Genomic DNA, 57,671 nt, shown 5'->3' with positions numbered 1-57,671 from the left:
TAGATCCGGGGCAAACCCCATCAGGTCCGTGTGGTCAGTCAGAACCATCCAATCCAATGGTCGGGCCAGCCGTACAGCTTGGCCTGTCGAGGAAATGACCTGTTCGCCTTTTGCGAACCGCCACGCTTCGTCAGGCAACAAGGTGTTTCCAAAGGCACCGGCATCAAGTGACAATCCGGTGTGCAAGTGTGTGTCGCCCCAGAGGGGACGTTCCGGAAAGGTACGCTGCGCATAAGGGGAATACGGTTGATCAGAAAACAGGCCTTCAGCTGCCTGTTCGCTCGGAACGGCGTCAGCCAGACCGTTTGTTGGTGCCAAAAGCAACGATAGAATACAGATGGAAATTCGATTCATAGTGCCCCCCTAATGCAATAATTCATGGCGAAATCGCAGAGCTTTCAGTAGCTCTTTTTATATTCGATTTTGTTTATAACATACCTGGCCAACCCGTGTTAATTGATTTGTTCGTAAGGTCATTTTCGGTGCCGGCCATCAAGGTCAGAGGGCGTAGATCCAACGCTGGTCAGAAGCCCCAGAAGTGCAATCAGGCAGTCCGTTCCGGGCTTGGGTCTGCCAGCAGAGGGATTGGACAAACAAAGTTCCCTCCCGATACTGATCGGCAATTCCAAAACCACCCTACTCAGTTGACAATTCAGTTCCCAAAACGAAGTTGATCATGAACTGAGTTGCAGGGTCTGTTTCTTCCTCAGCAGCCAAAGCCTCAAACTTTTGATGTAAAACCGTTCGCCCCCAATCCCGCGTTCCAACAGCAATTTGGACAGCCAAGTCACTATTCCCGGTTAACGCCTCAGACAGGGTTCGTAAGGCTTCTGGTCTTAACCTTGGCTGCGTTGAACCGGCCTCGGTCAACGCGCGGATCAGCAATTTCTTGTCTTCTGACGCCCTTTGTGGATTCTGAAGCGCAAGGCCAATCGCTCTGATTGCAGATGTATTTTCAGCCTCTATCCCAGCTAGGGCCCATTCGTAGCCGTTGAAACCACCGGACTTCAAGGACTTGGCGAAGCCGGAGCGTATGACTGAACGCGCGTGAGGATCAGTTTTTAACCCCAGCAAACGAATTGCGGCCGACCTGTAGGCAAAGCGGTTCAAGTCATTCAACTCGCTCACAATCTGCTCTGTCGAATACCTGCCACCCAAGGGACGCACGCGTGCATACGGCGCAAGGCCGATTTCGACCAATGCCATGTTATGCAGCGCTTGATCCGGGTGCCACAGGTATTCAGCAAAGAACAAAACTCGCTCTGCGCTGTCTCTTTCTCCATAGGCCCACAGCCGACCCGTGGTTTGAAGTTTCTCAAAAAACGCAGTTCGGTCCGGGTTCATTATGAATATGCGCTGCCACGCCCTTGAAAGTCCGCGGCCAGCGTTATCCCTGTAAGTCGGCCCATACGTGAGCAGAACGGTTCGCGTCGGATCGGCACGGAATGCTCTGCGCGTAACACTATCAATCAAAAAAGGGATTTCCGGCACAGCACTAAGACGTTCGGGACTTCCTTTAAGGATTTTGCGCGCTGTAAATCTGAATGGATTTTCTGTTGTCGGGCCAGCCAGCACAATGACTTCCGCCGATAGTATGTGATCCGCGATGGATGCGTCCGGCAGGTCTGTACAAACTACACAGGCATATGAAGCCCGAGGCGCAACCAGCCCGAGAATGCATATCAGAATTGCAAGATGCTTTCGCAGCATCGGGCATACAATCTTGATTATCCAGCTTTGAACAGCCATCGGTAAATACAGTTACCAAAAAAGATGGTTTGACGGAATGCTGTCGATGTCTTTGGTCATCGCGTCGCCCGAAGCCATCGATATTTCTACGGAAAAATCACTTCGGGCGCGGCGCGCGTAGCTTCACGGGTTTGTTCCGTCCCATCAGCTTTAATGCGGACAGTCAGCGTTTCCGATCCGCTGAAACGGTCGAAATAAGCAAAATCGAACCTGTCCAGCGCGCTCATGTCCTGACATTGAACGACATAGTCCGCCTGAAATTCCGCATGACTTTCGTCGGTCGGCGATCCGCTGGACGCGCGGCCCGTATCGTTCTGATCCACAATCTGGTGCATTAGGATCACATTGGCAGAAGTCGTGAAGCATCCTGCTTCGAGCGGGACAACAAACAGGTCAAGCGGCTTGGACAGCTCGGACATCGCGATTGCAACTTTCGCGCGCTCATCGTCGTTGGAGATCGGAGCTTCGAACCCCACGACATCCACGGTTGGCACCTTGAGTTTCAGGGAAAACCCGGTCTGGGACAAGACAACATCCAGTCGACCAGCATCACGGTGATCAGGCGTTGTAACTTGCGTCGCTTGCGCCGCAAGAGCTGCGGGGAGCAGGGACATGGCCAAAACTGCACACTTCATCAACCAAACCACCACAAACAGAATCACCGCGTCAATTCTAACGGGAAGCACCCGCCGCGCAATCGCAACCGCCCGCCCCGGCCCTACCAGATATGGGGAGTGTAGCGTCACTTAAACATAGATTCCAAACCTGACAATAAAACTCAGGTTGACATTGTTGACTATTTCACTCAGTTACTCAAAGGCAATATCAGCGGGGCATTCCCGCACGAGTAGATAAGAAAGTACCACTTCCATGACAAAAATGTTTGCTGCAGCCAGCTCTCTGACACTTTGTGCAGCGACCGCTGCATTTGCCGCTGATGCGCCCGTGAAAACGGATGTGCTTGAAAACTAAGCCAATATTGCCGAAGCGAAATTTGAAGACAGCCTCATTGCCGCGCAGAGTTTGCAATTATCGGTCGATGCCCTGATTGCCGATCCGTCGGATGACACGCTGAACACAGCCCGTGCGGCATGGATCGCGGCGCGCGTACCCTATCAGCAAACCGAGGTTTATCGCTTTGGCAACGCCATCGTTGATGACTGGGAAGGCAAAGTGAATGCGTGGCCTCTGGACGAAGGTCTGATCGATTATGTGGATGCGGCCTATGGCGGCGCCACCGACGAGAACGAATTCGCCGTTTTGAACGTCATCGCCAACCCTAGCTTCGAGTTGTCGGGCATGCCCATTGACGCGAGCGAAATTACCCCCGAACTGCTGAGCGAAACGCTGCACGAGGCCGATGGAATCGAAGCCAACGTGGCAACAGGCTATCATGCGATCGAGTTCCTGCTATGGGGGCAGGATATGAATGGCCACGGCGCAGGTGCAGGCAACCGCCCGGCCACCGACTATGCGAAAGGCGATGACTGCACCGGCCGCAATTGTGACCGTCGCGCCCAATATCTGAGTGCTGCTACCAATCTGTTGGTCACTGATCTTGCCTGGATGGCAGATCAGTGGAAGGAAGGCGGAGCAGCCCGCGCCGCCCTGATGGAGAACGAAGCCGCAGGCATCAGTGCGATCCTGACAGGCATGGGGTCACTGTCTTACGGTGAGCAGGCCGGTGAAAGGATGCGTCTGGGGCTTATGCTGAACGATCCAGAAGAAGAGCATGACTGCTTTTCGGACAACACCCATAACAGCCATTACTACGATGGCCTGGGTGTCCAGAACGTCTATCTGGGCAGCTACACACGCATCGACGGCACCCCGGTTTCGGGCGCGTCCCTGTCGGATCTGGTTGTCGCAACCGACCCGGCGCTGGATACCGAGATGAAGGCGAAACTGGCCAGAACCATGCAAGCATTGGGCAAGATCAAGTCGACCGCCGAAGCGGGGTTTGCCTATGATCAGATGCTGGAACGCGGCAACGAAGGTGGCGAAGCCCTGATCATGGGTGGCGTCAACGGTCTGGTCGATCAAACCAAAACCATAGAACGCATCGTGACAGCACTTGAACTGGACGGGATCGCGTTTGAAGGGTCCGACAGCCTGGATAACCCCAACGCCGTTTTCCAATAACCCCCGAGCGGGCCGGGAAGATCTGTTTCCCGGCCCATATCCCCACCTGATCGCCTGAAAAAACCGAGCCAACGACAATGATTGTCTGCCACTGCACCAACATCTCCGATCATGATATCCGCGCGACCATTGACTGGATGCGATCGGCGGACCCGTAGACAGTAATCACCCCCGGTAAAATCTATCATGCCCTTGGAAAGTCGGCGGATTGAGGCGGGTGCATGCCCCTTGTCCTAGCCACGATGCGGTCAAACGATAGTCTGGAATTACCGATGCAGCTCCGCGCTTTGCGTGCCGGAGTAACACAGGAGAAAGCAGATGAAAGGCGATCCAAAGGTCATCGAATACCTCAACAAGTCTCTGCGGAATGAGCTGACCGCCGTAAGCCAGTATTAGCTGCATTATTGGCTGCAAGAGGATTGGGGTCTTGGACATATGGCCAAGAAAAGCCGCGAGGAAAGCATCGAAGAGATGCAGCACGCGGACAAACCGATCGAGCGGATCATCTTTTTGGAAGGCCACCCCAACCTGCAGAAACTGGACCCGTTGCGCATTGGACAAACGCCCAAGAAAACACTGGAATGTGACCTTGCTGCCGAGTTGGACGCGCGTGCTCTTTATGCCGAAGCACGCGATCATTGCCGCAAAGTGGGCGACTATGTCTCAATGTCGCTTTTCGAAGGATTGATAGCGGATGAAGAAGGTCATATCGACTTCCTCAAAACGCAGCTCGACCTGTACGAGAGGATCGGCGAAGCCAATTATGCACAACTCAACGCGTCAAAAATGGACGAAGGTGAGTAGCCTTTTTGCCTTGATGGTGGCCGCTTTTGCGGCTGCCCCTGCCCTGTCTGCCGATCTGAAGGATCTGCATCTGAATATCACCCCTCGAACCACGGATGAACGCGCCCGCATCGCCGGCGTCACAGCCCCACCGCAGGACTTCAGCGCACCGCAGCCGTTTGAAGAGCTCTCTGCCGGGGCCGCGACTGTACGAGTGCGCAATGACGCAGATGCGTTTTCACAGCCCTCTGGCAATCTGAGCTTCGATCAAGAGCTGGACTTCAAGGTCGGCAATGGGTTGTTCAAAAAAAAATGGGTCTCGTCGCCTTCCTCCACGCTGGCCTCTGACGGGTTGGGGCCGCTGTTTAACGCACGATCCTGCCAACGCTGCCATATCAAGGATGGACGCGGGCATACCCCGAACGGGCTTGAAGACAAGGCGATTTCCATGTTCCTTCGGATCTCGATCCCCGGAGCGCCAGAAGATGGCTATGCCGAGATCGCAGACTATGTCGCCACCCTTCCCGAGCCCACCTATGGCGGACAGATGCAGGATTTTGCACTAGCAGGGCATCCGGCGGAGTACCGGCTGGATATCTCGTACGAGGAAATCCCGATCGCGTTGTCAGGGGGTGAAACCGCGTCACTGCGCCGCCCAACCTACCGGGCAGCCGACCTTGGCTACGGGCCCCTGCACCCCGAGGCGATGCTAAGCCCACGGGTCGCCCCTCAGATGATCGGGCTTGGCCTGCTTGAGGGGATCCCAGTCGAAGATCTATTGGTCAACGCTGATCCTGAAGATGCGGATGGGGATGGCATTTCGGGTCGTCCCAACATCGTCTGGTCCTTGGAATATGGCGCACCGATGATGGGTCGGTTCGGGCATAAAGCGGGAATGCCGACAATCATGGAACAATCGGCTGCGGCATTTGCCGGGGATATTGGAATCTCCAGCCCACTTTATCCTGCCCCGCAAGGCGATTGCACCGAATTGCAGGTGAATTGCGTTGAAGCACCTCATGGCGACAATGATTTGCGCGGGTTCGAGATTGATCAGTTGGGCATGGACCTGGTGGCCTTCTACAGTCGCAATCTGGGGGTGCCCGGTCGCCGGGATGTAGACAGCCCCGAAGTGCTGCGCGGCAAGGAAGTATTTCACGCCACCGGTTGCGCTTCCTGCCACACGCCGTCGCATGTCACCCACCGCATGGACGACCGGCCCGAACATAGTTTTCAGCTGATCTGGCCCTATACCGATCTGCTGCTGCATGACATGGGCGACGGTCTGGCAGACAATCGCCCCGAGGCCCGCGCAACGGGCCGCGAATGGCGCACACCGCCCTTGTGGGGTGTCGGCCTGACTGAACGCGTCTCGGGCCACACTCAGTTCCTGCATGACGGGCGGGCGCGCAATCTGTTAGAGGCGATCCTATGGCATGGCGGCGAAGCACAAGCTGCACGCGATAGCGTGGTGTCGATGCCCAAACCGGACCGCGATGCCCTGATCCGTTTCCTGGAGAGCCTTTAAACATGCGTTACCTTCCTCTCCTCGCTGCGTTGATAATGCCCGTCGTGTCACTGGCACAAGATCGCGCCCCAATCCTGATGGATGTGACCGAAACGCATATCCTGCCTCGGTTCGACAAGCTGCCAGAGACAACAGGTGCTCTGGTCAGTGCCGCGTTGGTGGATTGCACCCCGACCTCACCCGGGCTGCGTGCCGCATATGGTGACGCCTTCGACAGCTGGATTTCCGCCAGCCATCTGCGATTTGGCCCAACCGAGGTAGATGACCGCGCTTTCGCAATGGCTTTTTGGCCCGACACGAAAGGTTTCACCTCCAAGGCGCTGTCGCAACATATCGCCAGTAAGGATGAAGCGGTCCAAAGCCCCGAAGCTTATGCCGAGACGTCCGTCGCAGGGCGCGGTTTCTTTGCGCTGGAACAGATGCTTTACGACCCCGCCTTTGCTGATCAGGGCGACGCAGAATACCGCTGTGCTCTGATTCAGGCTATCACGGCGGATATCAGTGCCAACGCACAAGCAATGGCCGAAGACTGGCTGAGCTATGCCCCAAACCTAACCCGACCCGGAGAGGACAGTCGCTATCGGACGCAGGATGAGGCGATGCAGGAGTTATTCAAAGCCCTGTCTACAGGTCTTGAGTTCACCGCCGAAACCCGGCTGGGTCGTCCATTGGGCACATTCGACCGCCCCCACCCCAACCGCGCAGAAGCACGCCGGTCCGAGCGGTCCCTGCACCACATAGAGCTCTCGCTGATCGCCCTGCGCGATCTGGCCGCCCGACTGTCCTTCGATTACCCCGAAATCGCAGTCGATCTGGACGCTGCCTTTGAACGCGCAATCGAGAACGCCCAGTCTATTGATGATCCGGCCTTGGCGGGTGTTGCCGACCCGCAAGCGCGGTTCCGCATCGAGGCCCTGCAACAATCCATTCGCGATATCCGCACCATTGCCTCCACCGAACTTGGCCCGACACTGGGAATCAGCGCAGGCTTCAATTCGCTGGACGGAGATTGATCCATGCCGTCACGCCGTCACTTCCTGGCCGGTCTGACCGCAGCCACTCTCTCGCCGATCCGCGGCTGGGCTTCGGTTGGGGCGCCCGACTTTCTGGCTGCAGGGCTGTTTCCCGATGGTTCACATAGGCTGGCGGGTCTGAATGAGCAGGGCGAAACCCTGTTCTCGGTGCCCTTGCCTGCGCGTGGGCATGCCGCCGCAGCGCATCCGTTCAAAGCACAGGCCGTAGCTTTTGCCCGTCGCCCCGGAACATTTGCCGTGGTCGTCGACTGCGCCACCGGCGCGCAGATTGCGCAACTCACCGCTCCTGAGGGCCGCCATTTCTATGGCCATGGCACCTTTTCACCCGATGGTACAACTTTCTTCGCGACCGAGAACAACTATGAGGCCGGAACAGGAGTCATAAGTGTCTGGAACGCGGACAGCTTTGTACGGATAGCAGAGTTTCCCTCGGGTGGCGTCGGACCGCATGAAATGCGCTTGATGCCCGATAGGCAAAGGCTGGTGATTGCCAATGGCGGGATCCAGACACATCCCGAAACCGGGCGCACCAAACTGAACCTGCCGGTGATGGACCCCAATCTGACCTATCTGAGCCTTTCCGGCACTTTTCTTGAGCAGATTTCCTTGCCCCGATATCTACACAAGAACTCGATCCGGCATCTGGCCGTTCGACAAGACGGGCTGGTGGGCTTTGCGATGCAGTGGCAGGGCAGCACGTCTGAACACCCGCCGCTGCTGGGCCTGCACCGTCTCGGCGAAGCCCCGCGCCTGCTGTCGGCCCCCGACAAGGATCAAAGCATGCTCCAAGGCTATGCGGGGAGTGTCGCGTTTTCGGCGGACGGTACGGCCATTGCCATCACCTGCCCGCGCGGCAATGTACTACATCAGTTTGACGTCACCAACGGGACCTTTGCGAATGCCCATGCATTAGAGGATGTCTGCGGCTTGGGTGCAGGGTCAGACGGGTTGGTCTTTACCACCGGAACTGGCTTGTTTGGTACTTTGACCGGTTTGTCCCCTATGATCCGCGCCCACGCACACTGTCAGTGGGACAATCACCTGATACCGATCCGCCACCCTGAGTAAAACTCGGTTTTCTTCGTCACTTAGTTTACACTTGGAAGAATCAAACTGCTGCCGTATTGGCGGGCGCGAAACTGGCACCCTTACGTTAAGGATCAACTTGATTGAAACAGACGCCCGACGCACCGCATTCCATCTACGGGGTTGAGAAATGGGGCAAAGGCCTCATCGAGGTGACGGATCAAGGCGAGATCGGTCTGCGCAATCCCATGTCGCCAGAGACAGCGGCGATCAGCCTGCCGGGTATTATCAGCGATTTAGATGACCGTGGCGTCAAAGCCCCCATGGTTCTGCGCGTGACCTCTTATTTGGAACATGAAATCGCGCATCTGAACGATAGCTTCCGCGAGGCCATCGCGCGTGTGGGGTACACGGGTTCCTATCGCGGTGTCTTCCCGATCAAGGTGAACCAGCAGGCGCAGGTGATCGACCGCATCGTCGAGTTCGGCAAGAAATACAACTATGGCCTCGAGGCCGGGTCCAAGCCTGAACTGGTGGTAGCCCTTGCGCATCGACTGGCGTCTGAGGCGCTGATCGTCTGCAACGGTGTCAAAGATGCCGAGTTCATCCAGCTGGCGATCCTGTCCCGCAAGATCGGGTTCAACACCGTCATCGTGCTGGAAAGCCCGAAAGAGGCCGACACGGTGATCAAGGTCTACAACGAACTGGGCATCGAACCTCTGATCGGTGTCCGGGTCAAACTGACCAACCAGATCAGCGGCAAATGGGAAGAAAGCTCGGGGGATCGTTCGGCCTTTGGCATGAACACGGATCAACTAGTCGCTACGGTGGACAAGCTAAAAGAAGCCGGATTGTTGCACTGTTTGAAGCTGCAGCACTCGCACCTGGGCTCTCAGGTGCAGGACGTCAACGATGTGCGCCGCGCCGTCGGTGAGGCCTGCCGCTACTACACCGAGTTGACCCGAGAGGGCGTCCCGCTGACACATCTGGACCTCGGCGGTGGTATGGGCGTGGATTACACCGGCGAAAAGAAGGCGGCTGAAAACTCGATCAACTACACGGTCGAAGAATACTGCGCCAACGTGGTCGAAACCGTGGCCTACGCGATGGACGAGGCCGAGGTAGCCCATCCCACGCTGGTCACCGAAAGCGGCCGCGCCGTGGTCGCAACCTCGTCGATGCTAGTGTTCAACGTGCTGGAAAGCACATTGTATGATGCGCCAAACGGCCCCGAGGTTGAGCCCGATGATCACCACATGGTCTCGGACCTTGCTGCAGTGCATGGATATCTCAGCAAAGATCGCCTGCAGGAATGCTGGAACGACGCCACCTTCTATCGCAACGAGTTGCGCGCCCTGTTCCGCCGTGGCTATGTCGACTTGCGGCAGATGGCGCGTGCCGAACGTATCTACCTGTCCCTGATGGCACGTCTCAAGGCGCTTGCTGCCAGCGACGATCTGGAAACGGATGTGGATGATCAGCTTGAGAAAGTGGCCGATATCTACCACTGCAATTTTTCGCTGTTCCAATCCCTGCCCGACGTCTGGGCCATCGACCAGCTCCATCCAATCGTGCCGCTGCAGAGTCTTAACCGGACACCCGACCGCCGCGCGGTGCTGTCCGACATTACCTGCGACAGCGATGGCAAAATTGATCGGTTCATTTTGTCCGACGGCGTCTCGCCCAGCCTGCCGGTGCATTCTCTGCCCGAAGATCAGGAATACTTGATGGGTGTCTTCTTCGTCGGCGCCTATCAGGAAACGCTGGGCGACCTGCACAACCTGTTCGGCGACACAAACGTCGTCACCATCGACCTGCGCGCCGATGGCGGCTTTGACCTGCTGCACGAACAAGAAGGCGACACGATTTCCGAAGTCTTGTCTTATGTCGAGTTTGATCCGCAGGATTGCGTCGCCGCCTTCCGCAAAATGGTGGACGAGGCGATCTCGACCGGTACTCTGAAAGCCAAGGACCGCAAAACCCTGATGAGCGCCTATCGCGACTCGATCAACGGCTACACCTATTACGAATAACAAGGAGACGACCCAATGGGAAAAACACTGGTTGTCGGTGCAGGCGGCGTATCCCACGCAGCCGTGCACAAGATGGCGATGAACTCGGACATCTTTACCGAAATCACCCTGGCCAGCAGGACCAAGTCGAAATGCGACGCCATAGCCAAAGCGGTGAAAGAGCGCGTGGGTGTTGATATCGCCACCGCCGAACTGGACGCCTACAAGGTCGAAGACACAGTCAAGCTGATCAAGGACACCGGCGCGGAAATCCTCGTGAACCTCGCCCTGCCCTATCAGGATCTGGTCCTGATGGACGCCTGCCTTGAGGCCGGTATTCACTACCTCGACACCGCAAATTACGAGCCCGAGGATGAGGCCAAGTTCGAATACCATTGGCAATGGGCCTATCAGGAACGGTTCAAAGAGGCCGGCCTGACCGCCATCCTCGGTTCGGGCTTCGATCCGGGCGTGACCAGCGTGTTCGCCAAATGGCTGAAAAAACACAAACTGGACACGATCCGCCAGATCGACGTACTGGACGCCAACGGCGGCTCGAACGATCAGGAATTCGCCACCAACTTCAACCCGGAAATCAACCTCCGCGAAGTGCTGGCCGAGGTGCGCCACTGGGAAGGTGGCGAGTGGAAACACTCCCCGGCGATGACCCACAAGGTCGAGTTCGACTTCCCCGCCATTGGCCCCAAGAACATGTACCTGATGTATCACGAGGAACTGGAATCGCTTTCGACCCACTTCCCCGAGATCGAGCGTGCCCGCTTCTGGATGACCTTTGGCGACGCCTATATCACCCACGCAAAAGTGCTGGAAAACGTCGGCATGACCCGCATTGACCCGGTGATGCATGACGGCAAGGAAATCATCCCGATCCAGTTCCTGAAAACCCTGCTGCCCGACCCCGGCGATCTGGGCGCGGAAACCAAGGGTAAGGCCTGCATCGGCGATATCGCCACGGGTCAGGCCAAGGACGGCTCGGGCGAGAAAACCTTCTACATCTACAACATCTGCGACCACGAAGAATGCTATGCCGAGGTCGGCAGCCAGGCCGTCAGCTACACAACCGGCGTCCCTGCGATGATCGGCGCGGCGCAGGTGCTGAAAGGCAACTGGCGCGAGCCGGGTGTTTGGAACATGGAACAGCTGGACCCGGATGATTTCATGGACATGCTGAACACACACGGTCTGCCATGGCAGGTCCACGAACTCGACGGCCCGGTCGAATTCTGACTAACCAGTGGGGATACCGCTCCCCTTCTTCTTGTTCACAAATACGGCGGGGGTCCGGGGGCAGAGCCCCCGGCCTCTCCACAACCCAGAGACGCCGGACATGCCCGACATGATGACCACGCAGGCCGGAGACGCAGGTGGCTTCCGCAATTTCGACCTCACCCGCGTCCCCACGCCCTGCTTTGTGGTCGACGAAAAAGCCGTCGAACGCAACCTGACCATCCTCTCCGACATTGGCACGCAATCCGGCGCGCATGTCCTCAGCGCGCTCAAGGCGTTTTCGATGTTCTCGCTGGCCCCACTGGTGCGCGAGTATCTCGGCGGCACCTGCGCGTCCGGCATCTATGAGGCCCGCCTAGGTCGCGAGGAATATGGTGGAGAGGTTGCCACCTTCTGCGCGGGATACAAAGACGCCGACATAGATGAAATCCTATCGCTTTCGGACCACATCATCTTTAACTCTCCGGCACAAAAGGACCGGTTTCTTGCCAGGGCTCAGGCTGCCAAGGTGCAAGTCGGTCTGCGCATCAACCCGGAACACTCCGAAGGCGAAATTCCAAAATACGATCCCTGCGCCCCCTGTTCGCGGCTTGGAATCCCAGTGAGTCAATTGACCACCGAGGCTTTGGCCGGTGTCGATGGCCTGCATATGCACACGCTGTGCGAACAAGGGTTCGAACCGCTTCAACGCACCTGGGAGGCCGTTCAACCCAAAATCGCCCCCTTTATGGGCCAACTCAAATGGCTGAACTTCGGCGGTGGCCATCATATCACCCGTGACGATTATGACCGCGAAGGGCTGGTTGCCTTCATCAAAGCCATCCGCGAGTCCCATGGCGTCGACGTCTACCTCGAGCCCGGTGAAGCCGTCGCGTTGGATGCGGGAATTCTGGTTGGGGAAATCCTCGACCTGCCGAAAAACGGCATGAACCTCGCAATTACTGATATCTCAGCCACATGTCACATGCCCGACGTGATCGAAGCCCCCTATCGCCCCGCCCTGATGGACGAGGCCGAGGCGGGCCATACATACCGCTTGGGTGGTCCCTCCTGTCTGGCCGGCGACGTGATCGGCGACTACACTTGGGACAAGCCATTGCAGATCGGTCAGCGGTTCGCCTTTCTTGATCAGGCCCATTATTCAATGGTCAAAACCAACACCTTCAACGGCGTTCCCCTGCCAACCATCTCCTTGTGGAACAGCGAAACGGACGAACTGAAGATCATCAAAAAGTTCGGCTATAACGACTTTAAGGACCGCCTCTCATGAGCATTTTCCTCGACAGTGAACTGACCGAAGCCGAGCGTACCGAGGACGCCCGTTTTCGCGTGATCCCGGTCCCGCTGGAGCGCACCGTGTCTTACGGGTCAGGCACAGCCAAAGGCCCCGAGGCGATTATCGAAGCCAGCAACGAACTGGAACGCATCACCGGCCACGCGGAACCCTGTGTCGAAGGTATCTTCACCGAAGCACCGCTGGATTGCGACGCCGCCCTGCCCGACGTCATGGAGGGCCTCGCCCAACGCACCGAAGCTGCCGTCCGAGCAGGCAAAGTGCCCGTAACATTGGGAGGCGAGCATTCCCTCAGCTACGGCGCAGTGATGGGCGTGGCGCGCGCGCTGAACCAACCCATCGGTATCGTTCAAATCGACGCGCATGCTGACCTACGCAACGCCTATCAGGGCGAAAAACACAGCCACGCATCAGTCATGCATCTGCTGGCCGAAGAAGGCGTCCGGCTGGCCCAGTTCGGCGTCCGCGCCTTTTCCTCCGAAGAGGCCAAAAGCCGTCTGAAAAACCACGTCTTTCACGTGGATGCCGAGGAACTGGTCACCGGCAACATCCACGCAGTCGACCTGCCCGAAGATTTCCCCGAGCTGGTCTATGTCAGTTTTGACGTGGACTGCCTTGATCCGTCACAGATGCCAGCGACCGGCACGCCAGTACCCGGCGGTCTGGGCTACTATCAGGCGCTTCGGCTGGTCGAACACGCACTGAAGGGCCGCACATGCGTAGGTTTCGACGTGGTCGAACTGGCCCCGGACGGCAATGCCGCCTGGGACTTCACTGCCGCGCAGATCGTCTATCGCCTGATGGCGGCCTGCTAAGCGTCAGAGGTTTCGTTCAACTCCATATGCCCTTCGCCTTTGTTCAGGACACGGCGCAGCATGGGCTCGAAAAACTCCAACGGTTTGGTCGGATAATCCGGGTCGAACGCTTTCTGATCGTATTCGTGACAGAAATAGCGGCAGTCCTCCCAATAGGGGCTGTCGCGGTACTTGTCACGGGCGTTGCGGTCACCGCCGAGGTGATGGTTGTAATAATAGCCCTGAAACACACAGTGATGTTTGAGAATCCAGTAGGTCCGCTCGCTGACATAGGGCTTCATCATCGCCGCTGACAGCTCACCATGGTTGTAGGGTGACAGAATATCGCCAGTGTCGTGGATCAGGGCCGCGACCACCAACTCTTCATCTGCCCCGTCTTGATACGCGCGCGTCGCGGCCTGCAGGCTGTGTTGATAGCGGTTCACGGGATAGGGTGTCCATTCCTCGTCCAATGACCGTATGGCGTCGAGGATGCGGTCAGGCAATGCGGCATTATACGCTTCCTCATATTCCAATACGGCGTCCCAGTCGGCCTTGGTCGCTTCTTCAAAACTAGTCCAGGTCGGCTTGTGGCTTTTATCCAGCATGGTTGTTTCTCCGGCGTGTTTCCTGCCCGCAGAATACCGTGACTCTCCTGTTCAAAAAAATGAATTGATTTTATCAGTTTGATGAAAAAATACTTTCAATATGCAAACCAAAGCTCTTGAGACTTTTCTATGCGTTGCTGAAACGGGTGGTTTCCACGCGGCGGCCCGAAAGCTGAACGTGACCCAGACAGCCGTTAGTGCCCGCATTCGTCTGATCGAGGAGGAAACCGGCAGACCGCTTTTCACACGCGGTGCCGGTGCCACGGCGCTGACTGGATTCGGGCAGCAATTCAAGCCTTATGCTGAGCAGATGCTGTCGCTATGGGCGTTTGCCTCGCGCGAATTACCTGATCAGACCCAAAGCCGCCCTGCGCTGCGCCTTGGTGGGCAACTCAGCATATGGGACCCATTGCTGGTGGACCTTGCCGTACGCTTTGAACAGCGCTTTGACAAGCTTCTACTGACGCTCAACTACGACCACGATCTGAACATGATCGAGGCAGTGGCAACTCATGTGCTGGATGCAGCCATCACGCATGAAAAGCCTGCGGACCGGCGGGTGACTTGGTGCGAATTGGAACCTGAGGCTTTGTCATTGGTGCAGACGCCACAGAAGCACACCGCCGAAGAGGATCTGGTTTTCGTCAATCTTGAGCTGGGCGAAGTCTATCAGGACCATGTCAGATCCGCCGCGCGACAGGCGTCTGGTCAGACCCTGTTTCTGGGCAATTGCATAATGGCGCTGCGTTATGTCCTAAAACGCGGCGGACGCGGCTATTTCCCCGATTACGTCATTTCAGATCATTTGAAATCTGGCGATCTGGAACGTGTTGCAGAAAGCGTTCCATTGCGGTTGCCAGTGTATTTAGTCACACGCAGCGACCAGCCGGAACTTGACGAACTTCTGAGTTGCCTCACCGACCTGCGCGCCTAGGTGGGCGTGACCAACGTCTTGTCCGAACGCAGTCGCTTGCGCAGGATCGGACGCCCCGCGATCAACAAGAAGACACCGGAAATCAGCACCCCGATGATAGCCGGAAGATAGAGTAGGATCCAAAGCTTGGGGTCGTCGATAACAACAGGAGATACAAACCCGCGCACACCTTCGAGCAGCACCAGAATCGTGAACGCACCCAGGATTTGGGGCCAGAGTCCAAACCGCGAAAAGCTGCCCAGCATAAGTGTCGAATACCCTGCCAGGGAAACAGCGACACAAATGGCAATCCAGGAAAACCGCTGATGCAATTCTTCGACCAGCTTGCCCTCGCTATACCCTTCGGCGGCAGAAATCTCACTGCGGTTCTGAATCAGCTCAACGGTTGGGATAGCCTCAAGACTACGTTTGGTCATCGGGCTTGTGCTGGTCAATTCGGAGATGTCGTATGACGCGTCCTGAAACAGGGTCGAAGACAACCGTCTGCCTTCTTTGGTCAGGCGCAGCGCCACGCCGTCAACCATAACAAGGTGAATACCGATGTCATTGTTGACCAGATAGGCAGTGGCACTGGAGTAGCTGACCGCGTTTTCAGGATCGCGCCGGTCCGAGACAAATACCTCACGCAGTGTCCCGTCCAGATCGATCTGGCCGATATATACAGTAACATCTTCGGCCGGGTGCAGGAACTCGCCTTCGTTCAGCAACTGCGCCGTCACATCGCCAGCGACCTCTGCTTGCCGAATCTCCAATTGCTCGACCGAAGCGGGGCGCAGAAAAACACTGATTGCCGCCATCATCAGGCCGGTAATCGCCCCAAACAGAACGACGGCACGGGCTAACCTGCGAGGGCTGGAGCCCGTGGCCAGCATTACCGTCAACTCACTTTCCCGGCTCAGACGATTGGTGGCGTAAACAGCAGCAGCAAACACGGCCATGGGCATGACCGTGCGGATCAAAGTTGGCAGGGTCAGGGCAGTGAATTCCAGAAAAACCATCGCGGACTGACCACCGCTGATCACGCGGTCAAACAGGCTGACCGACCGGGTGATCCAGAACACACCGACCAGCACAAGGGTGAAAAAGCCAAACAGAATCAGCAATTGCCGCAGGAAATATCCATCAAAGCGCGACATGGGTCCTCGTGCGTGTGTTCGTTTGCACCGGACACTAGGGCATTCGGCGGTCAGAGGAAACAGGGATTGGTTGGCCAGAGGAACCCTGTTTGCGCTTTGGCTGAAGAAGTCCAAAGCATTGATCAGAACATTGAGCTTTGTGAAAAGGGCGCTTCGTGGCACATTTCTTGGATTACTTGGAATGGAGTTTGACACATGGCCCTGTTTTTTTCCCGCCGCACCTATAACGCGCAAAAAAAGAAATTCACTTTCAAGCCCGCTGCAAAAACCAGATACGTTCACATCACGCAAAAAAGCCCGAGCGGTAAAATTCGCAAAGGCGGCATCGTCAAAAAGGCCAAATGGCTTGATCTTGTCCGCCAAGAGGGCGGAGATTCGGACGTCCTGATCTATGTCCATGGTTTCAACACCAGCCAGAAGAGTATGCTGGACCGGCTTGAAAAGATTGAAAACGGGGTAAGGGCCAACGGGTATCAGGGGGCCGTTGTCGCCTTTGACTGGCCAAGTGATGGGTCGATTCATGCGTATGACTCGGACCGCTCCGACGCCAAGGCAGTTGCCCCACATCTGGTGGGGGATGGAATTTTACCGCTGTTGGGGATGCCTTCTCGCCCAAGGGTTCACCTGATTGCACATTCCATGGGGGCTTTGGTCGTTCTGCGCGGTTTCTCGGATTTCGGGGATTCGGCTGGACCGGGAAACAAGATTTGGTCCGCGGGTCAGATCATGTTTGCGTCTGGCGATGTCGACGCAGAGTGGCTTGAAAAAGGCGCTTGGGGAGATCTGGTTCTCAAAAAGCGCAGCAAGCGATTCACCAACTATTACAGCAGCAGGGACAAGGTTTTAGCCCTGTCTGGCGGGCTTGTGCACGGCGGGCGGCAACGCGTGGGTCGCGTTGGAATGCCAAAGCTGACCTCGAAAGGTCATTGGGACATTTATTGCAACGAGCAATACAAGCGCGACGTTCCAAAGGCGCAGCGCAAGATGATGAAATCCCATCGCTGGTGGTTCGACAGCGACGGGTTTTATCAGGACCTTGCGCTGACGATCAGCGGGCATCCTGCAAAAACGATGCCGACTCGGCGGAAGACAAACATCGGAGACCAAGCACTGCTGGTCTGATCCCTCGGTCGCCTAGCTTTTTTGCGTCGAAGCAAACTGTTTTCGCTAATGGTTAACAGTACGTGGACGCCCCGTTTGCCACACGTTCATATGGCAGCTGCATAACGGACCATGAAGAAGTGGCCAATTCACGTGCCGCGCCTTTATTGAAACGGTTTTGACTGACGCGGGGATTTGGCGCCAACGCACAAGCCGTCAACACTGGAAGCCGCTGCACTGCACGCTCAAATACCAAAAAAGAGCGACGCCGAATACGGCATCGCCACTTGGGCCGCTTGCTCCTTGGCAACTCTTCACCCAAAGAATTCCGAACTGTTTCAGGATTATCGGCAAATTTGGGCACAGAAACCGAAGCCAATCTCTCTTCCTGAAAATTCAGAATGACTTGAACCACATCGCAAGACGCGTCCCGGCGCGCTTCAGGTCGTCAGCAGTGTTTACACCTAAAAAACGTGCGAACCATTTGGCGTGCTCTGCACATTACCAAACCAAGTTCTTGCTATGGTTTTTAATGGCAGGGGCAGCAGGGTTCGAACCCGCGACCTACGGTTTTGGAGACCGTCGCTCTACCAACTGAGCTATACCCCTATGGTGAGCACCCAGATATGCCAGCCGCGCAGCGGACTCAAGAGGCTTTTTCAAATTCCGCACCACTATCTGATCCGACAAACAAGTTGCGCAAAATGTGCAGTGCGCTAAGACAAGGTCCGGTCAGCTAAAGGAAGCCCGAGTGAACCTCCGCAAGAAGATCGCAGACAGTGAAGTTGTGCTAAACTGGGTAGCACGTCGGATTGCCAGCTATATTAGATGGGTCAACCGCAACACGCGCTGGCAACGCATCGGGTATGAAGAACTGGACCAATTGGCTGAACAGGGAGAGCCGGTCATCGTTGTGCTGTGGCACCAGCGGCTGGCGCAGTCCCCGTATTTCTTTCCGCTGGACAAAGGCAGGATCTGTTCGATCACGTCCGCAGCCCGCGCCGGCAGCATGGTGGGCCGGGTGCAGGAACAGTTCGGCATGGACACAATCGCCATGTCCAGCCACAAGCGGCACGTGGCCCTCTCGCGCGAAGTGCTTGGGAAGATGAAGCAGGGTATTTCCATCGGTATTGCTGCTGATGGGCCGCGCGGACCAGAACGGGTGCTGTCGACTGTGCCACTGGTTTGGGCGCGCACCTCCGGCAAACGGGTGTTTGGCATCACCTTTTCTGCGAAACACGCGCGCGAGGCCGGTACATGGGACCGCCTGCTGATGCCACGCCCCTGGCGCAATGAAGGAGTGTTTTTGTGCCGCGAATGGACCGGAACGGTGCCTCGCAAGGCCAGCGAAGAAGAGTTTGAGGCCCTGCGCCTGAGCCTTGAGCAGCACATGAACGACATCACAGCCGAAGCCGACCGGATGGTCGGGCGCGAGCCGTGGTCGCCTGATGCCTAACCGCCCCTGAGGCGTTGCATCAGATAGACTTCGCTGCCCTCGGGGATTGGTTCCGTAAGCCCGGTGGCAATGACGCGCCCGTCAATCGCGATGGAGATCCCCGCATCGATGGGGGCTTGCAATTGCGGGTGGGCCTGAACCAACGCACGTAAAAGTTCGCCGGTGGTTTTGGCCTCGACCTCCACCACCTGTTGGCCCCCGGTCAATGACCGGAGGCTAGACCAAAGGTGGACCTCAACCATTGTCCTTTAGCGCGGCCAGAATGCGCGGCGGGGACATTGGCAGTTGCTTCATCCGAACGCCAGCGGCGTTGGACACCGCATTGGCGATGGCCGCCAGCGGCGGGACAATGCCCGTTTCGCCGACACCACGAACCCCAAACGGGTGGCCGGGGTTGGGTACTTCGACAATCACCGTGTCAATCATCGGCAGGTCGCTGGCAACGGGAATACGATAGTCGAGGAAGATCGAGTTCTGCAAGCGCCCGTCCTCGCCATAGATGTACTCCTCGTTCAGAGCCCAACCGATGCCTTGTGCGGCTCCACCCTGGAATTGACCCTCAACATAGGTCGGGTGGATCGCTTTACCGGCGTCCTGAATGACCGTGTAACGGGTGATCGAGGTCTTGCCGGTTTCAGGATCGACTTCGGCATCGACAATATGAGTGCCAAAAGACACGCCCGCACCTTCCGGGGTGGCTTCAAAGTGGCCCGAGATCGGGCCGCCGGTTGAACCCATATCCGCAGTGATGTCGGCCAGCGGCATCGGATCGAAATCGCCTGCATTGGGGCCCGAAGGCACCGCGCATCCGTCTTCCCATTTCACCGCATCAACCGGGATGCCCCACTTGGCCGCCGCACGTTCGCATAGTTTCTCGACCGCATGTTTTGCGGCTTTGATCGTGGCCAGACCCGAGGCATAGGTTACGCGCGAGCCGTGGCTGACGTCGTTGTAGCCCAGCGTCGCGGTGTCGGCGACAGTGACACGGATGTTTTCGTAGGCAATGCCCAGAACCTCTGCCGCCATCAGCGCCATCGACGCGCGTGACCCGCCGATGTCGGGCGTGCCGACCATCAGCTGGGCCGAGCCATCTTCGGACAGGGCCAGGGATACGCTGGTCTCACCACCATGGTTGAACCAGAACCCGCAAGAGATTCCACGCCCCTGCCCTGGCTTGAGCGGTGCTGCGTAATGCGGATGCGCCTTGGCAGCCTCAAGCGTTTCGACCAGACCGATGCGTTCATAGGTCGGGCCATAGCTGGCCTTGGTGCCTTCATGGGCTGCGTTTTTCAGACGGACATCCACCGGATCGAGACCCAGCTTGTTGCACAGCTCGTCAATCACCGACTCGACTGCAAACGCCCCCATCGGCGCACCCGGTGCCCGGTATGCGGCTTGCTTGGGGCGGTTCGACATCACGTCGTAGCCGATTTGCTTAACGTTGGTTAGATTGTAGGGCGCAAAGGCGCACATGGCGGTCATGTCGCCCGGTGCGCCCGGGAACGCTCCGCCTTGCAGACGGAACACGCCTTGTGCTGCCGAAATCGTTCCGTCCTTCTTCATGCCGATCTTTACGTCCATCGACGCAGAAGAGGTTGGACCAGTTGCTCGGAATACCTCGGATCGCGTCATGACGATCTTGACCGGACGATTGGCTTTACGGCTCAGAGCCAGAGCCACCGGTTCGATAAATACGGTTGTCTTACCACCAAAACCCCCGCCGATCTCGGACGCGGTCACGCGCAGTTGCGAGGTTTCGATGCCCAGCAAAGCTGCACAGGTTTTCTGCGCGATCCAGTGGCCTTGGGTGGTGCACCACAGTTCGCCCTTGCCGTCATTACCCAGCATGCCCAGACAGGCGTGCGGTTCGATATAACCCTGGTGCGTCGCCTCGGTGACAAAGCTGTCTTCGATCACCAGATCGGCCTCGGCAAAACCTGCCTCGACATCACCGTGGCCGCTTTCGTGATAGCGGACCACGTTAGGGTGCATCCCTTCAGGTACGGAATAGTCTGCCGCGCCGTCGCGGATAACAGGTGCATCCGAAGCCATTGCCTTGTCCACGTCGGTGACATGGGGAAGCACCTCGTATTCGACCTCGATCAGCTTGAGCGCATCACGGGCCGCCAGCGCAGACGTTGCCGCCACGGCCGCCACCGCGTGACCGTCATACAGAGCTTTCTCACCAGCCATGACGTTTTCCAGAACATTCCAGAACTCGCCTTCCAGCCCCGGCTTGAACGGCACGTCGGCAAAATCCGCTCGGGTTACAACGGCTTTGACATCCTTATGCGCCTCGGCCTTTGACGCATCGATCTTCACAATCCGTGCATGGGCGTGAGGGGAGCGCAGAACAGCGCCGTGCAACATTCCGGGCGCTGAGATATCCGCGCCGAACTTGGCGCGGCCTGTCACCTTGTCCAGACCGTCAGGACGGTTGGGGCGGGTGCCCACAAATGTGAAGTCTGATTTCCGATCGTCCAGAGCCATTACGACGCCTCCCGCATCTCAGCCGCCGCATCCATCACGGCGCGAATGATCTTGTCGTACCCGGTGCAGCGGCAGAGATTGCCTGCCAGCCAATACCGGGTTTCCTCTTCGGTGGGGTTCGGGTTTTTCTCCAGCAGCGACTTGGCCGCCACCAGAATACCCGGAGTACAGATACCACACTGCAAAGCAGCGTATTCGATCATCTTCTTTTGCAGCGGATGCAGAACGTCGCCGTCTGCAATGCCTTCGACGGTTTCGATTTGCTTACCCTCGGCCTCGACGCCCAGCATCAGGCAGGAGCAGACCAGACGGCCATCAACGGTGACGGAACACGCACCGCAATCTCCTGTACCGCAGCCCTCTTTCGCGCCGGTCAGGTTCAGCTTGTCGCGCAGACAGTCCAGCAGAGTTTCGCGCGGGTCACAGAGGTATTCAACGGCGTCCCCGTTCACGGTGGTGGATACGTGGAGCTTTCTCATGCGTTTTCTCCCTTTGCGCGGGCATAGGCAATTTTCGCAGCGCGCTTGGCCAGAACGCCAGCGACCTCGGTGCGGAATGCGATCGTGCCGCGTTTGTCGTCGATCGGGTTGCAGGCGGCAGAGGCGGCGGCCGCCAGCGCATCCAGCGCGGCATCGTCCAGCTTGCTGCCGACAAGGGCTTTCGCGCAATCCTCGACCAGCAGAACCGTGGGAGCGACCGCCCCCAGCGACACCCGAGCCTCGGTGATGGTATCCCCATCCAGACGCAAGCTGACACCTACACCAACCACGGCAATGTCCATTTCCGTACGCGGGATAAACCGCAGATATGCGTCGCCTGCATTCTCACCGCGCGCGGGAATGTTGACGGCGGAAACAACTTCACCCTTCGCCAGTGAGATCTTGCCGGGGCCGGTTGGGATATCCTCGACTGCAATCTCACGGGTGCCATCCGGACCAGTGACCGTGACAGTTACACCCGCTGCAACCATCGCTGGCACGGAATCAGCCGCCGGAGACCCGTTGCACAAGTTGCCGGTCAAAGTTGCACGCCCCTGCACCTGGGTGGATCCGATCAGGTCCATCGCCTCGACCACACCAGGCCAGTCCTTGCCCAGATCAGGATGCTCGCTCATCTCGGCGCCTGTAGTGGCCACACCCAGTGTCCAACTGCCATCGGCATTGCGAGTGATGTCGTGTACACCGTTGATTTTCTTGATGTCGATCAGCGTATCGGGTGTCACCAGTTCCGAGCGCAACTGCACCAAAACATCGGTGCCACCCGCCAGAAACCGTGTAATACCCGTCGCATTCGCGGCCAGAGCCGAAGCTTCGGCAAAGCTGGCGGGGCTGTGATAATCCATGAAGCTACCTCGTACCTGTTGGTCAGGAATATCTGGGTTCCGGGCGACGTTAATTCACCCCTCGCCCGGCGTCTATGGGCCGAGCGACTAAAATTAGCGCTCCAAATGTCACGTAAGGTTAGGGTTCACAGATCGATTTCGATCACCCCATCGGCTTCTGCTGCGCGGCTTTGGCACAGGATCATGGCCCCTTCGCGCTGTTTCTTTGATAAAACGAAATCTCGGTGTTCGACCTCACCCGAGATAACACCGCATTTACAGACGCCGCAGATGCCGTCTGCGCATTTCACATCCACATGAAAACCCGCCTCGTTCAAAACCTGCGCCGCATCCTTGTCTGCTGGTACGGTCAGCGTCTTCCCGGACCGTGCCAGTCTGAGCTCAAACGGATGGTTCTCATATTCGGGTTGTTCGGGAACCGAAAAGTATTCTAGATGCCGGGCCTCTTCGGGGAAGCCTTGCTGTTCTGCCGCTTGCATTACCCCATCCATGTAGCGATCCGGCCCGCAGGTGTAGACATGCCAACCCTCCTTGTATCCAGACAGGACCGCATCCAAATCGGCGCGGGTACCTTCATCTGAGAAATGATAATGCACGTGATCTGCCCACGGCATCGCAGCTAGATCCTCCAGATACCCCGCCCCGCCCCGCGTGCTAGCCGAGTAATGCAACTCGAACTCTCGACCCAAGGCGTGCAGGCGATGGGCAAAGGCGATCATCGGAGTGATGCCGATACCACCGCCCATCAGGAAGGTCTTGGTTGCCGTTTCGTCCAGTTCGAAATGGTTAATGGGTTTTGAAATGAAAACCTTGCGCCCCTCAGAGAAGATACGGTGCAGCAACGCCGAACCACCGCGCCCCTCATCCTCGCGCAGCACGCCGATCTGATAGGTCGACCTGTCTGACGGATCGCCGGACATCGAATATTGCCGCAGGTATTCCGGTGCGACCAATACGTCCAGATGTGCGCCCGCTGTCCATCCCGGCAGGGGCGCACCGTCCAGCGTTGAGAATTCATACTTCGTTACATCAGCAGTCATCTTATCGACCTTGGTCACGGCAACCCGCATCACCGGTGCATCACCGCTGATCTGATAGCGGTGGATGACCGACACATCCCCGCTGGCCTTGCGCGCCTTGTACTCGTTGGCGGTCACCATGGCCTCATAGGCCGCAATCCCGGCCTCTCGATCCATGGCAAAGGGATAGGGCCACGGGTGCGGGGCCAGATAAGCAGGATAGACAGCCAGCGTCTGATCTTCGTATTTCAGGTCCAGATCCGTTTGCAGGTCACGCCGGTTCAACGGGTGCGTTGTGGGGCGATAGGAACCGTCCGGCTGCAGCTCGATATCCCACCACCATTTCTTGATGTCGTTCAGACCGCCATTGCCGACCGCATCGTCCAGCTTGGCCAATGCAGGCGCGGCAGAGGGGATGTTCATCGCGGCCCAGCGGAACGGCCGTTCCTTGAAGATGCCTTCAAGGTTCCACGGGCAGGTTTTCATGCACCGCCCACACATCGCCCCTCCCGGTGTTGTCACACGATAGGTCGCACATTTCTGACTGTCGGATTTCCAGATTTCATAGCCGTTGAACATCAGCTTCGGCCCGGCCGTGATCGCACCCGACGGACATTCGCGCGCGCATTTGTTGCAAGACTCGCAAAAGCTCTGCAAGCCGAAGTCAACCGGCTTGTCATGCTCCATCGGCATATCGGTGGTCACAGCCCCGGACTTCAGTCGCGGGCCGAGATAAGGGTTCAGGATCACTTCCCCGATCCGACTGACCTCACCCAGACCAGATAGCAACAGCAACGGAGGTTGCAGCACTTCACCATCCATCACCGTATGCGCTTTGGCCTTATAGCCAAGGTTGCGGATTTGCTGTGCAATCACGCCCCCAAGCAGGGAAAAGCGCAGATAGGCACGCATGGACTGGGCAACGCTGATCCAGTCGTCACCGCTGGCGCCTTCCATCGTTTCATAGCCCTGATCGATGATCATGCTGATCGCCTGATCATGGGGCGGTACGATTTCTTCACCCGTCGCATCATGAGAATACCACGCCCATTCTGGGCAGCGGCTAAGGCCCACCGCATCGACCCCAAGGAAATAGGTCGCCGCTTTTACATTTGCCGCATTCCTTTGGGCGTCAGTTGGTTTTATAGCCTCAGCGCTTTCGCCATCCTGCAACAGCACGAAGGCCCCCAAGGCACGCCGTTGGGCAAAGCTGGGCGCGGCCTTGCGGACATAGTAACCGCCCTTTGCCGCATCCTGCAGCGATTTGCCCATATCCCCGAATTGCGCACGGGCAAACATGTCAGCGCGTTTGGGAACGCGGGCGACGTTTTCTTCGTCGATATACGTGGTTGGTGTCTCGACCCGTTTGAGTTTCTCGAATGGATGCGCCCCGTCCACGTACCGTCGTTTGGAATACGGATCACGGTTCAGGGCATTCTTGGCAAAGCCCGTTCCCAACCACCATGCTGGCCCTTGCGTCCGGAACCACGGCTGTTGCGCCATGGGTCGGAGCGGTCGGTCATGGGCAATCGGCATCTCAGTCGTGACGGCAGCCAGACCAAATCGCGTGCCCAGCCACGGCGCAATCAATTCACCGTCTTCGACTGTGACCAGCCCGGCGGCCACGGCCAACTTGCCCAAATCAACCTCAGAGGACATCACGCTATGCGCGCGCGCGTCATAACCCAGCAGACGGATATAGTTGGCGATGACCACGGCATTCTCGGTGGCCAGCAGACAGGCGCGATGATCCTGCGCATCGGTTATCCAGTCTGCGCCGGGTTCTGACGGGTCTGGGTCGCGGTTGTGTTCGTACAGAAACACGATGCTATGCTTGTGGCTGTCAATCGGCCCGGGCGCAGCTTCCATACTGTCTTTCAGATCGGCCATGATGACGTCGATGCCCGAAGCCAATGTCTTGGTTTGTCGCGTGCGCAATGCATGGGCAAGCCGGTCGATATCCGGGTTGCGGCGCGGCTGCGCCAGCAAAGCAGCCGACGGCAAAGGCCCGCAGCCCATCATTGACGCATCGTTGAAATACCCAAACGCTTTCAGATGGTCGGCACGTTCCTGCGGGTCTGAAGGTATCTCTGACGCAACCGGGTTTACCAACCCGTCGCGGATGGCGTCCATCATCGCCTGAAACTCGCCCATCGCGTTGACGATGCTGTCGGGATGTTCCGGTCGATGAAAGCTCAGTTCAGCCATCGAAGGCACAAGCGACAGGTCTGGCATATCATCCTGTCGGGCCAAACGCTCCAGCGGATAGCGGCCCATATGAACGGGCCGGTTCTTATCCGAGAAAAAGCGGATTCCCATTATGCGCCTCCTGTTGCTGCCCGTCCCCTAACCCGCCATGGACAGCAAAACCATTCATGCTTAATCATAAATGATATGAGCAAAATCGATTTCACTGACCTCGACGGCAAAGTCCTGCGCACATTTCTGACCATACTCGAGGAAAGCTCGGTCTCGAAAGCTGCGGACCGACTGGGCGTCACACAATCCGCGATCAGCCACACCTTGGCCAAGCTGCGGCAGGTGTTGGGTGATCCGCTGTTTGTCCGTTCGGGTCAGGGCCTGACCCCAACCGAGCGTGCCTTGTCCCTGAAAGACCCGGTGCAGAGCGTGCTGGACGGGATGCGCGCGCTGACCGACGAGCGGCCGTTCGATCCGTTGTCTGAACGGATGGAAATTCGCATCGCAACCAATGACATGCCGCGCGAGTTGATCTTTCCACGGTTGCTGCGCGAATTCCGAGCCGAGGGTGCGCGTCTGCAATTGGAATTTATTCCCTCAGGAGTACCAGAACCTGACTTGCTGCGCAGTGACCGATGCCAGTTGATGCTTACTCCGCTTCCACCCGACGGGCCGGACATCTTTCAGAAACGGCTGATTAACAGCCCTCTGATGGTGTTCTACGACGCCGCGCAACGCAATCCGCCGGACACCTGGCAAGCCTATTGCAACAGCGATCATGTCGAGGTGCGCTTTGCTGATGGCCGAAGCGCCCGTGCGGTCATGCGTGGCGTGGATCAAAGCCAGATCAGACCCTCTGTTGTGACCTTGCCGCATTTCAATGCAATCCCCGCGTTTGTGCGGGGCAGCAATCTGATCTCGACCGATACTGCGCTGATGAAACAGGGGCCACTCGCCACTCTGGATTGTGCCCCGCTGCCTTTCGAGTGCCCGCCTGTGTCCATCTACATGGTCTGGCATCAGCGATCCGCAAATGACCCTGCCCACCGCTGGTTGCGTGCCCGGATCGAGGCAATCGCAACCACGCTTCAGACCTGAGACAACAGCCAGCTGCGCATGATCTCAACCAGTTGCGGCTGGCGCGGCTGGCGCGGCGCGACGATGTAAAATCCAAGATCTTCGATCAAAACATCCTCAAGCGGCCGGACAAGACGGCCCGAGGCAACCTCGGGCGCGACCAGCGGCGCATTGGCCAGCGCGACCCCCTGCCCTGAGAGCGCGGCATCAATCGCAAGACTGGTCTGGCTGAAACTCATCATTCGGGGCTTGCCGTTTACGCCCACCCTCTCAAGAAACAAGGGCCACAGCCCATGGGTGTCATTGAGCAGCACTTGGCCCAGCAGGTCAGAGGGATGGGTGACTTGTCCGGCAATGGCGGGGCTACACACTGGGACGAATTCGGTTGAGAACAATGGCTCGGCAACCAGGTCAGATCCAAACGGCGCCCTGCCCTGCCTGACCGCCAGATCCACGCCATCCGATTTGAAATCTGCCAGGCGCTCGCGTGCATCCACTTGAACCGAGATATCCGGATGCAGGTCTGTGAACCCCGACAATCGCGGTACCAGCCATTTTGATGCAAAGCTGGGCGTGACGGACAATGTGACCCGGCGGTCAGGAGACAAATCTTCAACGGCTTCTTCGATCAACCTGAAAGCCCGGCGTAAAGGTGAATGAAACCGGCGCCCGGCTTCCGTCAACCGCAAGCCACGTGGCAGACGGTCGAACAGAACCTCGCCCAATCGCGCCTCGAGCCCCCGTACCTGCTGCGCAACGGCGCCTTGCGTCACGCCCAGTTCTTCGGCGGCCAGTCGAAAGTTCAGATGCCGCGCAGAAGCTTCAAAAGCCCGCAAGGCGTTCAGAGGGGGAAGGGCGGCCATGGCATGATCCTGTAGATTTTCTACAGCATAGAGCCAGCATAACTGATTGGTCAAACCGGGCCTTGATCGCCATCTTGGAATCAAATGAAAAAAGGAGATTTCAGATGGAAAAAGTAGCTCTTATCACAGCCGGCGGTAGCGGCATGGGTGCGGATTCCGCACGCAGACTGGCTGCAGACGGATACAAGGTGGGAATTCTGTCCGCCTCGGGCAAAGGCGAAACCCTGGCGCATGAGTTGGGCGGCGTCGGTGTGACCGGCTCGAACCAGTCCACTGAAGATTTGCAAAAGCTTGTCGATGCGGCGATGGCCCATTGGGGTCGCATCGACGTTCTGGTCAATTCTGCAGGTCACGGCCCCCGCGCGCCGATCCTTGAGCTGACGGACAACGATTGGCACACAGGCATGGATGTCTATTTCCTGAACGCGGTCCGTCCGACGCGACTGGTGACGCCGATCATGCAGGCGCAAGGTGGTGGGTCGATCATCAATATCTCGACCTTTGCCGCATTCGAACCTGATCCGGTATTTCCGACATCTGGTGTGTTCCGGGCTGGTCTGGCCGCTTTCACCAAGCTGTTCTCGGACAAATATGCCTCTGAGAACATCCGCATGAACAACGTTCTTCCGGGCTTCATTGACAGCCTGCCCGAGAAAGAGGAGTTCCGCAGTCGCATTCCAATGGGTCGCTATGGACGCAGCTACGACGAGATCGCTTCGGTCGTGGCCCTGCTGGCATCCGAAGGGGGCGGCTACATCACCGGGCAGAATATCCGGGTGGATGGCGGCATCACCCGGTCTGTCTGACCTCAGAACCGTGCCTTTATCAGATGTGTCAACGCTGCGCCGGATTCAAAAAAGGCGCGGCGCACGCGTGTCCAGCTTTCGCGATGCTCAGGCACGGCGGGCACAGGTAAACGTGACGGGTCTTCGGCAAGAAGGCTCTCGGCCATCATGCGACCAAACACCGTGCCGGGTCCGATGCCGCGACCGGAATACCCGTGGGCGGCCAAAGCGTTCGGACCGATCTGCGTGATCTTCGGGATATGGTCCGAGGTCATGGCGATCCGCCCGTGCCAACCCTGCTCAAACGGCTGGTCGGCCAATTGCGGGTAAAGCTCTGCCAGTTTACGCCGGACCCAGGCGGTGTGTGCGCTCTGACCTGCATTGCCAAGGTCGCCCATGCCGCCAATAATCATGCGCCCCGCCTGATCCAGGCGAAACGACGTCATGATCAAACCGGTATCCCAGCACCCTTCTTCTTGCGGCAGAATGCTGGCGCGCAAGTTATGCGATAGCGGAGCGGTCGCGTATTGAAAATAATAAACCGGCACATAGGCGGGCGCGGTAACTGGCAAGCCAAGGTGATAGGCGTTGGTCGCCTGAATGACGGACTTGGCTCGCACCACCCCGCCCGGTGTGGTCAGCACCCATTGGCCGTTTTCATGGCGCATGGTCTGCACCGGGCTTTGCCCGTGTATCTGCGCCCCGGTCTGCGCCGCCGCTCGCGCCAATCCGACCACATAAGCCATCGGCTGTATGGTTCCGGCGCGAGGATCGAACAACGCCCCATGGAAGGCATCGCTACCGGTTCTTTCCCGCGCCTGATCCATCGAAAGCAATTCCACCGGTGCACCTGCTGCGCTCAACTGCGCGTGGCGCGTTTGAAGGTTTTTCAAACCAGCTGCGGAATGCGCGCAATGCAAGGTTCCGTTACGCACAGGCTCACATGCGATGCTGTGTTTTTCGATCAATGCAAACACATCAGACGGGGCCCGCGCCAGCAGATCAATCAGGCGATCTCCGGCCACCTGTCCGATATGCGCGCGGATTTCGTCCGGCGGCAACCAAAGCCCTGCATTGGCCAAACCGACATTACGGCCCGATCCGCCAAAGCCGATCTCCTGCGCCTCAAGCAGACAGACCGAAGCACCGGCCTGGGCAGCTTCCAAAGCCGCTGAACATCCGGTGTATCCACCGCCAATGACCGCCAAATCAACAGAAGTATCAGCGGTCAGGCGAGGTGCTGAAACAGTCTCGGCACAGGTGCTGCGCCACAGAGCATTTTCGGGATCGTTCACGTCGGGCCTCTGAAGTCTTTGGCCCGGATCATCATATCGTTTTCCCCCCTTGGCAAGCGGGCACGTCAAAGCGTGCCTGCGACGAAAAAGACCCCGCAGTCGCGGGCTTTTCCCGCGCCTGGCAGGCCCAACCGGAGAAGGTATTCCGGCAGGAATGATGACGACGGAGGTGAGCCCCTTGGAAACCGTCAAACGTCGATCGAGCGTGCGATCAACTCTTTCATCACCTCATTGGTGCCGCCGTAGATCATCTGCACGCGCGCATCCGCATAAAGACGTGCAATCGGATATTCCATCATGAAGCCATAGCCGCCGAACAGCTGCAGACATTCGTGCATGATCTCGTTCTGCACCTCTGAACCCCAATATTTGGCCATCGAAGCGGTGGCCGCGTCCAGCTCTCCAGCTTCCAGCTTTCCGATACAGTCGTTGATGAAGCTGCGCAGAACCTCGGCTTTGGTCTTGCATTCGGCCAGCTTGAACCGGGTGTTTTGGAAGTCCATCACCCGTTGCCCAAAAGCCTTGCGTTCCTGAACGTATTTCACCGTTTCAGCGATAGCGAAATCAATCGCGCCCAGCGCCATGATCGCGATGTTCAACCGTTCCCACGGCAGTTGTTTCATAAGCTGGTAGAAGCCCTGCCCTTCCTCAGCTCCCAGCAGGTTCGTCATTGGCACTTTGACATCTTCAAAGAACAACTCGGCCGTGTCGTTGCCCTTCATTCCCAGTTTTTTAAGGTTGCGCCCCCGGCGGAAGCCATCGGCCCCTTCGGTTTCAACCACGATCAAAGACACACCACGCGCGCCTTCGGATTTGTCTGTCTTGGTCGCCACAATAATCAGGTCAGCTGACTGCCCATTCGTGATGAAGATTTTCGAGCCGTTCAAACGATAAGAGTTTCCGTCTTTTTCAGCCGTCGTCCGCACCGCCTGCACGTCTGACCCGGTGCTAGGTTCCGTCATCGCCAGCGCGCCAACCATCTCGCCCGAGGCAAGTTTAGGCAGCCATTTCTGTTTTTGATCTTCGTTGCCATAAGCGGTGAGGTAATGCGTCACAATCGACTGAATGCCATAGCCCCAACCGGCATCGCCACGCGCGCCCTGTTCGTAGGCAGTGATTGCATCGAACCCCATGCCGCCGCCGACACCACCATACTCTTCGGGGATTGCTCCCGCCATAAGTCCGGTTTCACCCGCCTTACGCCAAAAGTCGCGATCCACCACACCGTTTTCGACCCAGGTTTCGATATTCGGCGTCAGTTCGTCATCCATGAACCGGCCCGCCATGTCGGCAAACATGCGGTGTTCATCGGTGACCCAAGCTGCGGTTGAAGTGAAAAGTGGCATCGAACGCTCTCCAGACAGTCTTTTGTTAAAGCCTAGCGCTCAGTCCGATTCACGCCAATGCGTGTGACGCCGCGTCCTGAAGTGGAACAACGCAACGTTCATTGCCCGACAATCCAAGCAGAAAAAGTTTAGCTGAGCAGGTTTAGTTCAGTGCCGAGGCCAGCAGTTTTTTCGCCGCATCCTTGGCGTCCCGCGCAGGATCACAGTGGTGAAGCAGAACGGCAGAGACAATGGCTCCCTCTTGCAAAAGTACAATCTGGCAGGCCAGTTTATGCGGATCCTGAGCACCGGCCTGTTCAGCAACCGAAGTGAAATGGTCCAGCAGGAATTGCTTGTGCTCGGCAGCCTGCACATGGATCGGGTGATCCGGGTCCTGGAATTCAGCGCCTGCCTTGATGAACATGCACCCCCGGAACTCATCTTCTTCGAACCATTCTTTCAAAGCGTCAAAACTGACAAGGATTTGCTCGGCCGGAGTCTCTGCCATCTCATCGATGCGTTTCAAGAACCAATCGCGAAAGTTTTCGTCCCGCAGACGTAGTGCCGCAAGGATCAGTTCTTCCTTGGTGCGGAAGTGCTTGTACATCGATGTTTTGGACACGCCCGTTTCCACCACCAGCTTGTCCATGCCGGTCGCGTGAAATCCATCGCGGTAAAAGACCTTCAGGGCCTTACTCACCAGTTCGTCCCGTTTGTTTGGGCGCATGATTCGGCTCCATAGTGTACCGTTCTGTACATATTAACCCAAAACGCAAAGTGCAATAACATCAAATCAAGCTACTGATTTTATAAGACTTTATTGACTTCAACAGTCTCAAACCGAAATTTTTTCAAGATTGCCCTTGCAAAAGTTAACAGATCGGTACACTTTGAGATCGAAAGTTAACCGATCAGTACACCAGAGGATTTGACCGATGAAACGTCGTGCCAGCATCTTTCCACCTCAGTACGTTCCGTTCCTTCTGACCATGGCCCTTCTGGCCGCATCACTTGCCTGAAAGCTCTTGCCTTATGTCTCGCCCCCCTCTGCCCCCTTTCACGCTTGAAACCGCGACTCAGAAAGTGCGGATGGCGGAAAACGCCTGGAACAGTCGCGACCCCGACCGGGTGACGCCCGCCTACACCGAGGACAGTCATTGGCGAAACCGGACCGAGTTTTTGACTGGCCATGCCGACATCCACGCCTTCTTGACGCGCAAATGGCGGAAGGAACTGGACTATCGCCTGATCAAGGAACTCTGGGCCTTTTCCGGAAATCGCATTGCCGTACGCTATGCCTATGAATGGCGAGACGACAGCGGCCATTGGTTCCGCTCTTATGGTAACGAGAACTGGGAATTTGCCGAAGACGGGCGCATGTCGCATCGCCACGCCTCGCTGAACGATCTTCCGATCAGCGAAGATGACCGTCTGTTTCACTGGCCGCAAGGCGAACGCCCCGAAGATCATCCCGGACTGTCAGACTTGGGTCTTTGAAAGGAATTATCATGCCCCGTGCCTTTTCCGAACGCGCCTTCACCCCTGCCGTCCGCGCCCATCAAGAGCGTATGGGGTCGGCAAAAACCTATGCCAAGTTCATCGAAAGTGGGCCACAGCAGGGCCACTTGATCGGCGAGCCCGAGAAAGAGTTCATTCAGGCACGTGACGGGTTCTATCAATCGACGGTGTCTGAAACCGGCTGGCCCTATGTGCAGTATCGCGGTGGTCCTGTGGGGTTTTTGAAAGTGCTGGGGCCGCAGACCATCGGCTATGCGGATTTTTCTGGCAACAAGCAGTATATCTCGCGCGGCAATCTGGATGGGAATGATCGGATCGCGATGATCCTGATGGATTACGCCAACCAGCGCCGACTGAAGATCCTGGGGCGTGTCGAATTTACTGAAGGCGAAGCCGCTGCAGCCAGTTTGTATCCCGAAGGGGCCGAGGCCCCGGCGGAACGGGCAGCAATCATCCGTGTCGAGGCACTGGACTGGAATTGCCCGCGTCACATCACCCCTCGCTTCACCGAAGCCGAGCTGCGCCCCCATCTGAACACTCTTGGACAACAGCTGGCCCAGCTGCAGGCCGAGAATGAACGACTGAAGCAGGAATTGGCAAAGTCCAGCTAACGCGTTGGGCGATGCCGAGTTTTCGATTTACAGATAAGGAATTTGCGCAATGGTTCGTTCAGTCGTTCAACTCTCGGCGGCGTGTCTTGCAGCGGCGGCCTTGATATTGCTGATCCTAATGCTTGGGTTTTTCGCCTCACCCAGCGCCGTGCGCACATCGCCTTCTGTTTTCAGCACAATGCTATTTGATCACCTGCAGCAGAAGTGAAAGGCGATCAACCTCGACTGGCTTTGACCATCGCTGCAATACCTGCGGCGCAAAACTCGACCAAGGGCTCTATGTCAGGCTGATCACCACCTTGCGACAGCGCCCTAACGCGCCAGCCGCTGTTGAGATGCGCCAACATGGCTGAAACCGTATACACCTGACCACTGGCCAACACTGCCGGATCAACATCAGGATAAAGCGTAGCAATCTCTGCGATAAAATGCTGGGCCGTCGGATCGAAACACTCAGCCGCAATGTCGCTCCACCTTGGATCGACGGACACATGCGCCACTAGCCGGCCATAGGCCATCCAGCCCGGACCACCTGTTTCAGCCAGCTCCACATAAGGGCGGATAAAGCTGTCCAGAATGCTGTGCAATGTCAGCGACCCCTCGGCCCTAGCTTTGTTCAGCGTCTCGACCCGTAACTGCGCCAGTTCATCCGCGCGGCGGGCGACGGTGCGATAGAAAAGTTCTTCTTTTCCACCGCCGTGATGGTGCACTAGGCCGATCTGCACACCCGCCAAAGCGGCAATATCGCGGATCGAGGCGCCTTCGAATCCCCGTTCGGCAAAGACCAATTCCGCTGCATCCATGATCCGCGCCCGCGTCTCCAAAGACCGCTTGGACGGTGCTCTTTGCCTTGGTTTTTCAGTGTTTTTTAGAGTCATGAATTTCATCTTGCCTTATTTTGGTCGTTCGTTCAAGTTAAGCCTCACGAACTTTGGGAGGGTTCATGGAAGAAACGCGCGACGCATTCGCCCTGATCGGGGCGGGACCGATGGGATTGGCCGCGGCCAAGGTGCTGAAAGAACAAGGCATCGCATTTCAAGGGTTCGAGCTGCATTCGGATGTGGGCGGTCTGTGGGACATCGATGCCCCCAGATCAACCATGTATGAGACAGCGCATCTGATCTCGTCCAAGCGCATGACCGAGTTCGAAGACTTCCCGATGGATGAGGCTGTGGCCGAGTACCCTTCTCACTGGGCGATGCGCGACTATTTCCGTGCTTTTGCAGATCATTTCGGGTTGCGTGAGAACTATAGGTTCAATGCCGAAGTCACCCAGATCACGCCGCTGGGCAACTCGGGAGACGGTTGGCGCGTGTCTTGGAGGGATGCCGAAGGTGACCATCAGGCCGACTTCGCAGGGGTTATGATAGCAAACGGCACCCTGTCGGAACCGAACATGCCAGAATTCCCCGGAACCTTCGACGGCGAATTGATCCATGCCTCTCAATACCGGTATCCCAGTCAATTCGACGGCAAGCGCGTATTGGTTGTGGGTGCAGGCAACTCCGGTTGCGACATTGCAGTGGACGCGATCCATCATGCAAAACGCTGCGACCTGTCGATGCGGCGCGGATACTATTTCGTCCCGAAATATGTCTTTGGCAAACCTGCTGACACGATGGGTGGCAAGATCCGCCTGCCCATGTGGTTAAAGCGAAAGGTCGACAGTCTGATCCTCAGCTGGTTCGTCGGAAATCCGCAGAAATACGGCTTTCCCAAACCCGATTATCAGCTTTACGAAAGCCATCCGGTGGTAAATTCACTGGTCCTGTATCACGCAGGCCACGGCGATCTGCGCATTCGCCCCGATATCGACCGGCTTGAGGGTCACACCGTTCACTTCAAGGACGGCACCAGCGAAGACTACGACATGATCCTCGCCGCAACCGGATACAAGCTGCACTATCCTTTCATCGATAAGGACCTGCTGAACTGGCAGGGCGATGCCCCGCATCTTTTCCTGAACACCATACACCCCGAACGCGACGATCTGTTTGTGCTGGGCATGGTCGAGGCCACGGGTCTTGGCTGGCAGGGGAGGCACGAACAGGCCGAGATGGTGGCGCGCTATATCAAGGGTCTTCAATGCGGTTGCCCGGCGGCGGCCGATCTGAAAACCGAAAAACAAAAAGACTACACGCGCGCCACCGGAGGCATGAGCTATATCGATCTGCCCCGCATGGCTTATTACGTGGACAAGGCCACATATAGAAAGGCCGTCACTGGCTGGATCGACCGGCTGCGGAAAGCCGCCGCATGAGTGGTATTGACGAAGTCACGCTGAATTTCAGCCCGGCGTCGCTGACGTTGCTGAACGCCATTCTGGCGATTGTGATGTTCTCGATCGCGATCGACCTGACGCCGCGGGATTTTGATCGCCTGAGACGCGCGCCGAAACCGGTGATTGTCGGACTGTTGTCTCAGTTCGTGGTCCTGCCCGCACTGACCTTTGTGCTGGTGTGGATCACAGAGCCACGTGCATCCATCGCGTTAGGGCTGATCCTTGTTGCGGCTTGTCCCGGAGGCAACATCTCGAACTTCATCACGCATCGCGCGGGCGGCAATGCAGCTCTGTCTGTGTCGATGACAGCGTTTGCCACTATTGGCGCAATCTTCATGACGCCTTTCAACATCGCGCTTTGGGGCGGGCTGTATCCACCGACACGAGCGATCCTGCAGCAGACCCAGATCGATCCGGTGCAAATCGCCATTCTCGTCGGCTTGATGCTGATCCTGCCCCTGGTTCTGGGTATTGCGTTGAATCAGCGTCGACCAGCCCTGACCGCCCGTCTGCGGGCGCCGTTGCAATACTTGTCGATGGGTATCTTCGCGGCCTTCATCCTGCTTGCCCTGGCCGCCAACTGGGGATTCTTCCTCAACTTTGCCGGGGCGGTTGCCGGGCTTGTGATCCTTCACAACGCCCTGGCGCTGGGGGGCGGTTGGGTCGTGGCCACTCTGACCCGGCTGTCCCCCTTTGATCGTCGCGCAATCACCATAGAGACCGGCATTCAGAATTCGGGGCTTGGACTGGTCTTGATCTTCGCTTTTTTCCACGGGCTGGGCGGCATGGCGGTTGTGGCCGCGTTCTGGGGCGTCTGGCACGCGATCTCGGGCATTGCGCTTGCGTCGGTCATGGCCCGAACCGAGGCCGCGCGATGACCCGCATTCTGATCACGGGTGCAGCCGGAATGGTTGGGCAAGCGCTGTTGCCGGAGCTTGTGGGGCATGAGGTCTTTGCCACCGACCTCAGACGCCCGGAGTCTTTGCCGGAATACGTCGCCTTCCTGCCCATGGACGTGACAAGCGACGCCCCTGCCCGCGTGATCACCAAGGTGAAGCCGGATGTCATCGTGCATCTGGCCTCAATCGTGACGCCCACGCCCAAGATGGGACGCGCCGCAGCATACGCTGTTGACGTCGAAGGAACACGCAAGGTGGTGAATGCGGCGATTGCCAACGGCGTACGCAGATTGGTGGTCACATCATCGGGGGCTGCATATGGGTATCACGCGGACAACCGTATTCCGCTGCGCGAGCGTGACCCACTGCGGGGCAATCCGGAATTCCCTTATTCCGACCACAAGAGACAGGTCGAGGAATTGTTGGCGGAAGCCCGTAGTGCTGCCCCTGATCTTGAACAGGTCGTTCTGCGTGTGGGGACGGTGCTGGGTGCTGGCACGGAAAACCAGATCACCGCCCTTTTTCACAAGCCGCGCCTGCTGGCTGTGGCCGGCAGCGAAAGCCCTTTTGTGTTTATCTGGACGCACGATCTGGCCCGTATCCTGCGGCGCGCAGCGACAGACGGGCCACCCGGCGTTTATAACGTCGCCGGGGACGGAGCGATGGGTGTCACCGATCTGGCCGATGCCATGGGGAAATCGGTTCTGCGTCTTCCTGCTTGGGCACTGAAGGCGGCTTTATCCGTGGCACGCCCGCTTGGCTTGTCTCGCTATGGGCCGGAACAGGTGCGGTTTCTGCAATATCGACCTGTTTTGGACAATTCCGCCCTCAAATCAGAATTCGGCTATACACCCGAAAAAACCAGCGCCGAGGTGTTCGCGTTCTGGCAAAAGCAGGCCGGGCTATGAAGACAGCTGTCATATCAGGTGGAGCAGGTGGTTTGGGGCAAGCCCTGAGCCATGCCCTGCAAGCCCGCGGTTGGCGGGTCGTGTTGCTGGACCTTGACGTCTCAGGCTTGGACACCAGGCCAAACCAGTTGCCAATCGCTTGCGATCTGACAGACCCCGAGCAGCTTGCTGACGCAACCCAAAGGGTGATCGAATCCAGCGAAAGTACTGATCTGGTCATCTACAACGCCGGGGTCACGCAAATTCGGGGGTTTGATCAGTCCGACGCCGCCAGCCACCGAATGGTATTCGACATCAACTATTTCGCAGCCGTCGAAATGGCCCGGTCATTTTTACAGCCGATCCGGGCGTCCAAAGGGACACATCTGGCGATCTCGTCCGTGGCAGGGTTTGCACCGCTCTATCACCGAACGGCCTATGCTGCATCGAAACACGCGCTTGAGGGGTTTTTCAAATCGTTCCGCTCCGAAGAAGCACCTCATGGTGTTCGGGTTCAGATCGCGGCACCGTCTTTCGTGGCCACCAACCCGGGCAACGCACAAGAGCAGGCCGATGGAACGGCAAGACCCGGATCGGCAAAGGATGGTATGGATGAGATGAGCCCTGAGGCCGCTGCCAAAGCAATCCTGCGAGGATTAGACAAATCGCAGCCGATGATTCCGGTTGGACGTGTGGCGCGTTTGTCTTGGTGGCTGAACAGCCTCTCACCGCGCCTGTATCAACGCATGATGGAGCGCAATATACGCGGGCCAGCAGAATAGATTTTTGCCATGACCCCTTGACCTTCCCGTGACTGGAACCCCCATTTGAAGGGCAAGGTAAGCTGCGGAACGAGTCGCATGGCACATGAAACACTCAAAGAGCTCAAAATCACCGGCATGGGCTGCGCGTCCTGTGTGGGCCGTGTCGAAGCGGCCCTGCGCGATGTGCCAGGTGTCGATGCGGCTTCGGTCAACTTTGCAACCAAATCAGCGCAAGTGGCGTTTGACGGGCCGGTTACGGCTCTGACTACGGCGCTGGATGCGGCAGGGTATCCTGCTGAAACCAATTGCGTAGATCTGAGTGTCGACGGGATGAATTGCGCCTCGTGCGTGGCCAAGATCGAACGCGCGCTAGTAGCCAACCCGGGTGTAATCGACGCTCAGGTCAATCTCGCAACTCAAACCGCCAAAGTGACATACGCGGCGGGGACAACCACGCCAGAGCAGTTAGCACAGGTAGTCACCGGAATCGGATACCCTGCGCGCCTTCACAACGCCCAGGAACCTGAAAGCCGCGAAGATGACGAAATTCGCAATCTGAGCCGCACCACGATGCTTGCCGCCGTCCTAGCGCTGCCCGTGTTTGTTCTTGAGATGGGTGGGCACATGATCCCCGCGTTCCATCATTGGGTACACGCCACCGTCGGTGTGCAGACCAGTCAGCTTATCCAGTTTGCTCTGACCTCGGCCCTGTTGATCGGTCCGGGACGAGTGTTTTACCGCAAGGGCATCCCATCCCTGCTACACGGCACGCCGGATATGAACGCGCTTGTCGCGTTGGGGACCGGGGCGGCCTATCTCTATTCCGTGGTGGCCACATTCACCCCAGATGTGCTGCCGCAAGGCACCGCCAATGTCTATTTCGAAGCTGCAGCAGTCATCGTTGTTCTGATCCTTCTGGGTCGGCTTATGGAGGCGCGCGCCAAAGGCAGAACCGGGGCCGCAATCCGGAAGCTGGTAGGCTTGCAGCCCAAAACCGCAAGGGTCGAAGTGGATGGCCGAACAGAGGACCGTCCGATTGCTGAAATAGTTGTGGGAGACATTTTGCGCGTTCGTCCGGGCGAACGCCTGCCAGTAGACGCCGAAGTGCTCGAGGGCACATCTTACGTCGACGAAAGCATGATCACTGGCGAGCCTGTGCCGGTCGGAAAATCGCAAGGGGCCGCTGTTGTTGGCGGTACGGTGAACGGGACCGGAGCCTTGCGGGTACGCGCCGCGCGCATTGGGGACGACACGGTTCTGGCTCAGGTCATCCGCATGGTGCAGCAGGCACAGGGGGCCAAATTGCCCATTCAAGGGCTGGTCGACCAGATCACCTATCGCTTCGTCCCCGCCGTCATTCTCGTTGCTGTAATCACCGTCCTAATCTGGCTGATTTTCGGTCCCAGCCCCGCCTTGCCGCTCGCGCTTGTGGCAGGTGTTTCGGTGCTGATCATTGCCTGCCCCTGTGCGATGGGGCTGGCGACGCCCACTTCTATCATGGTGGGCACGGGGCGCGCAGCAGAACTGGGGGTATTGTTCCGCAAAGGCGACGCGTTACAGCAGCTTCAACAAGCACGCATTATCGCGCTGGACAAAACCGGGACACTAACGCTCGGCCGTCCCGAGTTTGATAGCGTGATGACGGCGAACGGGTTTGACAGGAATGAGGTTGTGCGACTCGCTGCGTCCCTCGAAGCACAGTCAGAGCATCCAATTGCATCGGCTATCACCCGGGCGGGCCCCTCTGCTCTGCCCGAGGCGTCGAATGTCCAATCAATCACCGGACTGGGTGTACAGGGCCTCGTTGAAGGCCGGGACGTATTGGTCGGGTCGTACAGGCTGATGGAAAACCGGGGGATTGAACTTGGCCCCTTGGCGGAAGAGGCCGAAGAGCGCGCCTCCGAAGGGGCAACGCCGCTATTCGTTGCTATTGATGGGCAGGCCACAGCTATGATTGCTGTGTCCGACCCGATCAAGCCCGGCACCAAAGATGCGCTGCAGAGGTTGCACCAGATGGGGCTGACTGTGGCCATGGTCACCGGAGACAACGCGCGGACGGCACAGGCGTTGGCTGATCGGTTGGGGATCGATCATGTCACTGCCGAGGTGTTGCCGGACGGTAAAGTAGATGCGATCACGGCTCTGCGGGGTAGTTTCGGAACGCTGGCTTTTGTTGGCGATGGGATCAACGATGCCCCGGCGCTTGCATCTGCGGATATCGGCATCGCCATTGGGACAGGTACGGATGTGGCGATCGAAACGGCGGACGTTGTGCTGATGTCGGGTGATTTGCGTGGCGTTGCAAACGCGACCGAGATCAGCCGTCGCACAATGCGAAACATTCGTCAGAACCTCGGATGGGCGTTTGGTTACAATGTCCTGCTGATCCCGGTGGCGGCTGGCGCACTGTATCCGTTTGGCGGTCATCTGTTGTCGCCTGCTTTGGCAGCAGGCGCGATGGCTTTGTCGAGTGTTTTTGTGGTCTCAAATGCTTTGCGTCTGCGTCGCGTTCGCGCCAGCGTGCCGGAAACCCCGACCTTGGCCGCCAACGAGGTGCACCCATGAATATCGGAGACGTGTCTGCCCGTACAGGTCTGCCCGCCAAGACGATCCGCTATTATGAGGATATCGACCTGATCAAGCCTCTGCGCGACGACAACGGGTATCGCCGTTTTCGCGATCAGGACGTGCACAAGCTGAACTTTCTGGGCCGCGCCCGTGCGCTTGGGTTCACCATCGAAGATTGCCGTACCCTGTTGGCGTTGTATGAGGATGAAACCCGCGCAAGCGGCGATGTGAAGCGGGTCGCGCGGGATCATCTGGCTCAGATCAAAGCCAAGATCGCAGACCTGAACGCGATGCGCGATACGCTGAGCCATCTCATCGATGCGTGCGCCGGAGATGACCGCCCTGATTGCCCGATCCTGAAAGATCTGGGAGGGAAAGGCTGACCCGGGGTTGCCCTTTGGGCGCAGCTTTGCTTTGTCTTCGCCAAAGATTTCGGCCTGAGACCATGGTCGAACAGTGGAGAGGATCACAAAATGGCAAAAGTCGCGTTCCTGGGCCTTGGTGTCATGGGCTATCCCATGGCCGGACATCTGAAAGCCGCAGGTCATGACGTTACCGTCTACAACCGCACCACAGCCAAGGCCGAAGCCTGGGTGGCCCAGTATGGCGGCGCCATGGCGGCCACTCCGAAAGACGCCGTCTTGGGCGCGGAGTTTGTCATGGCCTGCGTGGGCAATGATAACGATCTGCGCATGGTCTGCTCAGGCGAGGACGGTGCGTTTCACGGCATGTCCGACGGAGCCATCTTCGTCGATCACACAACGGTCTCGGCAGATGTCACGCGTGAGCTTTGCAAGGCCGGTGCCGCGCAGGGGGTCGCCTTTGTCGACGCCCCGATCTCGGGCGGTCAGGCCGGGGCTGAAAACGGTGTTCTGTCCATCATGTGCGGTGGTGATCAGGCCGCTTACGATGCGGCCGAACCGCTGATGGAGGTCTATTCCAAGATTTGCCGCCGAATTGGCGACAGCGGCGCGGGCCAATTGACCAAGATGTGTAACCAGATCGCGATTGCCGGTTTGGTTCAGGCTCTCAGCGAGGCGCTGCATTTTGCCGAGAAAGCAGGGTTGGACGGGCGATCCGTGGTAGAGGTAATCAGCCAGGGCGCGGCTGGAAGCTGGCAAATGGTGAACCGTCACGAGACGATGTTGGACGATCATTTCGAACACGGGTTTGCCGTGGATTGGATGCGCAAGGATTTGGGTATTTGTATGGATGAAGCCAACGTCAATGGTGCATCACTGCCCGTGACCGCATTGGTCGACCAGTTTTACAAGGACGTTCAGAAACTCGGCGGTGGGCGGTGGGATACGTCGTCTCTGTTCAAGCGCTTGCGCGCGTTGGACTGAGGGTTCAGGGGGCTGTCTGCCCCCTCTTGGCCCGTTGGGCCAATTCACCCCCGAAGGTATTTTTAGCCAGATGAAGAGGATCCCGGGTGCACCGGGGCGGAGAGCGACATGAGCGAATTGGTGAAGTTCTGGGCGGATGCATTGCGGCAGCACTGGGGGCTGGACGCGCGTTTGAAGCGGTTGGATGGCGAATACGACCTAAACTTTCTGGTGCAGGCCACCAATGGGCAAGACTATGTTCTGAAGGTCATGCGAGCAGGTTGCGAAGCCGGTTTGGTGGACCTGCAGATACAGGCACTGGCCCATATTGCATCGGAAGCACCGGGTTTGCCTTTTCCCAAAGTGTTCCCCGATTTGAACGGCGACATGCTGCCCGAGATTGCGGATTCTGAGACTCAGCCGAGGTTGGTATGGCTGCTGGAGTGTCTGCCAGGTCAGTGTTACGCAAAGGCGGCACCAAAATCCGAAGAATTGATCCTGAAACTTGGGCGTGTGCTGGGGGCAACCGATCGGGCCCTGGAAGGGTTCCAGCATGAGGGGTTGCATCGGGCCGATTTCAAATGGGACTTGATGCAGGCGGATTGGATCGCAGACAAGCTGGACGCGATTTCAGGTCCTTCGCGACAAGCCTTGCTAAAAGAAATCTGCGGCGGGTTTGCTGCGATCTCCGGCACCCTTGCGGATCTGCCAAAACAAGCCATCCACAATGATGCCAATGACTATAACATTCTGGTCGAAGGGGAATTGAGTGAACGGCGGCGGATCTCGGGCCTGATCGATCTGGGTGACATGTGCGCGGCGCCGCGAGTCTGCGATCTGGCGATTGCCGGGGCTTACATAGTGTTGGACCATCCCAAACCAGAACGGGCGCTGTCTGCGTTGGTGAAAGGTTATCACGCGGCCAACCGGCTGAGCGTCGACGAAGTAGACTTGATCTGGCCGCTGCTGCGGATGCGGCTTGCCGTGTCGGTCGTCAACTCGACCCTGATGGCAGCCGAGAACCCGGATGACCCTTATGTAACCATCTCGCAGGCACCCGCATGGCGGTTCCTTGAGAATGCCTCGGTCAATGGTGGGTTGATGAAGGCGCGCTTGCGGGCGGCGTGCGGCCTGCCTGTTGTCGACGGAGCTGAGCGCATCCAAGCCTATCTGAAGGATCATCGTGGCCAGTTTGCCGATATGTTCGGTCAGGATCTGAGCGATGCGCCCATGGGCTCGCTGTCGGTTGAGAACTGTGTCTGGCCTCAGAACCCGTTCCACATGCCTTTGGCCGAAGCCGCGCGGGTCGGCGAGGAATATGGGCAAGATCTGTGGCTGGGCTATTACAACGAGCCCCGCCTGATCTATGCCGAACCGGGGTTCCGCAAGGGCCCGTGGAAAGCCTCGGACCGGCGGACAGTGCATTTGGCCGTGGATGTGTTTGCGCCTGCCGGGACGGTGCTGCATGCGCCAATGAGCGGGCGGGTTGAGGTGGTCGAGAACCGCGACAATCATCTCGACTATGGCGGGGTGATCATCTTGCACCACGAAACGCCCGAGGGTGATCCATTCTATACGCTTTACGGTCATCTGGATCCCGAATGCTGCGACCGGCTGAAACCCGGCGATCCGGTGGCACAGGGGGCAAAGTTTGCCCAGTTGGGTGATGCCAGCCAGAATGGCGGATGGGCCCCTCATGTGCATTTCCAACTGGCCTTGACCACCGATGGTATGGAGGCGGACTGGCCCGGTGTTGGCGATCCTGACGAGATGGAGCTGTGGCACGCGGTCTGTCCGAACCCCGCCGCCTTGCTGAACCTGCCGGATGACAAGGTGTTTTACCAACCCACTGACAAGCAGGCGATCCAGCAAGGGCGACGCGATCATTTTGGTGGTAACCTGTCTCTGACCTATGACGATCCGGTCATGCTGGTGCGTGGGTGGAAACACCACCTGTTCGACGAATGGGGCCGCCCCTATCTGGACGCCTATAACAACGTTCCTCATGTCGGCCATGCGCATCCGCGTATTCAGGCCGTGGCAGCGGATCAGTTGAGGCGGATGAATTCGAACACCCGTTATCTGCATCCGGCCCAAACCGCTTTTGCCGACAAGATCCTGTCCAAACTGCCAGATCATTTCGAGGTCTGCTTCTTCGTCAATTCCGGGACCGAGGCCAATGAGCTGGCTCTGCGACTGGCCCGTGCCCATACCGGAGCGAAAGGGATCGTGACGCCGGATCACGGCTATCACGGGAATACAAACGCGGCTGTTGCGATCTCGGCTTATAAGTTCAACAAGCCTGGTGGCATCGGCAAAGCCGACTGGGTTGAGCTGGTCGAAGTCGCGGATGACTACCGCGGTTCGTTCAAGCGAGACGATGCGGATCGGGCCCAGAAATTTGCCGATCTTTTAAACCCGGCAATCACAGCCTTGAACGCGCGCGGGCAAGGCGTAGCCGGGTTTATTGCGGAAACCTTCCCTTCGGTCGGAGGACAGATCATTCCCCCCAAGGGCTATCTGCCTGCGGCTTATGAGAAAATCCGTGCCGCCGGTGGTGTCTGCATCGCAGATGAGGTGCAGACAGGTCTTGGTCGTCTGGGCGAGTACTACTTTGGCTTTGAACATCAGGGCGCGCTGCCTGACATTGTTGTCATGGGCAAACCGATCGGCAACGGGCACCCTCTGGGCGTGTTGGTGACGACCAGGGAAATTGCGGACAGCTTCAACAATGGGATTGAATTCTTTTCCACCTTCGGCGGCTCGACCTTGTCCTGCCGGATCGGCAAGGAGGTTCTGGACATCGTTGACGACGAAGGTCTGCAAGACAATGCCCGCCTGATGGGAGACCGTCTGATGACCGGGCTGCGTCAGATCGAAAACGACTTTGGCTGTGTTGGCGACGTGCGGGGCATGGGGTTGTTTCTGGGTGTTGAGCTGATCAACACTGACGGGTCAGAAGGAACCGAGATTTGCAGCTATGTCAAAAACCGGATGCGCGATCATCGCATTCTGATCGGCAGCGAAGGTCCCAAAGACAACATCCTGAAAATCCGCCCGCCGCTGACCATTGAGGCCGAGGATGTGGACATGATCCTGTGGGCCTTGCGGGACGTGCTGTCTGAGGTGGGCGACTACACCCCTGCGCCGGTTTGCGATCATGATCATCACCACGGAGGATGCGGTTGTTGAACCCCAAACACCCCGGCCCAAGGCCGGGGTTTGACTGCTCTGAACCGGGGATCAGTGGAGAACAGCCCAGGGGGTATGATGTCCGGTTGTCGGAATCCTGAACCCAGTCGTCATACGCCTGAGGGCAAGACCCAACTCTTCTGACAACGATGCGAGCGCAGGCGCAAAATCCGGGCGCACGATCAGAGACGCCAACATCATCGCATCTTCACGCGCACCCTCGGATGCTGCGGCGATCATCTGGGCGAAGCAATTCTCATCAGCGCCCAGGCACGCGCATTTCAGCCCATGGCGGATTAGGGGGCGGCGTCCATAGGCTGCACAAAGGGAACACACACTTTCCAGCGTCTGCATCGCGGCCTCTCCGCAATCTGCGCCCAAGGCGATCTGGAAATCACTGGCTGCGTCGGTTCGACCGCCCTCACCCTCGCTCCACATTCGCAGATACATCACCGCACCTGCTTCAACCGGACCAAGATCCGCAAGGTGGCCAACCGTGGCGCCACCGCGTGTGGATTGCATGCTCATTTCGTCAGGATCAGTTTGCCTGCGCGGGTGATCCGCAAAGTGTAAAGCTGATCGCCAAGTTCGATATGGGCAAGATTTCCGCCCTTTGTCAGCTCCTCGGCCTTGTGCGCGGGAAGCATCGAGACAGGATAACCTTGGGTGGGGGTCGGGTTCTGTATGTTCATCAGGACATCTCCAGAGCGTGTCGGCTTAGCGCCATATCTGTTGCGTTTCATATAGTCTGGCTGACCCCGACTGGGCTGGCTTTCTGTTCCTGCAGCTTAATCTGATTATTTTAGTAAGGATTGTCAAGTGTCGTTTTAACACAAGCGATTGCACCCCTGAAGAGGGCGGGTTACGTCTGCGGTCAGACGAAAAGGACGCGCCGGACATGACCGCAACAGTTATTTTTGATCTCGATGGAACGCTGGTGGACAGCCTTGGCGATCTGGCCGCAGCTGCCAATCGAACATTGAATGACGTTGGGCATGACCCGCTGTCGATCAACATCATCAAGGGATTCGTTGGCAATGGCCTTCCCAAGCTGGTCGAACGCATGATCCACCATTGCGAACTGCCGCTGGACCGTCATGCGGAACTGACACAACTGACCCTGAAGCACTACAACGCAGCGGCCAGCGAAACGACCATTCCTTACCCCGGCATCCCCGAATCGCTGGATGCGTTACGACAGATGGGTTGCGCTCTGGGCATCTGCACAAACAAGCCCGAAGCCCCTGCCCGCCACGTGTTAGAGGCGCTGAACCTGTCGCGGTTCTTCGATGTGGTGATTGGTGGCGACACTCTGCAAACACGCAAGCCCGACCCTCAGCATCTGCTAGCAAGCTTCGAGGCCCTTGAGGCAACAGGCCCCCGCGTATTTGTTGGAGACAGCGAGGTGGACTCGGAAACCGCCGTCAGAGCGAAAATCCCGTTTCTGCTGTTCACGGAAGGATACCGAAAGTCCCGCGTGCAGGACATTCCACATGACATCGCCTATGAGGCTGCTGCAGACCTTCCCATTCATGTGGCGACGCTGGCCCAAAACGAACACGTGTCCTGAACTCGCCCACCAAATCTGCGGGCGGCACGATCTGTTTCACATTCCCAAAAAGTTAAGAGGGGCCGGCCGAGGGGGTGTGACCAGCCCCTCATCGGGGAAAGTAATTACCGTGTGTTTGTGTGGTAAGTACGGTAGGTCATGTTTACCCCTGATCGCTGCCGCGCAAAATTGGGGGTTTCCCGTAGTCGCGCTATTTTCCCTGAAAACCTGTTAAAAAAACCCAGCAGGAGCCTTGCGATTTGCCCATCATGCCTTGCTTAAATTTTACCCCGACGCTCTGATGGTAACCAAGATCACACGCAGAACAAATCGGGCAAAAAGGTAACCCATGGAAAACCCGGGCAGAAATCCCAAATCATCACCGTCACCGGTGCTGCAGGGCGTGCTGCCTTTTGACCGGTCGCGTCTTCCGACCGAGATGCTTGCCGGGCTGACCTTTGCCTGCCTCGCGATCCCCGAAGTCATGGGCTATACCAAAATCGCGGGTACGCCGGTCATTACGGGGCTCTATACGATTCTGATTCCCATGGCGCTGTTCGCCCTGTTCGGGTCGTCGCGACATCTTGTGGTCGGGGCCGATTCGGCAACGGCGGCCATAACAGCCTCGGCGCTGGCGGGCATGGCAGTCTCGGGTTCGTCGGAATACCTCGCTTTGGCGTCCCTCTTGGCGCTGATGGCGGCCGTGCTTTTGATCGCTGCACGGATCATCGGGCTTGGATTTCTGGCCGACTTCCTGTCGCGCACCGTTTTGGTCGGTTTTCTGACCGGCGTTGGCGTTCAGGTTGCCACTGGCGAAATACCCGGTTTATTGGGGATCGAAGCCAGCGGGCACGGTACGCTTGCTCGGCTGAACGACGTATACCTGAACGTGGCTCATATCAGCTGGCCAACTGTGTTTGTCTCTGTCGCCGTGCTTGGCGTTGTTGTCGCCTCCACAATGCTGTCGCGAAGAATACCCGGCCCCCTGATCGCAATCGTAGGAGTGATCTATTGCAGCTGGGCCTTTTCCTTCGAAACAATCGGCATTGCTGTTCTGGGAACAGTTCCAAGCGGTTTGCCGTCACTCTCGATACCGGATGTGGATTGGAGTTGGACTTTGTTCAAACAACTCCTGCCCACGGCACTGTCCATCTTCGTGGTTATTCTGGCACAGAGCGCAGCGACCTCACGAGCCTACGCGGCCCGGTACGATGAGAAGTTCAGCGAGAACACAGACCTGATCGGGCTGGGCCTTGCAAATTTCGGCGCGGCATTTTCCGGCACATTTGTGGTCAACGGTAGCCCCACCAAAACCGAAATGGTCGCCAGCGCCGGTGGGCGCAGTCAGGTGGCACAACTGACCACAGTGGCCATTGTCCTTGTGGTGATCCTGTTTCTCACCAAACCGCTTGCCTATCTTCCAAGTGCCGCTTTGGCGGCCATCGTCTGCCTGATTGGTTTGAAGCTGATTGATCTGCACGCTCTGGCCACGATCTACAAACAGGCCCGGTCCGAGTTCTGGGTGGCCGCCGCAACGGCCGCCGTGGTCGTGCTTGTGGGCGTCGAACAAGGCATTGTCTTTGCCGTGGTCTTTTCTCTGATCGACCACACCCGCCGGGGGTATCGCCCAAAGAACGCCGTGATCGTCAAAACCGAAAACGGTGGCTGGCATTCGAAAAACTTGTCCGAACCAAATCAATTTGAACCCGGCCTTGTGATCTATCGGTTCTCGCACGGCATGTATTACGCAAATGTGCAGCGTTTCACCGATGAGGTCACGGCCATTGTGCAAGGCTCGGACGCGAAACCTGAATGGTTCTGCATCGACGCATCGGCCATAGATGAGATCGATTTTACCGCCGGGTATGCCCTGCGTAGCATGGCCGGGGTCCTGCCTGAAAGCGGCATTCGCCTCGTGTTCACGCTGGTTGAACCAGATGTAAAAGCAGAGCTTGATCGCTATGGCGTGACCGATCTGATCGGCGAAGACGCGTTCTTTGACACGGGCAACCGTTTGTTGGATGCCTTCGACAAACGTTCGGCCACACCGTGAAGCCCGCTTAGTTGTAGTATTTCGCCTTCGACATCTTACCGATACCAGGGTTGAACGAATTGGTCGGGTCGCAGCACTTGTAATGCGCCGCCAGGTCCGGCTTGGCCTTGTACAGGTGACCCACGTTGTGTTCAGCCGGGTATTCTGCCCCCCGTTCGTCAAACAGTTTGAGCATCGCTGCCTTCAACGCCTTGGGGTCCGCGCCCTTTTTGACGATGTAATCCTGATGCATGACGTGGCACATGAAGTGGCCGTAGTAGAGTTTGTGCACCAGCTTATCCTCGATCTCAGGTGGAAGTTTTTCCAGCCAGTCGTGATCGTTGCGGCGCAGCGCTACATCCAGCGCAAGAATATCTTCTACATCCGAGTTATGCAGCGCCATGTAACGCACGGCGGCTCCGGCGGCTGCGAAACGGTGCAGGCCGGCAATCTTGGCCTCGCGCGCATCGCATTCAAAGAACCCCGCGTCACGATCTTTAAGGAAGTCAGGTAACCAAGCTGCGGCCTCTGCGATGCCGTCATCTTTCATCTTCAGGATCAGGTGGTGTTCGTACTTGTCGCGGAACTCGACCATCCGCTTGGGCAGAACACGCGGCCAAAGCGCTACGGCCATTTGCATGAAACGATCAGTAAAATTGCCAAGGAGCGGTATACGCCGAAGCCGCGCATCAACCGCGCCTTTCATCGCGAAGAAGAACGGCAAGCGATCCGTACCCAGTTTGTCGATCATCACAACCGTGTCCTTGCCGTATTTGGCGGTGATGTCGAACACTTCACGCTGCATATATTCGGCCGAGACGGGCAGTGACTTGAACCTGGACAGGATATGGCGGCGCAAAGCGGCCAGATCCTCGGGGCTGTTCGTTCCAAAATAGAACACTTTTTCCGCGTCGTTTTTCTGGAAGGTATCAAGGCGAACAGCAAAAACCGCCAGTTTTCCGGCAGAACCAGCGGATTCGAACAGTTTGGCCTTGTCTGCGTTGAAACGTGCAGGCGTTTCTGCGTCCACATCCCGCACGATCTGTGCGTAGTCACTTGCTGACGCCCGTTTGTTCGTGGCCCCCGGGTTGCGGTCGAAAGTGCCGGCGTCAAGGCTTGCCAGGATTTCCTCGGGCGTGTCGCCCAGATCAATGCCCAGATGGTTGACCAGTTCCAGCTCGCCCTGCTCGGATATCCGGGCGTACACGGACAGTTCGGTGTAAACGGGCCCACGCTCGACCAAAGACCCGCCCGAGTTATTGCAGACCCCACCCACAATCGATGCACCGATGCACGAGGAACCGATCACCGAATGCGGCTCGCGCCCCAGCGGGGCCAGAAGTTTTTCCAAAGCAAACAAGGTGGCACCGGGCAAGCTGACGATTTGGTCGCCATTGTTCAACGGGACCAGTGTATCCATCCGGCGGGTGTTGATCAGAACGACATCGCGGTCATAGCTGCCCGACGGTGTCGATCCTTCTGTCAGGCCGGTGTTGGCGGCTTGCATGATGACAATCTTGTCCGATGCAACACAAGCTTGCAGAACCTTCCACTGTTCCGACAGCGTACCAGGCTGAATGACACACAGCGCCTCCCCCTCGCCCGAGCGGAAGCCACGCCGAAACCGCTCGGTTGCGCGCTCGCCTGTCAGGACGTGGCGCGATCCAACAATGGAGCGGAAGTGCTTGATCAATTCTTCATTGGTCATCTCGGCCCCCATCTTGGGTTCAGGCGTTGCGGAAACGGATATTCTCGCGGCTCAACTGGTCAACGCTGGTGACGCCCATCAGTTTCATGTCCCGTTCGATCTCGGCCCGCATCAGGCCAAGGGCGCGCTCAACCCCCGCCTGCCCTGCGGCAGCCAACGGGTACAGGTAGTGACGACCAACACCCACGGCTTTGGCCCCAATCGACAACGCTTTGAGCACATGGGTGCCGCGTTGGATACCACTGTCCATCATCACGTCCAGCTTGTCACCAACGGCATCGACGATCTCGGACAGTTGGTCGAAGGGCGTACGCGAGCCGTCCAGTTGGCGGCCCCCGTGGTTCGACAAGATGATCCCGGCGCAGCCGATTTCAGCCGCGCGTTTGGCATCCTCGACGGTCATGATCCCCTTCAGGCAGAACTGACCGCCCCAGTCTCGCACCATCTGCGCCACGTCATCCCAGTTCATCGACGGATCGAGCATGTCGGTAAAATAACCGCCAATCGAACTGGCGCCCCCACCCATATCCACATACTCCTCAAGCTGAGGCAGGCGAAATTTCTCGTGGGTAACATAGTTGATCCCCCACATCGGCTTGATTGCAAACTGGATCATGCCGCCCAGCGTCAGACGGAATGGGATCGAGAAGCCGGTGCGCAGATCACGCTCACGGTTGCCGCCGGTGATGCTGTCGACGGTCAGCATCATGACCTCGACACCCGCCTCTTTCGCGCGCTGCATCATGGCGGCGTTCAAGCCACGGTCCTTGTGGAAATAGAACTGATAGACCTGCGGGTTCTTGTGTTTTTGCCGAAGCTCCTCCAGCGACACGGTCCCCAGCGAGGATACGCCGAACATCGTCCCGTATTTCTCAGCCGCCGCCGCGACGGCGCGTTCGCCCTGATGATGGAACAGACGCTGCAAGGCAGTGGGCGAGCAATAGACGGGCATGTCCAGCTTTTGCCCCATCACGGTGACCGACATGTCCACATCGGACACCCCGCGCAAGACCGAGGGCAACAGATCGCATCGGTCAAACGCGTTGGTATTTTCCCGATACGTCACCTCATCATCCGCTCCACCGTCGATATAGTTGAAGATGGGCCCCGGCAGCCGCTGTTGGGCCAGCCGCCGGAAGTCGTGGAAATTATGACATTGGCTCAGACGCATCGGGGCAGCTCCTTAATACGCGACCGAGGGCAGCCAGGTGGCTAGGGTCGGCCATAGGAAGACTAACGCCAGACCGGTCAACTGCAACAACACGAAGGGGATGATGCCTTTGTAAATGTGGGTCAGCTTGATCTCGGGCGGGCAAACGCCTTTCAGATAGAACAGGGCGAAGCCCACAGGCGGCGTCAGGAAGCTGGTTTGCAGCGTCACCGCCACCAGGATCACGAACCACACCAGCGCGGGTTCATCCAGAACGCCAAAGCCGGGGATGTCGATGCCCAACCCGTTCACGATGGGCCGCATCAGAGGCAACACGATCAGCGTGATCTCGATCCAGTCCAAAACGAAGCCCAGCAAGAAGACGATGAACAGGATGAAAAGGATTGTGCCGTTGGCTCCGAAACCGGTGGATTGCACCACATGCTCGATCAGCTCGTCCCCGCCCAATTCACGCAAGACGTAAGAGAATACGGTCGCCCCAAGGAAGATCGCGAAGATGTACGCAGTGGTGTTGAAGGTCGACACCAGCACGTTCCACAGTTTCGCAAAGGTCAGCTTGCGATAGCCCAGTGCCAGCAGCGTCGCACCCAGCGCACCGATGCCCGAGGCTTCGGTCGGCGTGGTCAGACCTGCAAAGATCGAACCTAGCACGGCGAGGATCAGCATCAGCGTTGGGATGACGGCAATCAGAACGTCCTTGACAGCGGCCCAATCGGGAGCTTTTGCGCCCTCGGGCACAGGGGCCGCATCACGCTTCACCAGCGCGAGAATGAAGATGTAGGTCAGGTACAGGCCACCGATGATCACGCCGGGGAAAACAGCCGCCATGAACAGGTCTCCGACAGACAAGGCCATCTGGTCGGCCATAATTACCAGCATGATCGACGGCGGGATCAGGATACCCAGCGTACCGGACGCTGAAACCACGCCAGCAGCCAGCGTCGGCTGATATTTCTGCTGCATCATCGATGGCAACGACAGCACGCCCAACAGAACCACCGAGGCTCCGATAATGCCTGTAGAGGCCGCCAGAATGATCCCAATCAGAGTCACGGTGATCGCCAAACCTCCACGCACGGTACCGAACAGGCGCTGCATCGAGGACATCAGACGCTCGGCCACACCGGATTCGTCCAGCATCAGGCCCATGAAGATGAACATCGGGAGCGCAACCAGAACTGCGTTGGACATGGTGGCATAGACCCGGTTCACGACCGCACCGAGGGTCAGGTAATCGAGCCCGGTAAAGGTGCTCTCCAGCCCCGTCCACAGCATCAGATCGTTGTCGAACAGGTAAGCCAGACCGCAATAGGCCACGCCGACACCGGCCAGCACCCACGCCACCGGATAGCCGGTGAACAGCAGCGCGATGAAGGTCAGGAACATTGCGATGACCAGCTTTTCCTCGGTCGTTTCGACAAGGAAGGTCAAGCCCACGCAGACGGCGGCGAACACGGCCAAAACCAGCAGGATACGACGCAGCGGCGCGCCTTCACGTTCCGAGGCCGGTCCATAAAGCAGCGCGTGCCCATCGTGGATCAACCGTGCGAGTGCAGCCAGGGCGAGCAGGATGAAACTGATCGGAATGACGGCCTTAAACGCCCAGCGCGCAGGCAGACCAGTTGGGCTGTCCGAGCGTTCATTGACGCGGAAGCTTTCGTAGAAATAGTCGTACCCCTGGTCGACCATCAAATAGATGAACGGTGTCAGCAGGGTCAGGATACCGATCACTTCGATGATCCGCTGCGCGCGGCGTGACAACTGCATATGCAGGACGTCAACGCGGACATGGCTGTCTGTGATCAAGGCATAGGAAATGCCGATCATCGTGACAATGCCGTAGAAATGCCACTGGATCTCGTCCAGCTTGGGATAGTTCTGGCTGAACAGGTAGCGCAGCGAAACCTGGCTGAAGATCGCAGCCATCAGCAGGATATTCGCCCACATGACCACATGGCCTACCGCTTTGGCGCCCGTGTCGATAGCGACGGCAATTTTCTGGCGGTCTGTTTCGGGATGCTCCAGAATGCCTTCATAGGCTTCGACCGGATCATTTGTATATAGTTCGTTGGCCATGGTCATTCCTCGCTCAGCACCCCGGCGTGCGGGGCAGTGAAAGGTTAGAAATTCCGTTTTTGGGAGAGTTCGGAGCGGCGGATTCCGCCGCCCCGGTAACGTCAGTTAGGGAGAGTTTACTGACGTGGGAGGAACGCGTTGGTCTTCCACAGGTTGTAGCCGTCGCGGAATTCGTTCATGTCGGCCAGGACTTGTGCAAAAAAGGCATCGTTTGCGGCTTCTTCAGCGGCAACTTCGTCCCAGGTGGCGCGGAAGGTATCCAGCATCTCGGGCGACCACTGCTTGATGGTGACACCGTTGTTTTCAACGTTGTCGATCAGCGCGGCATGCTGGATCGCTTCACCTTCGGCAAAGCTGTCCGCCATCGACGCCTTACAGGCGCTTTCAATGATTGCCTTGTGCTGGTCGCTGGTTTCATTCCAGACGTCTTTGTTGATCAGCAGTTCGAACACAGTCGCCTGCTGGTGCCAGCCGGGGAAATAGTTGAACTTGACCAGTTTATGGAAGCCCAGGCGCGCATCAATGGCGGGCATCGAAAATTCAGTCGCGTCAATCGCGCCTTTTTCCAGCGCGGGGAAGATCTCACCACCCGGCAGCAGCGACGTTGCAACACCCAACTTCTGCATGACTTTGCCGCCCAGACCAAAGAAACGCATCTTCAGACCGTTCAGGTCTTCGGGCGAATTGATCTCGGTTGCGAACCAACCCGAGGTTTCGGGTGCGATGATCGCGCAAGGCAGAACTTTTACGTTGTAACCGGCCTGATCATACATTTCCTGATACAGAGTCATGCCGTTGCCGTAATAGAGCCACGCCATGTATTCACCCGCTTCGGGGCCAAATGGCACAGCCGAAAACAGCGGCGCAGCCGGGATTTTACCGGCCCAATATCCGGCTGTGGTGTAGCCCGAGTTGATCTTTCCAGTGGATACCGCGTCCAAAATTTCGAACGGCGGAACCAGCTTGCCCGGCTCGTACACTTTCATCTTCAGCGTGCCGCCCGACATCACGTCAAGCTGTTCGGCAACACGCGGGATCGGCGAGCCCAAGCCCGGCAATTCGGTCGAGAACGCAATCGGCGTTTTCAACAGCAGTTTGTCTGCGGCAACCGCAGGCGAGGCCAAAATGCTGGCCGCCACGGCCAAGCTCGTCAGGGTCTTTTTCATGAATTCTCCTCCAGGGTTGGTCGGGGTTACAGCCCGATCATTGGCGCGGGCTCTTCCAGCGCCGCTCCGGTGGTAAACTAACTTTACCAGAATTAACCAGTCAATAACTTTCTTTACCAATGGATGGTTTGCTCCAAAATGTCTTCGACCTTCAACGCGGCCTTAGAAACAATTTTGGCGATCTGAGAAAAACCTGAGAAATTCTAAAAACCTTTCATGAACAACAAAGTATCTAGTTATTTTCCAGAACGCTCAGACGCTTGAGTTTCGCACGAATATGGTTATGTTTATTTACCAGTTGCTTCGGATCTCCAGCTTCAAACAGGGCAGTGCATCATGAACACCAAGGCAATTTTTGAACCGGTTGGACACGAATCGTTGGCCGAGGCTGTGGTTGCACAAGTCGAAGATCTGATCGCCTCGGGCATCCTGAAACAGGGCCGGAAACTGCCTTCGGAACGCGATCTTGCCGAAATGTTGCGCGTATCGCGCCCAAAGCTACGCGAGGCGCTTCAGGTGCTGGAAGAACGCGGTCTGGTTGCCACGCAGCACGGCGAAGGCACGTTCGTGGCAGCCCTGACCGGACAGGCCATGATGCCTGCTCTTCTTGCACTGTATGAACGGCACGAGCCTGCTTTTTTTGATTATCTGGAATACCGCCGCGAGCAGGAAGGCTTCGCGGCCCGCCTTGCTGCACGTCGGGCAACCAAGGCGGACAAGGAGCGGATCGCCGAAATCCTAGACGAAAATGAGCGTGCGTGGCAGGAGCAAGACGCCAAAGCATCGCAAGAGGCAGACTTTGCGCTTCACTCAGCGATTGTCGATGCCAGTCAGAACGCAACCCTCATCCATATGATGGCGTCGATCTACGAACTCACCCGTAAAGGCGTTTTCTACAATCGTGATTTCCTGCGCACGATTGACGGAACCGGGGAAAAGCTGCTGCAGCAGCATCTAGAATTGGGTCGCGCGGTGATCGATGGCGATGAAGAACGAGCCGAAAAAGCGGCAACCGAACACATCGACTTTGTCGAAAAGTCTTTCAAACTGGGAATTGAACAGAGGCGACGTGAGGCCATGGCTGAAAAGCGGCGAATACTATCACGTTAATGGGTGACCCCCGGCTATTCGGATACCAAGGCCCTATTGTCAGATGTCTTTTCCAGGCGGTTCCAACAGACCACCCGGCTCTATCAACACCCGCTCTGACAGCCAGGGATTGAGATCAAGAGCCTCAGACAGTGCCGCTCGCGCATCCTCCAGGCGCTTCAAACCCAGCAAAGACAAAGCACGCCCGCTGAGTGCCCCAATGTGGTTTGGCGACAATTCAATTGCGACGTTCAAGTCTTGCAAAGCCGCACCAAAATCCTGCCTGAGGTAGTTTACAAAAGCTCGCTGATTGTAACCTTCAGCGTAGGTCGGACAATAGTCGACAAGTTGGTTGAAGTCGTCCAAGGCGCCCAGCAAATCCCAAGCTTCTCGTCGTGCCATCCCCCGATCCAACAAGGTTTGTGATCGAGAATCCGGTGCATCCGTCCAAAGCACCCACATCTGATCCGAGATGGCCCGCGCGTCGCTTTGCGACTCTGCCTTTTGAACCTGCTTAATGAGCGCCTCAACCCCTTCCGTATGATCCGGAGACATAGGGCATGTTTCAGCGAGCGCCAAAAGCGGAAAGGCGATCATAAGACTCGTGGCAGCGAATACTCGTTTCATGCCCCTAGGGTGGGTTGAAATCCTGTTCCGTCAAGCCTGTTGTTCAAACCCGCCAAGCATACCGGTTTCTTTAACAGCCTCCATCGCCACAAAAGTTGACGTGCTGGCAACATGCGGCAGGGATGAGATTTTCTCGGCCAAGACACGACGGTACTCGGACATCGTGGCAGTGCGAACTTTTAGAAGATAATCGAAATTCGATGCAATCATATGCGCCTGCTCGACTTCGGCGATCTTACGGACAGCGGCATTGAACTCGGCCAGCGCCTTTTCGCGCGTGTCCGTCATGCGCACTTCGACAAAAGCCACGTGATCCAGCCCAAGGCGGATCGGATCCAGCATTGCCCGATACCCCTTAATCACTCCGCTCGCCTCCAACCGCTTGAGCCGCGCCTGTGTCGGGGATTTCGACAAGCCGATCTCGCGCGCCAGATCGGCGACCGAAGCACGACCGTCTTCAGCCAAAATTTTCAGAATCGACCGATCGAACCGATCCAGATCAGGAAAGTCCATTTACACTGCCTATTTCCACAAAATCAGAACACTTGCCTTCGGATACATAAATTTTGGGCCATTGTCCTGTATTTTCCACCCTATATTAGCGCAAAGACCGGAGGACTCATGTCACACAGCCTGCGCACACTTATCGACACGCCAACCTATGCCGATCAATCGGCTGTCCTTGATACCCTGATCACTCAAGCAGACCTGACGGATGCAGATCGTGTCATAATCTGCGCCGCCGCGGCGCAGTTGGTTCGCGACATCCGCTCCAGCACTTCGCCGGGGTTGATGGAAGTGTTTCTGGCCGAATACGGCCTGTCTACTGATGAAGGCATCGCATTGATGTGTTTGGCCGAAGCGTTGCTGCGCGTGCCGGATGCTGACACTATCGACGCGTTGATAGATGACAAGATCGCTCCGTCCGACTGGGGCAAACATCTGGGAAAATCCTCGTCATCGCTGGT

Annotated in this window: 49 protein-coding genes, 1 tRNA gene and 3 pseudogenes (2 of these 53 only partly in view); 29 read left to right on the top strand and 24 right to left on the bottom strand. The window is 57.6% G+C overall.

The genetic code is table 11. The features are described 5' to 3' along the window. The 3 genes from GOV91_RS12045 to GOV91_RS12035 form a co-directional block, all read right to left on the bottom strand. Window positions 1-354: the start of a DUF3604 domain-containing protein gene (locus GOV91_RS12045; protein ID WP_171235684.1), read on the bottom strand. Its footprint begins 1,569 nt before the window's first position; the window shows 354 of its 1,923 coding nt (coding positions 1-354); its start codon is at window positions 352-354; its stop codon lies beyond the left edge, outside the window. A gap of 282 nt (window positions 355-636) precedes the next feature. Next, window positions 637-1,110, bottom strand: a complete 474-nt coding sequence (locus GOV91_RS12040) for a hypothetical protein (protein WP_217352028.1) — start codon at window positions 1,108-1,110, stop codon at window positions 637-639. Window positions 1,111-1,835: 725 nt separating this feature from the next. After that, window positions 1,836-2,363, bottom strand: a complete 528-nt coding sequence (locus GOV91_RS12035) for a DUF2796 domain-containing protein (protein ID WP_171235682.1) — start codon at window positions 2,361-2,363, stop codon at window positions 1,836-1,838. 256 nt (window positions 2,364-2,619) lie between these two features. Here GOV91_RS12035 and GOV91_RS12030 point away from each other — a divergent pair. The 10 genes and pseudogenes from GOV91_RS12030 to speB all read left to right on the top strand — a co-directional run bounded on the left by GOV91_RS12030 (window position 2,620) and on the right by speB (window position 13,631). Beyond that, window positions 2,620-3,891 (top strand): annotated as a pseudogene (locus tag GOV91_RS12030) (imelysin family protein). Window positions 3,892-3,968: 77 nt separating this feature from the next. After that, window positions 3,969-4,262 (top strand): annotated as a pseudogene (locus tag GOV91_RS22705) (bacterioferritin-associated ferredoxin). Beyond that, window positions 4,210-4,695 (top strand): annotated as a pseudogene (bfr, locus tag GOV91_RS12025) (bacterioferritin). The pseudogenes GOV91_RS22705 and bfr overlap by 53 nt, the downstream one beginning before the upstream one ends. 13 nt (window positions 4,696-4,708) lie before the next feature. Further along, window positions 4,709-6,202, top strand: coding sequence for a di-heme oxidoredictase family protein (locus GOV91_RS12020; protein WP_171176273.1), 1,494 nt, complete (start codon window positions 4,709-4,711; stop codon window positions 6,200-6,202). A gap of 2 nt (window positions 6,203-6,204) precedes the next feature. After that, the gene (locus GOV91_RS12015) at window positions 6,205-7,215 is read left to right on the top strand and encodes an imelysin family protein (RefSeq protein ID WP_171175947.1); all 1,011 of its coding nucleotides are present in this window, start codon (window positions 6,205-6,207) and stop codon (window positions 7,213-7,215) included. A gap of 3 nt (window positions 7,216-7,218) precedes the next feature. Further along, window positions 7,219-8,304: a DUF1513 domain-containing protein gene (locus GOV91_RS12010; protein ID WP_171235681.1), complete on the top strand. Its 1,086-nt coding sequence runs from the start codon at window positions 7,219-7,221 to the stop codon at window positions 8,302-8,304. Window positions 8,305-8,405: 101 nt separating this feature from the next. Continuing rightward, window positions 8,406-10,295 (top strand): biosynthetic arginine decarboxylase, encoded by a 1,890-nt coding sequence (gene speA, locus GOV91_RS12005; protein WP_171235680.1) that lies wholly within the window; start codon window positions 8,406-8,408, stop codon window positions 10,293-10,295. 15 nt (window positions 10,296-10,310) lie between these two features. Next, window positions 10,311-11,522, top strand: coding sequence for a saccharopine dehydrogenase family protein (locus tag GOV91_RS12000; protein WP_171235679.1), 1,212 nt, complete (start codon window positions 10,311-10,313; stop codon window positions 11,520-11,522). A 100-nt stretch (window positions 11,523-11,622) separates the two neighbouring features. After that, window positions 11,623-12,792, top strand: a complete 1,170-nt coding sequence (gene nspC, locus GOV91_RS11995) for a carboxynorspermidine decarboxylase (RefSeq protein WP_171235678.1) — start codon at window positions 11,623-11,625, stop codon at window positions 12,790-12,792. Beyond that, window positions 12,789-13,631, top strand: coding sequence for an agmatinase (gene speB, locus GOV91_RS11990; RefSeq protein WP_171235677.1), 843 nt, complete (start codon window positions 12,789-12,791; stop codon window positions 13,629-13,631). Before nspC ends, speB begins: the two co-directional genes overlap by 4 nt. Here speB and GOV91_RS11985 read toward each other — a convergent pair. After that, window positions 13,628-14,218 carry an HD domain-containing protein gene (locus tag GOV91_RS11985; protein WP_171235676.1) on the bottom strand — a complete coding sequence of 197 codons (591 nt, stop codon included), beginning with the start codon at window positions 14,216-14,218 and terminating at the stop codon, window positions 13,628-13,630. The genes speB and GOV91_RS11985 overlap by 4 nt on opposite strands. Before the next feature lie 100 nt (window positions 14,219-14,318). On the opposite strand from GOV91_RS11985, the gene GOV91_RS11980 reads away from it, so the two are divergent. Then, window positions 14,319-15,152, top strand: coding sequence for a LysR family transcriptional regulator (locus tag GOV91_RS11980; protein WP_171235675.1), 834 nt, complete (start codon window positions 14,319-14,321; stop codon window positions 15,150-15,152). Here the strand turns inward: GOV91_RS11980 and lptF are convergent. Then, window positions 15,149-16,288, bottom strand: a complete 1,140-nt coding sequence (gene lptF / locus GOV91_RS11975; protein ID WP_171235674.1) for an LPS export ABC transporter permease LptF — start codon at window positions 16,286-16,288, stop codon at window positions 15,149-15,151. The two genes, GOV91_RS11980 and lptF, sit on opposite strands and share 4 nt — an antisense overlap. Before the next feature lie 195 nt (window positions 16,289-16,483). Between lptF and GOV91_RS11970 the strand changes: the two genes are divergently transcribed. Then, window positions 16,484-17,410: an alpha/beta hydrolase gene (locus GOV91_RS11970; RefSeq protein ID WP_171235673.1), complete on the top strand. Its 927-nt coding sequence runs from the start codon at window positions 16,484-16,486 to the stop codon at window positions 17,408-17,410. 512 nt (window positions 17,411-17,922) lie between these two features. On the opposite strand, the gene GOV91_RS11965 is transcribed toward GOV91_RS11970, so the two are convergent. Then, window positions 17,923-17,998 (bottom strand) — tRNA-Trp (locus tag GOV91_RS11965). A gap of 142 nt (window positions 17,999-18,140) precedes the next feature. On the opposite strand from GOV91_RS11965, the gene GOV91_RS11960 reads away from it, so the two are divergent. Further along, window positions 18,141-18,845, top strand: a complete 705-nt coding sequence (locus tag GOV91_RS11960) for a DUF374 domain-containing protein (RefSeq protein ID WP_171235672.1) — start codon at window positions 18,141-18,143, stop codon at window positions 18,843-18,845. Here GOV91_RS11960 and GOV91_RS11955 read toward each other — a convergent pair. The 5 genes from GOV91_RS11955 to GOV91_RS11935 form a co-directional block, all read right to left on the bottom strand. Then, complete coding sequence (locus GOV91_RS11955; RefSeq protein WP_171235671.1) at window positions 18,842-19,087, bottom strand: MoaD/ThiS family protein; 246 nt, start codon at window positions 19,085-19,087, stop codon at window positions 18,842-18,844. The two genes, GOV91_RS11960 and GOV91_RS11955, sit on opposite strands and share 4 nt — an antisense overlap. Beyond that, a complete protein-coding gene (locus GOV91_RS11950) occupies window positions 19,080-21,335 on the bottom strand; it encodes a xanthine dehydrogenase family protein molybdopterin-binding subunit (RefSeq protein ID WP_171235670.1) in 2,256 nt (751 codons plus the stop codon). Before GOV91_RS11950 ends, GOV91_RS11955 begins: the two co-directional genes overlap by 8 nt. Continuing rightward, on the bottom strand, window positions 21,335-21,814 hold the full coding sequence (locus tag GOV91_RS11945; protein WP_171235669.1) for a (2Fe-2S)-binding protein: 480 nt from the start codon (window positions 21,812-21,814) through the stop codon (window positions 21,335-21,337). The genes GOV91_RS11950 and GOV91_RS11945 overlap by 1 nt, the downstream gene beginning before the upstream one ends. After that, window positions 21,811-22,677, bottom strand: a complete 867-nt coding sequence (locus tag GOV91_RS11940; RefSeq protein WP_171235668.1) for a xanthine dehydrogenase family protein subunit M — start codon at window positions 22,675-22,677, stop codon at window positions 21,811-21,813. Before GOV91_RS11940 ends, GOV91_RS11945 begins: the two co-directional genes overlap by 4 nt. A 125-nt stretch (window positions 22,678-22,802) precedes the next feature. Next, window positions 22,803-26,015: a reductive dehalogenase gene (locus GOV91_RS11935; RefSeq protein WP_171235667.1), complete on the bottom strand. Its 3,213-nt coding sequence runs from the start codon at window positions 26,013-26,015 to the stop codon at window positions 22,803-22,805. A gap of 75 nt (window positions 26,016-26,090) precedes the next feature. On the opposite strand from GOV91_RS11935, the gene GOV91_RS11930 reads away from it, so the two are divergent. Further along, window positions 26,091-26,993, top strand: coding sequence for a LysR family transcriptional regulator (locus tag GOV91_RS11930; protein ID WP_171175978.1), 903 nt, complete (start codon window positions 26,091-26,093; stop codon window positions 26,991-26,993). Here GOV91_RS11930 and GOV91_RS11925 read toward each other — a convergent pair. After that, window positions 26,984-27,835, bottom strand: a complete 852-nt coding sequence (locus GOV91_RS11925; protein WP_171175980.1) for a LysR substrate-binding domain-containing protein — start codon at window positions 27,833-27,835, stop codon at window positions 26,984-26,986. The two genes, GOV91_RS11930 and GOV91_RS11925, sit on opposite strands and share 10 nt — an antisense overlap. Before the next feature lie 104 nt (window positions 27,836-27,939). On the opposite strand from GOV91_RS11925, the gene GOV91_RS11920 reads away from it, so the two are divergent. Next, entirely contained in the window at window positions 27,940-28,641 is a 702-nt protein-coding gene (locus GOV91_RS11920) for an SDR family oxidoreductase (protein ID WP_171235666.1), read from the top strand. 2 nt (window positions 28,642-28,643) lie between these two features. Here the strand turns inward: GOV91_RS11920 and GOV91_RS11915 are convergent, their stop codons facing one another. The 3 genes from GOV91_RS11915 to GOV91_RS11905 all read right to left on the bottom strand — a co-directional run bounded on the left by GOV91_RS11915 (window position 28,644) and on the right by GOV91_RS11905 (window position 31,967). Next, complete coding sequence (locus tag GOV91_RS11915) at window positions 28,644-29,915, bottom strand: FAD-binding oxidoreductase (protein ID WP_171235665.1); 1,272 nt, start codon at window positions 29,913-29,915, stop codon at window positions 28,644-28,646. A 188-nt stretch (window positions 29,916-30,103) separates the two neighbouring features. Next, window positions 30,104-31,261 carry an acyl-CoA dehydrogenase family protein gene (locus GOV91_RS11910; RefSeq protein WP_171175986.1) on the bottom strand — a complete coding sequence of 386 codons (1,158 nt, stop codon included), beginning with the start codon at window positions 31,259-31,261 and terminating at the stop codon, window positions 30,104-30,106. Between the two features lie 142 nt (window positions 31,262-31,403). Continuing rightward, a complete protein-coding gene (locus GOV91_RS11905) occupies window positions 31,404-31,967 on the bottom strand; it encodes a TetR/AcrR family transcriptional regulator (RefSeq protein WP_171235664.1) in 564 nt (187 codons plus the stop codon). A gap of 305 nt (window positions 31,968-32,272) precedes the next feature. Here GOV91_RS11905 and GOV91_RS11900 point away from each other — a divergent pair, with 305 nt between their 5' ends. Both GOV91_RS11900 and GOV91_RS11895 read left to right on the top strand, forming a co-directional pair. Continuing rightward, window positions 32,273-32,737 (top strand): nuclear transport factor 2 family protein, encoded by a 465-nt coding sequence (locus GOV91_RS11900; RefSeq protein WP_171235663.1) that lies wholly within the window; start codon window positions 32,273-32,275, stop codon window positions 32,735-32,737. 11 nt (window positions 32,738-32,748) lie between these two features. After that, a complete protein-coding gene (locus GOV91_RS11895; protein WP_171235662.1) occupies window positions 32,749-33,369 on the top strand; it encodes a pyridoxamine 5'-phosphate oxidase family protein in 621 nt (206 codons plus the stop codon). Between the two features lie 215 nt (window positions 33,370-33,584). Here GOV91_RS11895 and GOV91_RS11890 read toward each other — a convergent pair whose 3' ends face one another. Then, complete coding sequence (locus tag GOV91_RS11890; RefSeq protein ID WP_171235661.1) at window positions 33,585-34,247, bottom strand: TetR/AcrR family transcriptional regulator; 663 nt, start codon at window positions 34,245-34,247, stop codon at window positions 33,585-33,587. Window positions 34,248-34,312: 65 nt separating this feature from the next. On the opposite strand from GOV91_RS11890, the gene GOV91_RS11885 reads away from it, so the two are divergent. The 8 genes from GOV91_RS11885 to GOV91_RS11850 all read left to right on the top strand — a co-directional run bounded on the left by GOV91_RS11885 (window position 34,313) and on the right by GOV91_RS11850 (window position 45,285). After that, a complete protein-coding gene (locus GOV91_RS11885) occupies window positions 34,313-35,629 on the top strand; it encodes an NAD(P)/FAD-dependent oxidoreductase (RefSeq protein WP_171235660.1) in 1,317 nt (438 codons plus the stop codon). Continuing rightward, entirely contained in the window at window positions 35,626-36,528 is a 903-nt protein-coding gene (locus tag GOV91_RS11880; protein WP_171235659.1) for a bile acid:sodium symporter family protein, read from the top strand. Before GOV91_RS11885 ends, GOV91_RS11880 begins: the two co-directional genes overlap by 4 nt. After that, the gene (locus tag GOV91_RS11875; protein WP_171235658.1) at window positions 36,525-37,457 is read left to right on the top strand and encodes an SDR family oxidoreductase; all 933 of its coding nucleotides are present in this window, start codon (window positions 36,525-36,527) and stop codon (window positions 37,455-37,457) included. Before GOV91_RS11880 ends, GOV91_RS11875 begins: the two co-directional genes overlap by 4 nt. After that, window positions 37,454-38,218, top strand: a complete 765-nt coding sequence (locus tag GOV91_RS11870; RefSeq protein ID WP_171235657.1) for an SDR family oxidoreductase — start codon at window positions 37,454-37,456, stop codon at window positions 38,216-38,218. Before GOV91_RS11875 ends, GOV91_RS11870 begins: the two co-directional genes overlap by 4 nt. A 78-nt stretch (window positions 38,219-38,296) precedes the next feature. Then, on the top strand, window positions 38,297-40,765 hold the full coding sequence (locus tag GOV91_RS11865; RefSeq protein ID WP_171235656.1) for a heavy metal translocating P-type ATPase: 2,469 nt from the start codon (window positions 38,297-38,299) through the stop codon (window positions 40,763-40,765). After that, on the top strand, window positions 40,762-41,151 hold the full coding sequence (gene cueR, locus GOV91_RS11860; protein WP_171235655.1) for a Cu(I)-responsive transcriptional regulator: 390 nt from the start codon (window positions 40,762-40,764) through the stop codon (window positions 41,149-41,151). Before GOV91_RS11865 ends, cueR begins: the two co-directional genes overlap by 4 nt. Window positions 41,152-41,241: 90 nt before the next feature. Further along, a complete protein-coding gene (locus GOV91_RS11855; protein WP_171176010.1) occupies window positions 41,242-42,114 on the top strand; it encodes an NAD(P)-dependent oxidoreductase in 873 nt (290 codons plus the stop codon). Between the two features lie 108 nt (window positions 42,115-42,222). Then, complete coding sequence (locus GOV91_RS11850; protein ID WP_171235654.1) at window positions 42,223-45,285, top strand: aminotransferase class III-fold pyridoxal phosphate-dependent enzyme; 3,063 nt, start codon at window positions 42,223-42,225, stop codon at window positions 45,283-45,285. Between the two features lie 51 nt (window positions 45,286-45,336). Here the strand turns inward: GOV91_RS11850 and GOV91_RS11845 are convergent, their stop codons facing one another. Both GOV91_RS11845 and hemP read right to left on the bottom strand, forming a co-directional pair. Further along, complete coding sequence (locus tag GOV91_RS11845; protein WP_371732311.1) at window positions 45,337-45,807, bottom strand: hypothetical protein; 471 nt, start codon at window positions 45,805-45,807, stop codon at window positions 45,337-45,339. A gap of 2 nt (window positions 45,808-45,809) precedes the next feature. Then, the gene (gene hemP, locus GOV91_RS11840; protein ID WP_171176275.1) at window positions 45,810-45,977 is read right to left on the bottom strand and encodes a hemin uptake protein HemP; all 168 of its coding nucleotides are present in this window, start codon (window positions 45,975-45,977) and stop codon (window positions 45,810-45,812) included. A 206-nt stretch (window positions 45,978-46,183) separates the two neighbouring features. On the opposite strand from hemP, the gene gph reads away from it, so the two are divergent. After that, window positions 46,184-46,855 carry a phosphoglycolate phosphatase gene (gph, locus tag GOV91_RS11835; protein WP_171235652.1) on the top strand — a complete coding sequence of 224 codons (672 nt, stop codon included), beginning with the start codon at window positions 46,184-46,186 and terminating at the stop codon, window positions 46,853-46,855. 328 nt (window positions 46,856-47,183) lie between these two features. Next, window positions 47,184-48,887, top strand: coding sequence for a SulP family inorganic anion transporter (locus GOV91_RS11830; RefSeq protein ID WP_171235651.1), 1,704 nt, complete (start codon window positions 47,184-47,186; stop codon window positions 48,885-48,887). A gap of 7 nt (window positions 48,888-48,894) precedes the next feature. On the opposite strand, the gene dld is transcribed toward GOV91_RS11830, so the two are convergent. The 4 genes from dld to GOV91_RS11810 all read right to left on the bottom strand — a co-directional run bounded on the left by dld (window position 48,895) and on the right by GOV91_RS11810 (window position 54,987). Further along, the gene (gene dld, locus GOV91_RS11825) at window positions 48,895-50,574 is read right to left on the bottom strand and encodes a D-lactate dehydrogenase (RefSeq protein ID WP_171235650.1); all 1,680 of its coding nucleotides are present in this window, start codon (window positions 50,572-50,574) and stop codon (window positions 48,895-48,897) included. 19 nt (window positions 50,575-50,593) lie between these two features. Next, window positions 50,594-51,745: an alpha-hydroxy acid oxidase gene (locus GOV91_RS11820; RefSeq protein WP_171235649.1), complete on the bottom strand. Its 1,152-nt coding sequence runs from the start codon at window positions 51,743-51,745 to the stop codon at window positions 50,594-50,596. 12 nt (window positions 51,746-51,757) lie between these two features. After that, window positions 51,758-53,821: a TRAP transporter large permease subunit gene (locus tag GOV91_RS11815; RefSeq protein ID WP_171235648.1), complete on the bottom strand. Its 2,064-nt coding sequence runs from the start codon at window positions 53,819-53,821 to the stop codon at window positions 51,758-51,760. A 116-nt stretch (window positions 53,822-53,937) separates the two neighbouring features. After that, complete coding sequence (locus GOV91_RS11810; protein WP_171235647.1) at window positions 53,938-54,987, bottom strand: TRAP transporter substrate-binding protein; 1,050 nt, start codon at window positions 54,985-54,987, stop codon at window positions 53,938-53,940. 336 nt (window positions 54,988-55,323) lie between these two features. On the opposite strand from GOV91_RS11810, the gene GOV91_RS11805 reads away from it, so the two are divergent. Next, window positions 55,324-56,097 (top strand): FadR/GntR family transcriptional regulator, encoded by a 774-nt coding sequence (locus tag GOV91_RS11805; protein WP_171176034.1) that lies wholly within the window; start codon window positions 55,324-55,326, stop codon window positions 56,095-56,097. 39 nt (window positions 56,098-56,136) lie between these two features. On the opposite strand, the gene GOV91_RS11800 is transcribed toward GOV91_RS11805, so the two are convergent. Beyond that, window positions 56,137-56,703 (bottom strand): hypothetical protein, encoded by a 567-nt coding sequence (locus tag GOV91_RS11800; protein WP_254440658.1) that lies wholly within the window; start codon window positions 56,701-56,703, stop codon window positions 56,137-56,139. Between the two features lie 30 nt (window positions 56,704-56,733). Further along, on the bottom strand, window positions 56,734-57,216 hold the full coding sequence (locus GOV91_RS11795; RefSeq protein ID WP_171176036.1) for an Lrp/AsnC family transcriptional regulator: 483 nt from the start codon (window positions 57,214-57,216) through the stop codon (window positions 56,734-56,736). A 108-nt stretch (window positions 57,217-57,324) separates the two neighbouring features. Here GOV91_RS11795 and putA point away from each other — a divergent pair, with 108 nt between their 5' ends. Beyond that, on the top strand, window positions 57,325-57,671 hold the 5' portion of the coding sequence (putA, locus tag GOV91_RS11790; RefSeq protein WP_171235646.1) for a bifunctional proline dehydrogenase/L-glutamate gamma-semialdehyde dehydrogenase PutA. 3,052 nt of this gene lie beyond the right edge of the window; only the first 347 of its 3,399 coding nucleotides appear in the window; it begins with the start codon at window positions 57,325-57,327; its stop codon lies beyond the right edge, outside the window.

It is taken from the genome of Ruegeria sp. HKCCA6837 (assembly GCF_013034475.1).
In the GTDB taxonomy this organism is placed as follows: domain Bacteria; phylum Pseudomonadota; class Alphaproteobacteria; order Rhodobacterales; family Rhodobacteraceae; genus Ruegeria.
The sequence above is the reverse complement of the archived record's forward strand: the minus strand, read 5'-3'. Positions and strand labels throughout refer to the sequence as shown.

What these genes read in the sequence shown, in the direction of transcription:
- GOV91_RS12035 (WP_171235682.1), bottom strand. Translation starts at nt 2,363, where the DNA reads ATGTCCCTGCTCCCCGCAGCTCTTGCGGCGCAAGCGACGCAAGTTACA.
- GOV91_RS12020 (WP_171176273.1), top strand. Translation starts at nt 4,709, where the DNA reads ATGGTGGCCGCTTTTGCGGCTGCCCCTGCCCTGTCTGCCGATCTGAAG.
- GOV91_RS12015 (WP_171175947.1), top strand. Translation starts at nt 6,205, where the DNA reads ATGCGTTACCTTCCTCTCCTCGCTGCGTTGATAATGCCCGTCGTGTCA.
- GOV91_RS12010 (WP_171235681.1), top strand. Translation starts at nt 7,219, where the DNA reads ATGCCGTCACGCCGTCACTTCCTGGCCGGTCTGACCGCAGCCACTCTC.
- GOV91_RS12000 (WP_171235679.1), top strand. Translation starts at nt 10,311, where the DNA reads ATGGGAAAAACACTGGTTGTCGGTGCAGGCGGCGTATCCCACGCAGCC.
- nspC (WP_171235678.1), top strand. Translation starts at nt 11,623, where the DNA reads ATGCCCGACATGATGACCACGCAGGCCGGAGACGCAGGTGGCTTCCGC.
- speB (WP_171235677.1), top strand. Translation starts at nt 12,789, where the DNA reads ATGAGCATTTTCCTCGACAGTGAACTGACCGAAGCCGAGCGTACCGAG.
- GOV91_RS11985 (WP_171235676.1), bottom strand. Translation starts at nt 14,218, where the DNA reads ATGCTGGATAAAAGCCACAAGCCGACCTGGACTAGTTTTGAAGAAGCG.
- GOV91_RS11980 (WP_171235675.1), top strand. Translation starts at nt 14,319, where the DNA reads ATGCAAACCAAAGCTCTTGAGACTTTTCTATGCGTTGCTGAAACGGGT.
- lptF (WP_171235674.1), bottom strand. Translation starts at nt 16,288, where the DNA reads ATGTCGCGCTTTGATGGATATTTCCTGCGGCAATTGCTGATTCTGTTT.
- GOV91_RS11970 (WP_171235673.1), top strand. Translation starts at nt 16,484, where the DNA reads ATGGCCCTGTTTTTTTCCCGCCGCACCTATAACGCGCAAAAAAAGAAA.
- GOV91_RS11955 (WP_171235671.1), bottom strand. Translation starts at nt 19,087, where the DNA reads ATGGTTGAGGTCCACCTTTGGTCTAGCCTCCGGTCATTGACCGGGGGC.
- GOV91_RS11950 (WP_171235670.1), bottom strand. Translation starts at nt 21,335, where the DNA reads ATGGCTCTGGACGATCGGAAATCAGACTTCACATTTGTGGGCACCCGC.
- GOV91_RS11945 (WP_171235669.1), bottom strand. Translation starts at nt 21,814, where the DNA reads ATGAGAAAGCTCCACGTATCCACCACCGTGAACGGGGACGCCGTTGAA.
- GOV91_RS11940 (WP_171235668.1), bottom strand. Translation starts at nt 22,677, where the DNA reads ATGGATTATCACAGCCCCGCCAGCTTTGCCGAAGCTTCGGCTCTGGCC.
- GOV91_RS11935 (WP_171235667.1), bottom strand. Translation starts at nt 26,015, where the DNA reads ATGGGAATCCGCTTTTTCTCGGATAAGAACCGGCCCGTTCATATGGGC.
- GOV91_RS11930 (WP_171175978.1), top strand. Translation starts at nt 26,091, where the DNA reads ATGAGCAAAATCGATTTCACTGACCTCGACGGCAAAGTCCTGCGCACA.
- GOV91_RS11925 (WP_171175980.1), bottom strand. Translation starts at nt 27,835, where the DNA reads ATGGCCGCCCTTCCCCCTCTGAACGCCTTGCGGGCTTTTGAAGCTTCT.
- GOV91_RS11920 (WP_171235666.1), top strand. Translation starts at nt 27,940, where the DNA reads ATGGAAAAAGTAGCTCTTATCACAGCCGGCGGTAGCGGCATGGGTGCG.
- GOV91_RS11910 (WP_171175986.1), bottom strand. Translation starts at nt 31,261, where the DNA reads ATGCCACTTTTCACTTCAACCGCAGCTTGGGTCACCGATGAACACCGC.
- GOV91_RS11905 (WP_171235664.1), bottom strand. Translation starts at nt 31,967, where the DNA reads ATGCGCCCAAACAAACGGGACGAACTGGTGAGTAAGGCCCTGAAGGTC.
- GOV91_RS11900 (WP_171235663.1), top strand. Translation starts at nt 32,273, where the DNA reads ATGTCTCGCCCCCCTCTGCCCCCTTTCACGCTTGAAACCGCGACTCAG.
- GOV91_RS11895 (WP_171235662.1), top strand. Translation starts at nt 32,749, where the DNA reads ATGCCCCGTGCCTTTTCCGAACGCGCCTTCACCCCTGCCGTCCGCGCC.
- GOV91_RS11890 (WP_171235661.1), bottom strand. Translation starts at nt 34,247, where the DNA reads ATGACTCTAAAAAACACTGAAAAACCAAGGCAAAGAGCACCGTCCAAG.
- GOV91_RS11885 (WP_171235660.1), top strand. Translation starts at nt 34,313, where the DNA reads ATGGAAGAAACGCGCGACGCATTCGCCCTGATCGGGGCGGGACCGATG.
- GOV91_RS11880 (WP_171235659.1), top strand. Translation starts at nt 35,626, where the DNA reads ATGAGTGGTATTGACGAAGTCACGCTGAATTTCAGCCCGGCGTCGCTG.
- GOV91_RS11875 (WP_171235658.1), top strand. Translation starts at nt 36,525, where the DNA reads ATGACCCGCATTCTGATCACGGGTGCAGCCGGAATGGTTGGGCAAGCG.
- GOV91_RS11870 (WP_171235657.1), top strand. Translation starts at nt 37,454, where the DNA reads ATGAAGACAGCTGTCATATCAGGTGGAGCAGGTGGTTTGGGGCAAGCC.
- GOV91_RS11865 (WP_171235656.1), top strand. Translation starts at nt 38,297, where the DNA reads ATGGCACATGAAACACTCAAAGAGCTCAAAATCACCGGCATGGGCTGC.
- cueR (WP_171235655.1), top strand. Translation starts at nt 40,762, where the DNA reads ATGAATATCGGAGACGTGTCTGCCCGTACAGGTCTGCCCGCCAAGACG.
- GOV91_RS11855 (WP_171176010.1), top strand. Translation starts at nt 41,242, where the DNA reads ATGGCAAAAGTCGCGTTCCTGGGCCTTGGTGTCATGGGCTATCCCATG.
- GOV91_RS11850 (WP_171235654.1), top strand. Translation starts at nt 42,223, where the DNA reads ATGAGCGAATTGGTGAAGTTCTGGGCGGATGCATTGCGGCAGCACTGG.
- GOV91_RS11845 (WP_371732311.1), bottom strand. Translation starts at nt 45,807, where the DNA reads ATGCAATCCACACGCGGTGGCGCCACGGTTGGCCACCTTGCGGATCTT.
- hemP (WP_171176275.1), bottom strand. Translation starts at nt 45,977, where the DNA reads ATGAACATACAGAACCCGACCCCCACCCAAGGTTATCCTGTCTCGATG.
- gph (WP_171235652.1), top strand. Translation starts at nt 46,184, where the DNA reads ATGACCGCAACAGTTATTTTTGATCTCGATGGAACGCTGGTGGACAGC.
- GOV91_RS11830 (WP_171235651.1), top strand. Translation starts at nt 47,184, where the DNA reads ATGGAAAACCCGGGCAGAAATCCCAAATCATCACCGTCACCGGTGCTG.
- dld (WP_171235650.1), bottom strand. Translation starts at nt 50,574, where the DNA reads ATGACCAATGAAGAATTGATCAAGCACTTCCGCTCCATTGTTGGATCG.
- GOV91_RS11820 (WP_171235649.1), bottom strand. Translation starts at nt 51,745, where the DNA reads ATGCGTCTGAGCCAATGTCATAATTTCCACGACTTCCGGCGGCTGGCC.
- GOV91_RS11815 (WP_171235648.1), bottom strand. Translation starts at nt 53,821, where the DNA reads ATGGCCAACGAACTATATACAAATGATCCGGTCGAAGCCTATGAAGGC.
- GOV91_RS11810 (WP_171235647.1), bottom strand. Translation starts at nt 54,987, where the DNA reads ATGAAAAAGACCCTGACGAGCTTGGCCGTGGCGGCCAGCATTTTGGCC.
- GOV91_RS11805 (WP_171176034.1), top strand. Translation starts at nt 55,324, where the DNA reads ATGAACACCAAGGCAATTTTTGAACCGGTTGGACACGAATCGTTGGCC.
- GOV91_RS11800 (WP_254440658.1), bottom strand. Translation starts at nt 56,703, where the DNA reads ATGAAACGAGTATTCGCTGCCACGAGTCTTATGATCGCCTTTCCGCTT.
- GOV91_RS11795 (WP_171176036.1), bottom strand. Translation starts at nt 57,216, where the DNA reads ATGGACTTTCCTGATCTGGATCGGTTCGATCGGTCGATTCTGAAAATT.